Source organism: Klebsiella sp. 2680 (genome assembly GCF_900198535.1).
GTDB lineage: Bacteria > Pseudomonadota > Gammaproteobacteria > Enterobacterales > Enterobacteriaceae > Klebsiella > Klebsiella indica.
Genome location: NZ_FZNJ01000003.1, coordinates 805,474 through 849,346 on the forward strand (window position 1 = coordinate 805,474; position 43,873 = coordinate 849,346).

A 43,873-nucleotide genomic window follows, 5' to 3' on the forward strand; every position below is an offset into this window, starting at 1 on the left:
TCACCGCCCACGCGCCGTGACGCATGGCTTCAGCGGCCTGTGCCGGCGTGTTGTAACGCCCCTCGGCAATCACCCGGCATCCGGCATCATGCAGGACTTTGACCAGCGCGAGGTCAGGTTCGTCCGGCGTGTCCGGCGTGGTGTATCCCGACAGCGTGGTGCCGATAATTTCCGCGCCACGCCGCTGACAGGATAAGCCATCCTCCAGTGACGAGCAGTCGGTCATCGCCAGCAACTGGTGCTGATGAATACGCGCCAGCAGCGCATCGACGGTCGCCGGACGTACACGGTCAGTACCGTCAACCGCAATAATATCCGCCCCGGCCTGTGCCAGCGCATCCACATCCTCAAGGAATGGCGTGATGCGTACCGGGGAGTCGTCAAGGTCACGCTTGAGAATACCGATAATCGGTACGGAGACCAGCGCACGGGTCGCCCGCAAATTGTCCACGCCTTCAATGCGTAGCGCGACGGCGCCAGCCTGCTCCGCCGCCAGCGCCATCGCAGCCACGATGTCCGGTTTATCGAGCGGGCTGCCTGGAACCGGCTGGCAGGAGACAATCAACCCGCCATTGGCGGTAATGTTTTTATCCAGTTGTTCAAGTAACGACATATCCACTTCCTTACGCAGGTCGCCCGGCAAACTGGCCGGGCAAACCTCATCAGCTTTTGGTTTTTACAAAGGTGCTTTTGTCGCCGCCAAACGGCACGGCCCCGCTGAACGGTTTTCCGTCGATAGCATCATGCATACGTAATGCTTCAGGACGCAGCCAGCGCTGTACGCGAGACGGCATATCCAGCCCAATCAACAGGATCACCACAAAGGTCAGACTAAAGGAGAGCGATCCCAGCGCAGTGCCCAGATCCAGACGCTGTGCGATCAGCGCCCCGAGGATAGGGGCCAGCGCGCCGCCCAGTGCGCCGACGTTATAGGTAAAGCCCAGACCTGCCGCTCGTTGGTCGGTATCAAAATAACCGCCAATGAGTTTCGGTAAGATCCCGGAGATCCCCTGCCCCAGCATCTGCTGGAAAAACAGTAGCAGACCCAGTACCCAGACGTTTGCGCCGCCAATCGCAAATACCGGAATGATCAGCACCTGGGAAGCCAGCAAACTGCAAACGTAGGCTTTGCGCGTACCCAGCCAGTCGCCGAGGAAACCGCCCACGCAGCAGCCGACTGCCGCCCCAAAGCCGCTAAAGAAAAGCACCTGCGCAACGGTGTGAGGATCGTAAGCCAGTTCAGTTTTCAGATACGTTGGCAGCAGCGCCTGAATCGGCCATGAATAGAGGAAAGCAAAGAGCACCACGATCATCAGCATCACGCCCGTTGGCCAGCGTTTGCCGCTGCTTTGCACCATAAAACTGATGAAGATAACGGCGCACAGTAACCCTAACACCGCCACGATCGCCGCGTTTTGCAGGTCGCCCGCAAAGCAGAACCACAGCGCGGTTGCGGCGGCGATCGTCATCAGCACATTGACGACGCGATGTTCGCCCCGGTAGAGGATATCCACCATCGTGCGCACCGGCGCTTTGCCTTCGTGTTTCTCTTTCCAGTCTTCCGCTTCAGGGATGTTTTTACGCAGCCAGAGCGCGAAAATGATCGGCAGAATGCCAATGAAGAACAGCGCGCGCCAGCCCCAGACCGGAACCACCAGGCTGTAAACCTGCGCCGCCACGACCGCCCCGACGGAGAAACCGGAAATCAGGAATCCACTGGCTTTATTACGTAAGTGCTTCGGCCAGCTTTCAATGACATAAGTGGCGCTGGAGCCATATTCGCCCGCCATTCCCATACCGATCACCAGACGGGCGATAAACATGGTGGTATAGCCGGGCGCAAAACCGCAGGCCAGCGTCCCCATAGAGAAAAGAATGATACTGGTGACCATCGCCAGACGTCGGCCATAGCGGTCACCCATTGCGCCTAACATCAGCCCGCCAAACCAGCGGGAAATAAACGCCGCCGAGATCAGGCTGGCCGCCTGAACCGTCGTTAACCCAAACTCGCCCTGCACTTCTGTCAGAACAAGGGCTATCAACACAAAATCAAAACCATCAAGCAAATATCCCAGCCAGGCGGCGGAAAATGCCCGCCACTGCGCCCGGTTGAGATGGCGATACCACGGGATATTCTGGGTAGAAGTACTCATTTTTCATTCTCCCGACGATTTTTATTGTCGCTTTGCCGGATGGCGGCTTCGCCTCGCCTTACCCGGCCTACGTTTCATATTTTGTAGGCCGGATAAGCGTTAGCGCTATCCGGCAACCGGTCAACCGCGTTCCTGCATTAACTGCTGCGCCAGCGCTTTCAGTTCAGGCAGATACTTCTCATCAACCGGCGCAAACGGCTTACGGCACAGCGGTACGGAGACCACGTCCATGTAGTGCAGCACCGTTTTCAGCCCACGGAACACGCCGGTTTTAATGAGCAGATCGATGACCTTATTGCACTCGGTTTGCAGATGCTGCGCTTTCGCTACATCGCCTTCCTGCAAGGCCTTAACAATCCCCTGATAACGCCAGCCCATAATGTTGTAAGTGCTGCCGATGCCCCCGTCTGCGCCTGCCAGCAGACCGGAAGCGAAGATTTCGTCATAACCGTTGTAGAGCACCAGATCAGGATGCGCACGGCGGATCTGCTCCATCTGATAGAGATCGCCGGAGGTTTGTTTCAGCGCGCCAACGCCGGGCAGCGTAACCAGCGTGTTGATTTGATCCAGCGTCAGCTTCACGCCGCTCAGCGCAGGAATGTTGTACACCACCATCGGTAATCCTTCAGCGGAATCGATAATGGCGCGGTAGTGATCGCAATGCTCTTCAAAGCTAAACGGATAATAAAACGGCGTCACGGCGGAAACGGCATCAAAACCGTAACGATGCGCCGCGCTGGCCAGTTGCTGGCTCTCTTCGGTGCTGACCGTACCGACATGGGCAATCAGCGTCACCTTGCCCTTCACCTCTTCCGCCACGATTTCCAGGACCTGCTCTCTTTCTGCGCGGCTCTGAACGAACGCTTCCCCGGTCGAGCCGCCGACGTACAGCCCATCAATGCCCTGTGCAATGTTGAAACGCACCAGACGGCGCAGGCTCTCAATATCCAGCTTCTGCTGGTTATCAAAAGGAGTTAACAACGCTGGCATTACGCCTCGTAAATCTTTTGCCATAACGACCTCTGTCGATGATTAGTGTTATCTGACTACATACCTTTATACCTGTTATACCAGATCAAATAAACAGCACCCCAGTACAGAACGCACAGAGTGCGATCTACTTCACTAAACGATCGTCAGGATCGCGATCGCTAACGCAATTTTTTCTTTTGATCGAAGGCGTGCCAGGTGGCGGATACGCTATTGAGGTGGGTTTGCAGCGCGCGGTCAGCTTCATCTGGATCGCGCCGACGAATGGCATCGACAATAGCGATATGCTCTTGATAGCTCACGCTATTATGCTCATGTAATTCCTGCCCGGAGACCGCAGGACGCGCAGCGATCAGCCAGTCCAGCAGCGCGACATGAATCGCCATGAAGATCGGATTGCCGGGGATTTCCGCCAGCACGCGGTGAAACTCGACGTCGGAACGAATAAAGAGCGCGTTATCGTCCAGCGACTGGCTGTTGATCTCCAGGGCTTTCGCCAGTAGATCAATTTGCTCATCCGTCGCGTGTTCCGCCGCATAGCGCACAAGGCTTGATTCAAAGAACAGGCGCAGTTGCTCAAAGTGGGCGATACCGCCGGGGTGCGAGAGGAAATCTTTCGCCATGCCGGAAAGTTCGCTGATGATGGTATCAGCAGAAGGCCGCGACACGCGGGCGCGTTCGCCGTTATTGATTTGCACCAGACCTTTACGCTTGAGCGCGGCAAGCGCTTCACGCACCGACGGGCGGCCCACGTTGAAGAAGGTCATCAACTCCCGCTCAGACGGCAGCTGCTCCCCTTCGCTGAATTCACCGCGACGAATCATCTGCTCCAGTTCTTCTTCTACCATTTCCGACAGTTTTTTACGCGCCAGCGGACGGCTGCGCAAACTACGGCCGATGGTTGGCGGAGAATTTTCTGCTTGCGAATCAAATGCGTTCATAGCGTCCATTATGTAAATCGTCGAGGAAAACAGCAACTAAGGCCATCCTATCACAGGATCGAAAGTGGGGTGAAATCGTGGCAGGCGTGAATAACAGGCCCAAAGCCGAAAGCTTTACGGAATCCACTCCTGGCTGGGGGTCTATAGACAAAAAAACAGGCCCTCAGGGCCTGTAGCGCATTGTTCAGGAACTATCAGACAGCACTTCGCTCGCCCAACCGACAAAAAACAATAACGTAATGATATTATTAATTTTTTACCAGCTAATGTGCGAGTCCTCCCCCGACGAAAATGCGAGGACACTATCTAATATAGGTTTGTCATCAATCTACAGGCCTTGTCTGTCTTGCTTATTTCACAACACGCAACGACGGACGCCCGCCGCGAGGAGGCGGCGTGTCATCAGGATCGTCATCGTGATTATCCGGCTTATCGCCATCAATCACCGACATGACCGTTTCGCTGTCAGACTGCTCTTCGTCATCGTTCAGGCTGCTAACGTCCGCGTCATAGGCTGCTTCCGGTTCGAACATGGTTCCGGCGCCATTCTCTCTCGCATAAACCGCCAGCACAGCAGCCATCGGAACAGAGACATTGCGCGGCACGCCGCCAAAACGCGCGTTGAAACGCACTTCGTCGTTGGCCAGTTCCAGATTACCGACAGCGCGTGGGGCAATATTAAGCACAATTTGCCCATCGCGAGCGTACTCCATCGGGACAATTACGCCCGGCAGCGTCACGTCAACAACCAGATGCGGAGTCAACTGGTTATCCAGCAGCCATTCATAAAATGCCCGTAACAGATACGGGCGACGCGGCGTCAGCTGTAATACGTCCATCATTTAGCCTCGACCAAGGCGCATTTCACGCTCGGCTTCAGTTAAAGATGCGAGGAAGGAGTCACGTTCAAATACGCGAGTCATATAGCCTTTGAGCTCTTTCGCCCCTGCGCCAACCAGCTCGACACCGAGCACCGGCAAACGCCACAGCAGCGGAGCCAGGTAACAATCAACCAGGCTGAACTCATCGCTCAGGAAGTATGGCTTCTGCGTGAACACTGGCGCAATCGCCAGCAGCTCTTCACGCAACTGCTTACGCGCTGCATCAGCCTGCGCGGCAGTACCCGTCTGAATGGTATTCATCAGCGAATACCAGTCTTTTTCGATACGATGCATGTACAGACGGCTTTCCCCACGGGCCACCGGATAAACCGGCATTAACGGCGGATGCGGGAAACGCTCATCCAGGTATTCCATAATGATGCGAGATTCCCACAGAGTGAGCTCACGATCCACAAGCGTCGGTACGCTTTGATTCGGGTTGAGGTCAATCAGATCCTGAGGCGGGTTGTCCTTCTCCACGTGCTCTATCTCAAAACTAACACCTTTTTCGGCCAGCACAATGCGGACCTGATGGCTATAGATGTCAGTAGGACCAGAAAACAGCGTCATTACCGAACGTTTGTTGGCAGCGACAGCCATGAAAACCTCCAGGTATATTCAGAATTTTTGTACTGCTGCCGACCACATATGGCCAGCCAGATGTAAAAACCCCATTTGCGTGACATCATTTCCGCCCATCATCCAGACAAAAAATGAACAATCACCTGCATTTGGGCAGAAAATTGGATGATAGTTTACCAGATTTTGCAGACGTTGTGGTGAGGGGATTCTGGAAATGCTGAAAAAGTAGTAATAACGGGGCGATTATAGAGAGAAAGTGGCTGATTAATTCATAAAAAAACCCGCCGAAGCGGGTTTTTTCGCAAATTGTTCTGCACAAGCAGAAAACAATTAACGTTTGGAGAACTGCGGACGACGACGCGCTTTACGCAGGCCGACTTTCTTACGTTCAACCTGACGAGCATCACGGGTAACGAAGCCAGCTTTACGCAGTTCGCCACGCAGAGACTCATCATACTCCATCAGAGCGCGGGTGATACCGTGACGGATCGCACCAGCCTGACCAGAGATACCACCACCTTTAACAGTGATGTACAGATCCAGTTTCTCAACCATGTCGACCAGTTCCAGCGGCTGACGAACTACCATACGGGCAGTTTCACGGCCAAAGTACTGTTCCAGAGAACGTTGGTTGATAACGATTTTACCGTTGCCCGGTTTGATGAACACGCGAGCTGCGGAACTTTTGCGGCGACCAGTGCCGTAGTATTGATTTTCAGCCATTGCCTATAATCCCGATTAGATGTCAAGAACTTGCGGTTGCTGTGCCGCGTGGTTGTGCTCGTTGCCCGCGTAAACTTTCAGTTTACGGAACATAGCACGACCCAGCGGGCCTTTTGGCAGCATGCCTTTAACCGCGATTTCAATCACACGCTCAGGACGGCGGGCAATCATCTCTTCAAAGGTCGCTTGTTTGATACCACCGATGTGGCCAGTGTGGTGGTAATACATTTTGTCTTCACGCTTGTTGCCGGTTACAGCAACTTTTTCTGCGTTCAGAACGATAATGTAATCACCGGTATCAACGTGCGGAGTATATTCCGCTTTATGCTTACCGCGCAGGCGACGAGCCAGTTCAGTAGCCAGACGGCCCAGAGTTTTACCGGTCGCGTCAACAACATACCAGTCACGTTGTACGGTTTCTGGTTTAGCTGTAAAAGTTTTCATTAAAAGCTTACCCAAATAAATAAGTTACACGTTGGCGAACACCCAAACGTTTGGTCAGTTGAGGTTCACACGACAAAGTCCGGCAAACCTACCCCTTCGAATAGCCTATGCCGGCGCATAGAAAGTTTTGGGAAAAAAACCTTCTCGTAACGTGGGGTCGCAAGATTATAGAGAAGTCGAGGTCAAAGATCGACCCCTTTATGTGATTTGTCCCCGTTTTTAGCCCGGTAAATGCTCCCGCTTCAGATACTCTTCGCTCTGCATCTCTTGCAAACGCGATAAACAGCGCTGGAATTCGAATTTCAGCCGTTCGCCCTGGTAAATGTCATACAGCGGCACCGCCGCACTGACCACCAGCTTGACGTGACGTTCGTAAAACTCATCCACCAGCGCGATAAATCGCCGCGCTTCGCTCTCAAGCTGCGCCGTCATAACCGGAACATCAAAGAGCATCACGGTGTGAAACAGGCGAGAAAGCGCAATATAGTCATGCTGGCTACGCGCATCCATACACAGCGTCGTAAAAGAAGCGGCCAGCGTCTGGTTTTCTACGCCCAGCGTCGGCAGAGGACGATGGTTTATCTCCAGCGTAGGCGTTTGCTCACGCTTCGCCCCCGCCAGAACCAGCCAAAGCTTATCCATCTGTTGCTGCGTCTCTGCGTTCAGCGGCGACAGCCACAGATGCGCCTGGGTCAGCGTGCGCAAACGGTAATCAATACCGGCATCCACGTTCATTACATCGCAATGCTGCTTGATCGCGTCAATGGCGGGCAGGAAACGGGCACGCTGAAGACCGTTTCGGTACAACTCGTCCGGCGGGATGTTCGACGTCGCCACCAGAGTAATGCCGCGCGCGAACAGCGCTTTCATCAGGCCGCCAAGCAGCATCGCGTCGGTGATGTCAGAAACAAAAAACTCATCAAAACAGAGCACATCCGTTTCAGCTTTAAAGCGGTCGGCAACGATCTCCAGCGGGTCGCTGTGCCCCTGCAGAGTGGTTAACGCTTCGTGGACGCGCAGCATAAAACGGTGAAAATGCAGACGCTGTTTACGCTCGCCAGGCAAACTTTGATAGAACATATCCATCAGCCAGGTTTTCCCCCGCCCCACCCCGCCCCACATATAGAGGCCACGCACCGCGACTGGCTCAGCGGCAGACTGACGTCTACCCAGCAGCTTACCGAGTTTTGCCCGCAGACCGCCCTCATTTTGCGGCACGGCGGCGGGCTTATTCTGTAATTCCTGGTAAATGGTATCAAGACGACTAACCGCTTCTTGCTGAACGTCGTCAGGTTGGTAATGACCCTCTTTGAGGGCAGAAAGGTAACGCGATGTTGGGGACAGGCTTTGCATGATCTACTTGTTATTCCTTGAAAACCGTCGTGCCGTAGCTCACGATTGACGAAAAAAAGGCCGTTCTACACTACGCGATGATACGCCAGGATTCCACTTCTGTAGAATTAGCGGTTATAGTGGCATTATCGGGCGCAGGCGGAGAGCCTCAAAACCACCCTACGGAACCACAAAACAACGGGAGATGTTCATGACCTGGGAATATGCGCTAATTGGGCTAGTTGTCGGTATTATCATTGGCGCCGTCGCTATGCGTTTTGGCAACCGCAAATTACGCCAACAACAGGCTCTACAATTCGAACTGGAAAAGAATAAAGCAGAGCTGGAAGAGTACCGTGAAGAACTGGTGAGCCATTTCGCCCAGAGCGCCGAGCTTCTGGATAACATGGCACGTGACTATCGCCAGCTGTACCAGCATATGGCGAAAAGCTCCAGTACCCTTTTGCCGGACAGCATGGCTGACGCCAATCCTTTCCGTAACCGACTGGCGGAGTCAGAAGCGGGCAACGATCAGGCGCCGGTGCAAATGCCGCGTGATTATTCTGAAGGCGCGTCCGGCCTGCTGCGCGGCGGTGTCAAACACGACTAATGCGCCCTCAGTAATAAAAATATTTTCCGGGCGTATCTCCTGCGCCCGTCTCCCCCTTTCATCCCAGCTACAATTTAAACATCGATCACATTGTTACCTGATCGAAAATTCAATAACATCAGGCTATTCGGGACGTTTTCCATACACCTCAGGTTATGAGAGCCAGCATCTAATGAAGAAACAGACTTTGCTGTTGAGTGCGTTAGCGTTAAGCATTGGGTTATCGTTGTCCGCCTTACCTCCGGCTGCGGCATCATTACCGACACAGGTTCCCGGTCAGGGCGCATTGCCAAGCCTTGCGCCGATGCTGGAAAAAGTGTTACCGGCGGTGGTCAGCATACAGGTCGAAGGCTCGGCCTCGCCGACCCAGAATATGCCGGAAGAGTTGAAAAAGTATTTTGGCGACAACGTGCCGCAAGAGCAGGCTCAGCCTTTTGAAGGCCTTGGGTCCGGCGTCATTATTAATGCGGCGAAAGGCTACGTGTTAACCAATAATCACGTCATCGCCCACGCGCAGAAAATCAGCGTCCAGCTAAACGATGGCCGCGAGTTTGACGCAAAGCTGGTCGGCAGCGATGAACAGAGTGATATCGCCCTGCTGCAGATACAAAAACCCAGTAATCTGACCCAAATCGCAATTGCCGATTCTGACAAACTGCGGGTGGGGGATTTCGCCGTCGCCGTTGGCAACCCGTTCGGTCTCGGACAAACCGCCACTTCCGGGATTATTTCCGCCCTCGGGCGTAGCGGGCTGAACCTTGAGGGGCTGGAAAACTTCATTCAGACCGATGCTTCCATCAACCGCGGCAACTCTGGCGGTGCGCTATTAAATCTCAACGGTGAGCTGATCGGTATCAACACCGCTATTCTGGCCCCGAGCGGCGGCAGCATCGGCATTGGTTTTGCGATCCCAAGCAATATGGCCAGAACCCTTGCCCAGCAGCTGATCCAATTTGGTGAAATCAAACGCGGTCTGCTGGGGATTAAAGGCATGGAGATGAGCGCGGATATCGCCAAAGCGATGAACCTTAACGTTCAGCGCGGCGCATTTGTCAGCGAAGTTCTGCCAGGCTCCGGCGCCGCGAAGGCAGGGGTCAAATCCGGTGACGTTATCGTCAGCCTGAACGGCAAACCGCTCAGTAGCTTCGCCGAACTGCGTTCCCGCATCGCGACCACAGAACCCGGAACCAAAGTGAAGTTAGGGCTGCTGCGTGACGGTAAAAATATTGATGTCGATGTCACGCTGGATAAGAGCACCTCATCAACCGCCAGCGCGGAGCTCATTACTCCCGCCTTACAGGGTGCATCATTAAGCGACGGTAAGATGAAAGATGGAACTCAGGGCGTGCTCATTGATAGCGTCGATAAAGGCAGTCCTGCGGCGCAGGCAGGGCTACATAAAGACGATATGATTATCGGCCTCAACCGAGAGCGTATTCATTCCATTGCGGAACTGCGAAAAATGCTGGAAAACAAACCAACGGTCATCGCGCTGAACGTTATCCGCGGTAATGAAAGCATTTATCTGCTCCTGCATTAACTCGCCTCCGGACATCGCATACCGTGCGATGTCCGGATAAGTCGTGTTATGCTGCGACTGTCCATTCACCAACGATATCTGCATCATGCCTGGAAAGCTTTTACGTTCGATAATCATCGGTCTGATCGTCGGGGGAGTATTATTGGCCGTTATGCCTTCGCTACGCCAATGGCACCTTTCGCCGACCACAGAGTACGATAGCGCGGATGAATCCCCCGCCAGCTATAATTCTGCCGTTCGTCGCGCCGCCCCTGCGGTGGTCAACGTCTATAATCGCGCCCTTAATAGCAGCAGCCATAATCAGTTGACTCTCGGGTCCGGTGTCATAATGGACCAACGTGGTTATATTCTGACGAATAAGCACGTTATTAACGATGCGGACCAGATTATCGTCGCATTGCAGGATGGTCGTGTTTTTGAAGCGCTCCTGGTCGGTTCCGACTCCCTTACCGATCTGGCGGTGTTAAAAATCAACGCCAGCGGTGGCCTGCCTGTCATCCCGATTAACCCAAAACGTGTGCCGCATATTGGTGACGTCGTGCTGGCGATTGGTAACCCGTACAACCTCGGGCAGACCATTACCCAGGGAATTATCAGCGCCACCGGTCGTATCGGTCTCAACCCCACCGGACGGCAGAACTTCCTGCAGACCGACGCGTCAATCAACCACGGTAACTCCGGCGGCGCGCTGGTGAATTCGCTGGGCGAACTGATGGGGATCAACACCCTTTCATTTGATAAAAGTAACGATGGCGAAACGCCAGAGGGGATCGGTTTTGCCATTCCTTTTCAACTGGCAACCAAGATTATGGATAAGCTGATCCGTGATGGTCGCGTCATCCGTGGCTACATAGGTATCAGTGGTCGAGAGATTGCGCCACTGCATACGCAAGGTGGCGGCAGTCTCGATCAGATCCAGGGGATCGTGGTGAACAGCGTCGCACCGGATGGGCCAGCCGCCCTGGCGGGGATCCGCGCCAACGACGTGATTATCTCGGTTAACAATAAGCCTGCCGTTTCGGCGCTGGAAACCATGGATCAGGTGGCGGAGATTCGCCCGGGATCGGAAATTCCGGTGGTCATTATGCGTGACGATAAAAAAATCACCCTGCATGTCATCGTACAGGAATATCCGGCAACAAATTAACAAGCTCGCCCGAACAAGGGAACGCTTTTAGTCAGCAAATTTAGCCCTGACCGGGGATCTGACCAGAAACCCGGTTACGGTCATCAGCGACCACCACACAGGCCACGCGATCTGATGTTCCCGCGGCATCATTCATGCAAACATCCCGGAGCGACTTTTGCCATAGCTCTCGCTGGCGCCTACCAGTCAAAAGACAGATTTGCAGTCATTAAGGAGCCAGAGAAGCGCGTAAAAAGCCGGAGCGCAGGCCCCGGCTTCCCTTTTCGTTAAACGCTATTTGTTCACGAAATCCTCGCCGAGGGCGATATCTTTCTTCAGCGTGTCCAACATACCTTCCAGAGCATGTTGTTCAAACGCGCTGAGTTTACCGATGGGCCGCCGCTCTTCTACACCATTTTTACCTAACAGCAGCGGCTGTGAGAAAAAGCGGGCATATTGACCATCGCCCTCAACGTAAGCGCATTCCACCACCCCTTGTTCGCCCTGCAGGGCCCGCACCAAAGAGAGGCCAAATCGCGCGGCGGCCTGGCCCATAGACAGCGTTGCTGAACCGCCGCCAGCTTTTGCCTCAACAACTTCAGTGCCTGCATTCTGAATGCGTTTGGTTAAATCCACCACTTCCTGCTCGCTAAAGCTCACGCCCGCAATTTGTGACAATAAAGGCAGAATCGTCACCCCTGAGTGGCCGCCAATAACCGGTACGTCTATCGCCGTTGAAGATTTATCTTTCAGTTCGGCAACAAAAGTATTAGAACGAATAATATCCAGCGTGGTGACGCCAAACAGCTTGTTCTTGTCATAAACACCGGCTTTCTTTAGCACTTCCGCCGCGATCGCCACGGTTGTATTGACTGGATTGGTAATAACGCCAATGCAGGCTTGTGGGCAGGTTTTGGCAATCTGTAGCACCAGATTCTTCACAATACCGGCATTGACATTAAATAAATCTGAACGATCCATGCCGGGCTTACGCGCCACGCCTGCGGATATCAGCACCACATCGGCGCCTTCCAGCGCTGGCGTCGCGTCTTCACCGGAAAAACCTTTGATTTTTACATCGGTAGGGATATGACTAAGATCCACCGCCACGCCCGGCGTGACCGGAGCGATGTCGTACAACGAGAGTTTTGAACCTGAAGGCAGTTGGGTCTTAAGTAGTAGGGCAAGCGCCTGGCCAATTCCACCAGCTGCGCCGAGGACTGCAACTTTCATCCTAAACTCCTTATTATGGTTAATATCGTCTTTCGTTACTCCGTGGCCGGGACCTTAATTCACGAGATGAATAATTACAATAATTATGGTTGAAGAATGCGTCGTTGCGCGTAGCAATGCAGCAACATTGCGTTTCTCCCTGGGGCCGATCATCCAGCAAAGCGTAGTACCGGAACGACTACTGGTTACAATACACCCAGCGTGTTCAACAGAACAATATCATTTAATAACATTTTATTTACTTTTCCCGCAATTTGCGCACCGTGACGAAGGCATGTTCCTGATTAGTTTTTTTTGCTAAAATATGCCCCCTTCATAATATTTTTTACGCTTCTCCTCTGCGGATTATTTGCATAAAAATGCATGCTTATGCATAATAAGACGGTTTTTACCACCATAATTGGGTGACTTATGCGAATTTCGGCAAAACAAGAAGAACTGGTTAAAGCGTTTAAAGCGCTGCTAAAAGAAGAAAAATTCAGCTCTCAAGGTGAAATCGTACAAGCATTACAAGAAGAAGGTTTCGATAATATCAACCAATCGAAAGTCTCACGTATGCTGACGAAATTTGGCGCGGTACGTACGCGTAATGCAAAAATGGAAATGGTTTATTGCCTGCCTGCCGAGCTTGGTGTGCCGACCACCTCCAGCCCGTTGAAAAATCTGGTGCTGGACATCGACTATAACGATTCAGTCGTGGTCATCCGTACCAGCCCTGGCGCGGCACAGCTGATCGCCCGCCTTCTGGACTCCCTTGGCAAGGCTGAAGGCATCCTTGGCAGTATCGCCGGAGATGACACCATCTTTACCACACCGGCCAGGGGTTTTTCCGTTAAAGAGCTGCATGACGCCATTCTCGTCCTGTTTGAGCAGGAACTCTAAACGACGTCCCTCTGGTTAGCGCCAGGGGGATGCCTTTCAAAAAATTATCATTTCTTTAACATTTTGTGTGTTTTTTCGCCTCTATACATTCCTTTACCTAATGGTTCAGTCTAAAACGCACAAAAGATCAAATCCATCTATCATAATGATTTAATTGAATATATCAGGTAATAACGGCCAAACGATGATATTTGTAATTCTTATACGTTATAAGAAAGATACTTCTTTGTAATCATTATTGATAGAAATAATTAGCACGGTATTAATATTTTCAGTTATTAGTGTATACTTGATTTTGTGATAGGGGTCACGAAACAAAAGCCCCTGACAAAAAGATTCGACGAGGTCAATATCATGAAAATCAAAACCACTGTAGCAATACTGAGCATCCTCTCTGTCCTCTCTTTTGGTGCTTTCGCCGCTGATGTTATCAACGGCGAACAGGCTCAAGGCCGGCAGGCCATCGGTACCGTTTCCGTTAGCGCAGTCAGTTCCTCCCCGATGGACATGCGCGAAATGCTGAACCAGAAAGCGCAAGAAAAAGGAGCTTCTTCTTATCGCATTATCGAAGCGCACGCTGGTGACCAGTGGCACGCCACGGCTGAACTTTATCAATAAGATTTAATGAGAGTTGATAATTAACTGAATACAGAATCTCTTCAGCGGCCAGGTTGATCGCAACCTCCTGCCGCTGCAATGACTAAGGTTGGAGAAAAGATCATGAAAAGCGCAATGATTATCGCATCCCTGGGACTGGCATCCGTTCTCTCTTTCGGCGCGAATGCGGCAGTCAATCAAGTGAACGCAGAGCAGGCACAAAATCTGCAGTCCATGGGTACCGTCTCTATTTCTCAGGTAGGCAGCGCCCCGATGGATATGCGTCAACAACTGGCGGCTAAGGCCGAGAAAGAAGGCGCCAGCAGCTACCGTATTATTGAAGCCCGTACTGGCGATAGCTGGCACGCAACGGCTGAGTTGTACAAATAAACCCTCGTCGTCTTATCCGACGACTTGCCCCTGCTCTGTCAGGGGCCTTTTTATGCCTGACGCAGATTAAAACGCAGCGCGCCTTCCAGCTCTTCTTCCGCTTCATCAAACAGCAAAATTAATGCGCCAAATCGCCGACGCTGATTATCGTTTAAATGAATAAACTGAATCTCCAGCGGTACTGGCAGCAACCCGCCGGTCACCGCGTCCCACAGAGAATCAAGGTTATTCACTTTCTCACGTTCTAAAGCAAAGGTACGCGAAAACTGGCGATAAAAATCCTGCTGCTCGATTATGCCATCAAAGTCAAAGGTATAAGTCATCATCACACGCATCCTGTCCACACCTGCAACCCGAATTATTTTGGGTATATCTCCCCTGATCCGGCGTCTCTCTCCACGCTGGTGGTAGAGTCGTTACTCTGATGATTAAGTATAGTGATTCGCTGCTAACTGCTGGTGAGAACATGCTGATATTTATGGAGTACCTCCACCAGCCTGCGTACAGGTTCGGTCACCTGCCCAGACGCGTCCCATTGCTGCAATTTTTGCTGATAAATATCCAGCTCATTAAGCAGACGGGTAAAATAGTAGCGCCGCTTATCATCATTACTGGCGGAAATAACGCGATCCGCCGTACGACGTAGCTGCCGATGAAACGCCGACAAATCATCGTTTATGGGAACCGGCGCATCACGCAAACGCTGATGTGCGATGATCAGGGTCAGCGCCAGACGAAAACGGGCGATATCGCCCGGAAACTTATTCAGCAATAGAAAAAGCTGGCGATAGAGTGCCGGTAAATGGTTCTCTTTACGCCGTGTCATATTGGTCGTCAGCGACGACACTGCCGCGGAGACAAACTGGTTGAGCAGGACCCTCCCGGTGCGGGCCCGCGAATTATCGCGCACCAGCAATATGACCATCAGCGCGAGGAAACATCCCACGATCTGCCCTAATGCGCTATCGAGGAACTGGTTAAACTCAAACTGCATCGGATTATCGAGCACCAGAATATTGATCGTGCTGGCCAGCGCCCCCAGCGATCCCAGCCGCCGTTTTTGTACCTCAATGCCGATAAAAAACGCCATCGCCGCAAGGCTGATGCATAATAACAGCATACTTTGCTGGGTCGCAGGCATGATCACAAGGAAAAACAGTGCGCCCAACGGCAAAGCGGCCAGCGTGCCATAAAGGAAATCAATCGCCACCATCCGCGGATTGGGCAGACGCATCGCCAGCGAGGTGACGACAGCAATCATCACCATTGCCCCACTCCCCGAAGTCCAGCCGGTCCACAGCCAGAACAGCGTACCAAGGATACAAGAGATCGAAGTACGCCAGAAGTTGACCATCGCATGATGACGCTCAGCAGACTCAGCTTTAACAACCACCTCGCCCTGTAGCACCTCATCCTCAATACGGCTGATTTTAGTATTACCGACAACGCCTCGTTTTAATAACAAATAACGCGTCGCAGCACCAACCCAACTGTAAATCGTCACCGGCGTATTATGCTCCCCTTTCCAGGTAAGAAAACGGCGCATGCGCTTGAGTTGTCGGTGCACATCCTGAACGGTTTCAACCGGCTCGGCAAACAGTTCACGGTAATCACTGGTAACCATCTCAGGCCGTGTATTCTGAATTAAATAGGTTTCACAGGCCTGGGTAATTAAAGTCAACGAAAGGGTATTGATTGCCTTCAGGCGCTGATTGGCCTTTGCCCAGCGTGAAGACTCCATGATCAAATTACTGCGCATGCCTTCCATTGCATTTGTTCGGCGAACCAGCGCGCCCCAGGCGCTGTCGGTTTCCTCTTTGTCGCCGTGGGCCACGCAAAGCTGCATCAGACGATATTGCGCAATCAGCAGATTATCCAGCTCAAGGTCGATCTCTTTTTTTATCGAACGCGGTGAAAACACCAGGTCGGCCATGATTGCACTGACGATACCAACCACAATTTCGCTGCAGCGTTCGACGGCAAATTGTGGCGCCAGCATCGGCTCTTCATGGATAGTGATGATAATGATAAGCGCGGTATAACCCGCCAGCCCCCAGGCATAAGAGTTTTCTACTCGTACCAGTGATGAAATCCAGGTGCAGAATCCCGCCCACAGGCAGCAAACCAGCAACATAAGCAGCGGTGCGCGGATCATCAACATTGTAATCGCCAGCGCGGCAAAGCAACCGATAAAAGTGCCGATGATACGCAGCATCCCGCGATAGCGAATCGCCCCAGAGTAAGGCTCTCCCCCGGCGGCAAATGCTGGCCCTGCGGCGACAATCGCCGCGGTCAGTACTGCCCAGCGCGGCGTTTCCAGTTGGAAGTGGAAACCGACGAATAATGCCAGCACCACCGCGCAGGCTAACTTAACGGCAAACCGGAGATGCCGAGGGTCAATCGTGAAGATCCCCATAACGATTAACCGAACTCACGCAGGCGCATCGCCAGTTTCTGGAAGATGTTCGCCTTGCGGATATCACGATCTTTTTTCCCCGTAATCACTACCGTCGCGGTGGTTCCCGCAGGCCAGAGATTACCCTGCTGATGATCAAGATGAATGCGCACCGGTACGCGCTGTGCAAGGCGTACCCATTCAAGATTAGAATCAATCGAAGCCAGCCCTTTTGCATCACTACTGCTGCTGGTATTAGTAACCCCTGCCGCGATGCTATCTACAGTACCTTTAAGAATATGCCCGCTTCCCAATGGCGTGATTTCGGCCCGGTAACCGGGACGCACGCCCTCAAGCTTGGTCTCTTCAAGATAGGCCATGACATAAAAAGTATTCTGCTTCACCAGCGCAACGGCCGTTGAGCCGCGCGTGATGAACTCGCCGCTGTAAACGTTCAGGTTGGTCACCCACCCATCAGCAGGCGCACGAATCACCGTACGGGCGAGATCCAGCTTTGCCAGATCGCGGCTTGCTATTGCTTTGGCCAGTTGCTGCTCAACGGTTTGCAGAGCGTTATTTGCCTGATCGATCTCCTCCCGGGACATCGCCTGTACGCCAAGACGATTACGGCGGCTGGCTTCCGCGCGCTTCTCTCGCGCCTCGGTCTGGTAATAGGAGACATCAGCTTCCGCTTCGGCTAACGCTTTCTGATATCGCGGCTGGTCAATGACGAACAAGATCTGGTCTTTCTTAACCAGTTGGTTATCCTTTACATTCACCTGTGAAATCAGGCCGGACACATCCGGGGCGATGGCCACAATATCCGCACTAAAACGCGCGTCGCGTGTCCAGGGTGAAGTGGTGTAATACACCCATGCGCGGAAAATAGCGAAAAATGCAAAGATAACCAGTATCACTGTGATTGCGGTACGGAGGGTATTTCTTGTTAGTGTTTTCACATCAACCTCAAACGAACAAACGCGATATCAGATAAAACAGGCAGCAATACAGCGCGGTATTAAACAACGCCGGGTGCCAGACAAAATCATAGATGCCGGTCGGAACCAGCAAGCGATGCACCAGCCAGAAGATAGCCAGCGACAATAGCAATTCAAAGAAGATCGGCGGAAATGACAAGCCGAAAATCACAATGACAGGAAACAGACTCATGATGACCTTGATAAGAAGCGTACAGGTGGTATATGCGATGCGTTTATTATTTAGCTAACAATATAGTAACGTAATAATTGCAGCCTTATCTATATTGTGTGATCTAAATCACTTTTAACCCAGAGTGAATAATGGAACGACTAAAACGTATGTCCATTTTTGCCAGAGTGGTCGAACTCGGTTCGTTTACCGCCGCGGCGCGCCAGCTCCAGATGAGCGTTTCATCCATCAGCCAGACAGTTGCCAAACTGGAAGATGAACTACAGGTGAAGCTACTTAATCGCAGTACCCGTAGCCTTGGCTTAACAGAAGCAGGAAAAATCTATTATCAAGGCTGTCGGCGAATGTTGTTCGAAGTTCAGGATGTCCATGAACAGCTGTATGCATTTAACAATACACCTATCGGTACGCTTCGTATCGGCTGCTCTTCAACGATGGCACAGAATGTCCTGGCCAGCATAACGGCGGAAATGCTCAAAGAGTACCCGGGATTATCGATAAACCTGGTCACCGGCATCCCTGCGCCAGACCTGATTGCCGATGGCCTGGATGTGGTGATTCGCGTTGGCGCGCTACAGGACTCCAGCCTCTTTTCCCGCCGCCTGGGCTCTATGCCGATGGTACTCTGCGCGGCGAAAAACTATCTTCATCACGCCGGGTATCCGGAAAAGCCGACAGATCTCGCCAGCCACTCCTGGCTTGAATACAGTGTACGGCCTGATAATGAATTCGAAATCATCGCCCCGGAAGGGATCTCAACCAAACTGATCCCTCAGGGGCGTTTTGTCACTAATGATCCCATGACGCTGGTCCGCTGGCTGACAGCGGGCGTCGGGGTGGCATATGTCCCGATAATGTGGGCGATCGACGAGATAAACCGTGGTGAAATCGAGATCCTGCTACCGAGCTATCAGTCAGATCCGCGCCCGGTTTACGCATTGTATACCGAGAAAGATAAACTGCCGCTGAAAGTACAGGTGTGCATTAACTACCTGACTGAGTATTTCGTCGGCGTAGCAAAAATTTATCAGGGGATGCATGGCCGCGGAGGCGCCTGATCTCCCGGAAAGAAGGTAGCGATAGTTAACGCGCTGTGCTGAATGAGTCACTCGACTGTCTGCCGCTGACGTGCGGCTTTCATCGCAACGCCGCAGAGTTGATTTGCGCTTTCGCAGGGGCGAAAGCGCACTGGGACAGGTCAGGCAGTACCGCCGACGGTAAGATTATCGACTTTAAGCGTTGGCTGACCGACGCCTACCGGCACGCTCTGCCCCTCTTTACCGCAGACGCCGACGCCGCTGTCCAGCTTCAGATCGTTACCCACCATCGAAATCTGCTGCATCGTTTCAATCCCGGAACCGATAAGCGTGGCGCCTTTCACCGCTTTTGTCACTTTTCCCTTTTCAATCAGGTAAGCTTCCGAGGTCGAAAAGACAAACTTACCGGAGGTGATATCCACCTGGCCGCCACCGAAGTTCGGCGCATAGATACCGTAATCAACCGATTCGATAATCTCCTGCGGTGTCGATTTCCCCGCCAGCATGTAGGTGTTGGTCATCCGCGGCATCGGCAAATGCGCGTAGGACTCGCGACGTCCGTTGCCGGTTGGTGCGACGCCCATCAGCCTGGCGTTGAGCTTGTCCTGCATGTAGCCTTTAAGAATACCGTTTTCGATCAGTACGTTATACTGACCCGGCGTACCTTCGTCATCAATAGCGACGGAGCCGCGGCGATCGGCAATCGTGCCATCATCCACCACAGTACACAGCTCAGAGGCCACCCGTTCCCCCATATGACCGCTGAAAACCGACGTCCCGCGACGGTTAAAATCGCCTTCCAGACCATGTCCGACCGCTTCGTGCAACAATACGCCAGGCCAACCTGCGCCTAATACGACTGGCAACATCCCGGCAGGCGCCGCGACGGCGCCCAAATTGACCAGCGCCATACGCACGGCTTCTCTCGCCCAGACATCGGCGCGCACTTCGCCATCTTGTACCGCGAGGAAATAGTCATAACCAAAACGGCCGCCGCCGCCGCTGGCGCCGCGTTCGCGTCTGCCATCCTCTTCCACCAGCACGCTGACGGAGAGACGCACCAGCGGACGCACATCGGCCGCCAGCGTACCGTCGGTGGCGGCAACAAGAATTAATTCGTAAACGCCGCTCAGGCTGGCGGAAACTTCCTGCACCCGCTTGTCGGCGGCACGAGCGGTTTTATCCACCCGGCGCAGAATATCCAGCTTCTCTTCACGACTCATGCTTTGCAGCGGATCGATACGGGTATAGAGCGAGCGGTATCCTACTTCGCCGAGAGTATGAACTTCCCCGTCGCCGTGGTCGCGCACGATGGTGCGAGCCGCCTGTGCGCTCTGTTCCAGCGCCAGCAGGCTGATTTGGTCGGCATAAGCAAAACCGGTTTTTTCCCCGCTTACCGCACGCACGCCGACGCCCTGATCGATATTGTACGAACCATCTTTAATGATGCCGTCTTCCAGAACCCAGGACTCGTGATAGCTCGACTGAAAATAGAGATCGCCATAATCAAGACGGCGCTCGGCCAGTTGACCAAGAATGGCAAACAGATCCTGATGATTCAGGCCATTTGCCGACAGTAATTGTTCACTTACCAGGTTCAGACTCATCGTTATGCTACTCGTTTGTTGCCGCCTTTCAGGCGGAAAAAAGTACCCTAAATAGTGCAGACTGCCGGGCAGGAATGCCAAAAAAGGCTCCTGAACGGCGCTTGTGCCGCCCCCTACGGGACAGGTCGGGCCATTTCTGACCTGCGCGCGTATAACCACCTGAAGTATGACGGGTACAAAATGCTATCTATTGAGAGTGCGATAATTCCCCACAATCGTCAAATCATTGCTTTTTGTCGCTCCGCGCCTGGCGCAGGACTTCATTAATTTGCGGCTGATCGATAGGACCGGTAATGCGATAGCGCAAAATAGAGACCTTGTTCCACAGCGGCCCCAGCACCTTACTGGCGGCAAAGACCGCAGCGCCGATGATGGGGTTAACAGTAAAGGCCGCCGCGACACCCACAGTGGCCGAAATTTCCGGCGCCACCACCGCCTGCATATCCAGCTGGCGGCGGACGAGATCCACAGACCCTTTCATGGCGATATCGGCCTCCAGGCCATCGACCAGCGTATCGTCGGTATTCAGCACGCCGTCTTTAATCCACGCCGTACTGTGAATCGAATCGAAGTAAAACCCTTCGCTAAAGGTATCGCTAAAATCAAAGCGCAGCTTGCGCAGCAGAGCGTCAACGCTGAGCAAACGCAAAAGCTGGCCTGCATGACCGGTGCTCAGATCGGTAAATTCACCTTTTCCAAGATGGCTTTTGAGGATCCCATTAAGTGACGCAACGTCAGGCTGCCACGGGGGCGCACGCCAGTGCAGATCATAATCCACATCGAACGACGATCCTTTTACCGGTGAAGAGATACCAAAGAAATTCACAAAATCATCGCTTTTATTACCGTGCAACTTACCCTTCAGCGACGTACGTACGCCGCCCGGGGCGTTAACCCAGGCACCATCAGTCGTCAGGCGGCCAAAACCGGTATCCACCAGTCCGTTCGTCAGCGTCAGGGTATCACCGCGGATAGTGAAATCGCCCTCAATACGGCCATATTTTTGCCCCCATAGCCAACACTCCGCGCAACGGAGCTGAAGGTCAGGCCAGCCGTGGAAATCCCAATGAGCATCGGCCAAAGGAACGCGAGTTTCCGCCGCAGCGGAATTTTTTGCTGACGTCGGGTTGTAATAGAGGTAGCGGATCGTCGCCAGCCACGGCGCATTATTACTCATCGTCAGCGTCGCATTGATTTCACGACCCTGAGCGTCGATCTTCGTCCCCCCCATATCGGGCCGGGCAACAAGACTCACATTATTCCAGCGCTGACCCGCCATCACTAACGCAGGCGTACGCAATGTCACTCGCTCCGGCAAGCTCAGGTTACTGCTGACATCATTTGCTACGCCGCCCTGGAATAACGCCAGCCACTGTGCGCCATCCATCGGCGGCAAATTTAGCTCCACACCGGACTGCTCAGGAAGCGGTGAAACAGTCTTACTGTCAGAGGTCAAAATAGCGCGATCCAACGTCAGCTTATGACCCAGCAGCCAGCGACTATTAATATGGTTTTTAGCCCCTACGGCGCCGGTAAGATTGAAACTGCGCAACCCGCCATCGACCTTAATTTTTACTGGCAGGGACTCACCGGCTTTCTTATCCATCGGTGCGGGTAAGTGACTACTTACATTCTTCAGGTCACCGTTAATATCGACTTTGTAATTGACGCCGCCGCGGTAGGGCAATTCTATTGCCACCTTGCCATCCCAGGGCACGCTGCCGCTCAAAGCGCCATCCAACGCGTTTGGCAGTAAGCCGGTACGCGCAGGCTGCCAGTTAGCATTCATCCCAACGTTAATCAGGAACGCTTTTTCACCCTCAGCAGTCGAAAAATCAACATTCAGCGGCTGGTTAAACCACCTGGCATTCATTGGTTCGCTTTTCAGATCGCCGTTTACAAAGCTGAATTTACCGCTCAAATTGTGCAGCGTGGCATCAATAGGCTTGATAAACAATGTGTTATTTTTTAGCTGAACGTCACCTTCCGCGGTGGTCATCTCGCCATCCAGGGGAATATCAAGATGTAAGCGAGCGCTCACATCCCCATCCAGTTGCAGATCGGACAACGCCGCCCCCAGAGATGCTTTCAACGGCGTCGCGTTAAAGTAAGGCCCCACATCTTTACCCGGCCCCTTAACATCGGCGTCAATCAGCAGCTTTTCTCGCGAATAGTCAGGGATCGCCGCCTCCAGGTTACTGGCGGTGACTTTACCCAGCATGACTTTATCGGCCTTCATCCACAAGCCGTCATTGATAAAGTTAAGGTCGATATTCAGCCCGGTCAGTGCGGGCCAGTCGGGTTGAAAAGCAAAGGTGGCGTTCTTGAGCGGCACCGAGACCTGAAACTGGCCTTCGTTATGCTTATAAGGGAACAGATGTGGATTACCGCCGTACACCAGCGTGGCATCGGTTGCCTGGCCACCTTTAATCGCCCCGCTAAGGTAATCCACCAGCGCTTTACCCATTAAATTTTCCGGGAAGTAGCGCCATGCCTGACTGCCATCGCTGGTACTGATACCGGCCAGAATACCGAGCCAGGGTTGCTCGCCCTGCGGTTGCAGATAGCGGAACCCGCCGCGAGCGCGAACGCCAGTAGCCTGCACATCAATGTCACGGCCATCAAGCTCAAAGCCTTTATCATTCTTCAACCAACTGAGTGTCGCATCACCTTGAGCGATTTCCAGCGGCGCACGAAAGACCGTCTCATAAGGCATTTTTGCCTGAGTCATTGAGGCATGAAGAACGCCGTTTTCCACGCTTCCGGCAACGCTTCCGGAGAAATGCTCAGCCCCCGGCAATAGCTTCCATTGTTTCCATGACATGTTGCTCCAGTCGGCCTGGAAGCGCGTTTTATCCACAGTCTGTAGCGGAATATCCAGCGCCAGCAGATTGATTTTCCCGTCAGGCTGCGTCGTTCGCCAGATTTTACTCAACGCAGGGGCCAGTTTGTCCGCCATCGGCTGTAGCCCACTCAGGCCGCTGAGATTAAGATTGCTGGCGCGAATACGCAGTTCGTCGCTGTGCTGGGGGGTATTTTCGCCGACGCGCTGAGCCGGGATCCACGCCATCGCCAGCGCGCCACTCGGCCAGGGTTTATCATCAATAGAGATTCGCGTATCCGGGATCCGAAATCCCCAGATTTGATTATCGCGATAGATGTGCGCCGTCAGGTTATCCACCGACAGATGATGTTCATCTTTGTCGCCCTGCCAGCTGGCCCCGCCTTTTTTCAGCCATACATCGCCGCTGGCCACATCACCTTTGTCGATGGTCATCCAGCCTTCAAGGCTGAAACGCGCACTCTGCAAGGCAATGTTGTCCTGCATCCAGCGCCCAAGCCACGGCTTAACGTCGATATCATCAGCCTGAAGCCAGACGCGTCCTTGGTTAAGCAGGCCGTCTTCATCGCGCAGATCCATACGTACCTGCATCACGCCATGCTGACCAGTCAGACTGCTGAGACTTAACTCCCCTTCGGCGCGATGGCGGTTTTTACCATTCAGCCAGGTAAGCTGCGGAATGGACAGATCTGCCCGCTGACCCGAAATGGTCAGAAAGCTGAGGTGGCTGTCACGCAGAATAAAGTGATCGAACTGGCGGAGAAAAAGATCTCTGATACGGTCGGGTTTCAGACCTTCGCCATTATTATTCGCCTGGATAGGCGTATTGGTATGAATCTGTAACTGCCAGAAAGTCAGGTCGCGAAATTGCCAGCGCATGTGCAGCAAGCTCTGCCAGACATCAAGCGCCAGAGTAACGCGTTTAACAGAGAGTTTGCCGCCGTCATTAAGGTCAGCCTTAACATCACGAACATCAAGCGTCGGGCCAAAATTTTGCCAGCTGGCGCTCAGTTGCGAGGCATCAACCGGCACGCCCGTCATCGCGGAAACTTTTTCCAGCACCAGCGGACGCCAGTTGTTCAACTGCGGCAATACGAGACGCAGACCACTCACCAGCAGTGCGACGATAACAATCAATGTTGCCACGGTGAGCAGTAATATCCCGGGCAGTCGCCTCACGCATCTCTCCTTGTCAGCTTTTTACACGTCACCCTTACGCCCCTTATTCAGGAATAATGGCCTGAACAGAGGCCAGGAGGATGATTACATCATTACCACATCAAACTGCTCCTGATTATAGAGCGGCTCAATTTGTACTTTGACCTGTTTGCCGACAAAGATTTCCACTTCCGCCAGCGCGTGCGATTCTTCCCCTTTCAGCGTTTCCGCTACTGCAGGAGAAGCATAGACCAGAAAACGGTCAGAATCGTAGGCATGGTGCACACGCACGATTTCGCGCATGATTTCATAGCACACCGTTTCCACCGTTTTCACCGTGCCGCGACCATGACAAGTCGGACATTCGTTGCACAGCACGTGCTCGATGCTTTCGCGGGTACGTTTGCGGGTCATCTCTACCAGCCCAAGCTGGGAGAAACCGTTAATGCTGGTTTTGACCCGGTCTTTGCTCAATGCCTGCTCAAGCGAATGCAACACCCGGCGACGATGATCCTCATTGTTCATATCAATGAAATCAATGATGATGATCCCACCAAGGTTGCGCAGCCGTAGCTGGCGGGCAATCGCCTGAGTCGCCTCAATGTTGGTATTAAAGATGGTGTCGTCCAGATTGCGGTGACCAACGAATGCGCCGGTATTGATATCAACGGTCGTCATCGCTTCCGTTTGATCGATGATCAGATACCCGCCTGATTTCAGCTCAACTTTACGCTCCAGCGCGCGCTGAATTTCATTTTCGACATCAAAAAGATCGAAGATCGGCTGACGACCACTATAGTGCTCCAGCTTGTCGGTCATCTCCGGAATATATTCGGCAGTAAACTCAAGCAACGATTCGTAGGTCAGACGGGAGTCCACGCGAATGCGGTCAAGCTGAGCATCGGCGAAATCACGCAGCACGCGCTGCGCCAGCGCCAGTTCGCCGTACATCTGGTAGCGTGTCTGCTGGCGCTTTTTGCGCTCCATCACTTTCGTCCAGACGCGCTTGAGATAAGCGGCATCAGCGGCCATCTCCTGTTCATGTACGCCTTCCGCGGCGGTACGGATAATAAATCCACCCTGCTCATCACAGTATTCTGACACCACTTTTTTCAGGCGCTCGCGTTCCGCTTCGCTTTCAATACGCTGAGAGACGCCGACATGTGAGGCGCCGGGCATAAAGACCAGATAGCGAGAAGGAATGGTGATATCGGTGGTCAGGCGGGCGCCTTTGGTTCCGAGCGGATCTTTCACCACCTGCACCATTAAATCCTGACCCTGGCGGACAAGTTCAGAGATGTCGCGAACGGTAAACTGTTTTTGCTCCTCGCCCGCCACGCACTCGGTATGGGGCATAATGTCGGAAGCGTGCAGAAATGCGGCCTTTTCCAGACCAATATCTACAAAAGCCGCCTGCATTCCCGGCAGCACGCGACTGACACGACCTTTGTAGATATTGCCTACGATCCCACGTCGCGCCTCACGCTCAATATGAATTTCCTGGAGGATGCCACCATCAATGTATGCGACGCGAGTTTCCGACGGCGTTACGTTAACCAATAATTCAGCTGTCATCTTTATCCCTTTTCTTCACGCAGTGAGTTAAAATGACTCAGCAACTCATACGTTTCCACCAGCGGTAAGCCGACTACGGCGTGATAACTGCCATTTATCGTCCTGACGAAACAGCCACCCAGCCCCTGAATTCCGTATGCACCTGCTTTGTCTAAAGGCTCGCCACTGGCGACATAGCCGGCGATATCCTGTTCTGAGAGCACGCGGAAAGTCACCTCTGTCACAACCAGGCAATCCAACGTTTGCCGCTTATCGGCCAGGGCTACAGCCGTCATGACCTGATGGGTTTTCCCGGAAAGCATACGCAGCATCTCTGCGGCATGCCCGGCATCGTGCGGCTTTTCCAGCACCTTACCGTTAAGAATAACGATGGTATCCGCCCCCAAAACGGGGAGATCAAGCGGCGCTAACGCCACACCAGCCTGCGCCTTTTCGCGCGCCAGCCGGGTAACATACTGCTGCGCGCTCTCCTGTGGGCGACGTTGCTCCTCAATACCGGGAACCACACGTTCAAAGGAGAGACCAAGCTGAGTCAGCAGTTCCTGCCGACGCGGAGAACCTGAAGCGAGATACAGCGTTGTCATATCAATCTTATTGCACCGCAAACTGCTGACGCACTTTACGCATCAGCAGGAATAGCCATGGCCAGAGCACACCGTTTACTACACTACTCCAGAACACTTCCGGACGGAAAGAGACATTGATCACTAAAAACTCTGCCCAGAAAACAATGATATCCACGGTGAGGGATAGCACGACCACCACCAGCGCCTGTTGCCAGAGCGCCAGATTGCGGAACAGCTGATATTTTAGTGCGACCAGATAAGCCACAATACTTAATGATAGCGCGCGAACGCCCAGCGTTGAGCCGCTGATGAGATCGAGAACCGCTCCCATCACAAACCCCGTACCGACGTTTACCCGATGAGGTAACGCGAGGATCCAGTATAACAGGATCAGTAATACCCAATTTGGCCGGTAGACGCTAATGTCTTCCGGCCAGGGCATAATCTGCAGCAATAGTGCGATAAGAAACGAGAGCCAGATAACCCAGCGTCCCTGGCTACGGTAACTTGCCACTATTGCCCTCCTGCTGGCAGAGGCTGCGTTGTCCCCGTTGCCGGATCCGGCATTGGCGGCCCCATCGCATCTGGCGGAGGCAGAACCTGCGGCATCATCTGCATCAGACGTTCATTCGCCACACGATGGACTTCTTCCGGCGTCATCGGATTCGCGCCGTTGCGATCGGCGGCCCACAGCAGCAGCAGATAACGCAAACGCTGCAAACCTGCGGTCGGACGCGCCTGAATCACCGTATACGCGCGCTGAGTATCCAGCTTCACGGACGACACCACACCAACCGGATACCCTTCAGGAAAACGACCGCCGAGGCCCGAGGTCACCAGCACATCGCCAACGCGAATATCCGTATTAGCGGGCAGATGCTCCAGTTGCAGATCGTCAGTACACCCATTCCCGGCAGCAATAACGCGAATGTCGTTACGCAGCACCTGAATCGGCAGCGCATGCGTGGCATCGCAAATCAGCAGCACGCGGCTGGTCAGTTTCGCTACCGCAACCACCTGCCCGACCACGCCTTTATCACTGATTACCGGCTGGCCCTCATAAACGCCGTTAACACTGCCTTTATCAATAACGACCTGATCGCTATAGGGATCGTTAACCGTTGAGATGACCTGGGTCACCATTTTTTGCTCATCCTGGCGCAGCGGAGACCCCAGCAGCTCGCGCAGGCGCGCGTTCTCCTGTTTGTACTGACCCAGCATCAGTAAATCACTGTTCTTCAGCAACAGTTCCTGGCGCAGCGCGCGATTTTCCAGTTCGAGTTGGTCACGGGTAGCCAGCGTTTGCGATATGCTATCCAGCAGTTCTCTGGGCCCATTAGAAATAAAGTAGAAAGGGCTGACGGCAGTATCCATGTACGTTCGTATCTGGCTGAACGTACCCAGGCGGCTGTCGGCAATTATCACGCCAAGCGCCACCAAAACCGCCAGAATAAGGCGAATCTGTAGCGATGGGCCACGGCTAAAAATTGGCTTCATAGGCTATGCGTATTCTCGTGTCAGTCAAGACCAGGGCCGCCCAATACGGACCGCCCGGATCTCAGGCTGACTACTCTTCGCTGAACAAATCGCCGCCGTGCATATCGATCATTTCCAGTGCCTTACCGCCGCCACGCGCGACGCAGGTCAGTGGATCTTCTGCAACTACGACAGGAATTCCTGTCTCTTCCATTAACAGACGGTCAAGGTTGCGCAACAGAGCGCCGCCGCCGGTCAGAACCATCCCGCGTTCGGAAATATCGGAAGCCAGTTCCGGAGGGCACTGCTCCAGCGCAACCATCACCGCGCTGACGATACCGGTCAACGGCTCCTGCAGCGCTTCAAGGATTTCATTTGAATTTAGCGTAAAGCCACGCGGCACACCTTCCGCCAGGTTACGCCCACGGACTTCGATTTCGCGAACTTCATCCCCAGGATAAGCGGAACCAATCTCGTGCTTGATACGTTCTGCAGTAGCTTCGCCGATCAACGAACCATAGTTACGGCGCACATAATTAATCACAGCCTCGTCAAAACGGTCACCACCGATACGCACAGAAGAGGAGTAAACGACGCCATTCAGGGAGATCACCGCCACTTCAGTCGTACCGCCGCCAATATCCACAACCATAGAACCGGTCGCTTCAGAGACCGGCAGGCCCGCGCCAATCGCGGCGGCCATCGGCTCTTCAATGAGGAAAACTTCACGAGCGCCGGCACCCTGCGCGGATTCACGAATAGCGCGGCGTTCAACCTGGGTCGCGCCAACGGGCACGCAGACCAGCACACGCGGACTTGGACGCATAAAACTATTGCTGTGCACCTGTTTGATAAAGTGCTGAAGCATTTTTTCAGTCACGAAGAAGTCGGCGATAACGCCGTCCTTCATTGGACGAATAGCTGCAATGTTGCCTGGCGTACGCCCAAGCATCTGCTTCGCTTCATGACCCACAGCGGCGACGCTTTTCGGCGATCCGGCACGATCCTGACGAATGGCCACAACGGAAGGCTCATTCAATACGATGCCTTGTCCTTTTACATAAATAAGGGTATTCGCGGTACCCAGGTCAATGGACAGGTCATTGGAAAACATGCCACGAAATTTTTTTAACATACTAAGGGATAATCCTGAAAGCTGGGGCGGAAAACAAAATCCGCTTACTTTACCAACCACGCGCAGCAGCGACAAGGCGCAAAAATCATCTGCTGCGGTGAAAATTAGTGCAGTTTGTTACCTTTGTTACAAATTTGCCTGAGTCAGTCCGCCGATGAAATCTCCAGCAGCGATCCGCGCTTTAATCTGCAACCTGTCAAAGGTCATTCACTGGCATTTTACATTGCGACAATCCGGCAGGTAGACAAGCACACCCCCATCACTATGGCGCGCATTATTCTACGTGAAATAACGCTAAACGGCAGATCAAACAGAGTATCTTTGCGAATATTTTTTCACATTAGTGTCAAGTGGCTGTGAGGCGGCAAAAAATTCCCCCTGACCGCCGGTGACACCGCATTGAGACAACACCTGCCACTCGCTACGGTTGAGCACGCCTGTCGCGAAAACCTGAACCGGCATTCCTTTACAGGCTTCCACCAGGCTTTGGATCAATAGCTGATTCTCACTGCGTTTTTCTATATTTCGCGATAACCCCGAATGCAGCTTTATCACTTCCACATCAAGCTGCTTGATCCAACTGGTCCCGACCAACGTAAGACCCGCCTGAATAACGGCGATCCGAATACCCAAAGCGTTAATCAACCGCATCACCGGCTGCAATCGGCCGATATATTGACAAACATCCGCCTCTGCAAGTTCAAAAATAATACGTTGCCGTTGCGATTTTTCACATTGCATCAAGGTATCGCGCAACCAACGCTGAAAGCGCGGGCGAATTAACGACTCTACCGTCACCTGCAACGCAAGATTCTCTTCCGGCCAGAAACCGAGAAATGGCAACAGCCGGGTAATCTGCAAACGGTCATACTCCTCCGATAAACCAAACTGCAGCACCATAGGCATATATTCCGCCGCGATCACCTCTTCTTTACCATCATAAAGACGGGACATGAGCTCCCGATGATGTACGCGACCATCACGGAACACTGCGGGATTCTGGTAGAGTCGCGGCCCACCGCGGCTTAGCATCTGTTCAATCAAGGTGCGCCAACGCACGTTACCACGCCCTTTCTCCGGCAAGGAGTCGTCGTAGACCGCCCAGCTATTACTTCCTTGCAGGACCGCGTTGCGCGCTGCCGCTTCAGCATGTTCCATCACCTGAGCCGTCGTTTGCCCACTACGAAAGGCACAGATGCCGATATGCATCATATCGTCTCGATCGAGAATGCGCGTCGGCGGCAGGGCATCCATCGCCTTTAAAAGCAACCCGGCAATGCTGTCCGCCTCTTTTAACGTACGATGCGGAAGCAGAACGGCAAAATCACTCCGGTGATAACGCGCCAACAGTGCGCCAGGATAGCGCATAATAAAAGTAGAGAGCATGTTGATCAGCGTAAAGTAGTGTTCTTCAGTCGCCCGGCGTCCCCAGTTATCGCGCAAAAGGTCAAAATCAGGCAAGCGGATCATCATAACAATGCCATATGATCCCACTTTCTCCTGATCTTCCAGCAGCGTCGTCAGTTGATTATCAAAAAACAACCGGTTATTTAGCCCTGTTTTTGAGTCCTGGGCCACATAAGAACGAATCAGGGTATCCATGCGGCTTCGCTGATCGCTAACGAACTGAAGTTCTGATAGCAGCGTGTCCAGTGCGCTACTGATATTGGCGGGCCACTCATATACGGAGCCCTGAACCTGCGGCCCACGCTCACCTTTAAGAATACGTGCGGCGCGGAGTTCCAGTAACTCCTGCCCCGCCAACTGGCGACGGATCCAGCGCACCGAAAAAAAGATCATCAGCACCATAAAGCCAATCGCAATGGAGAGTGGCGCGGTGATAAGTATTGAACGAAAGTAATTGGCCATTGGGTCCAGATAGACCAGATGGATATCCATGCCGGGATACTTAAGCGATGACACGGTGATATCGCGGAGCTGGTGGCTGCTACCAGGCGGACGATAGCTGTCACTGCGCGAACGGCTGTAGACCAACCTGCCGTGGATCCTAAAATCAACGCGCACCACTTCTACCGGCGCCATCAACTCATCCATTTGCGGTTCGAGTTGCTCAAAAGACGAAGAAACCAGGCGATTATCCAACATCGTCGCGACCGCCTGAACCCGGTTCGCCACTTTTAGCTGAATACCGTTATAAAAACTCAGCGAAGCGCCAATCAGCGTGACAAAGATAGCCAGGCTGATGAGTAGCGTGAAAAATGCTGAGAATTTCGTCGTTAATCGCATCCCTGTGTTAACTCCGCATGTGAATGACTGCCCGATGGGCATTCGGGCCCTCTGCTGCGCTTACATTAAAGTAAGCACTAACTTGCTAAAGATCGACGCATACTATCAAAGCTGACGCTTCTGGCAATTTATTGCGTTATGTCGGTGTAATAATGTCGTTAGCGAGTATAGTCTGCAGAAAAAATTTTCCAATCATCCAACCTACGAGGACCGGCGCATGCAGGCTTTAATCTTAGAACAGCAGGATGGCAAAACAATCTCTTCGGTGCAAACCCTTGATGCCAGCCAACTGCCGCAGGGCGATGTGACAGTGGATATCGAGTGGTCCAGCCTTAACTATAAAGACGCGCTGGCGATTACCGGCAAAGGGAAAATCATTCGCCACTTTCCGATGATTCCTGGCATCGATTTTGCCGGTTCCGTACACAGCAGCGAGGATCCTCGTTTTCATGCCGGACAACAGGTGCTCCTGACCGGCTGGGGCGTCGGTGAAAATCACTGGGGCGGGCTCGCCGAACGGGCGCGCGTCAAGGCCGACTGGCTGGTTGCGATGCCTCAAGGCCTGGATGGCCGTAAAGCAATGACCATTGGCACTGCGGGTTTCACTGCCATGTTGTGTGTGATGGCGCTGGAAGATGCCGGTGTTCGTCCTGAAGATGGCGAAATCGTTGTGACCGGTGCCAGCGGTGGCGTTGGCAGTACCGCTGTCGCCCTGTTACATCATCTGGGATACAACGTGGCGGCAGTAACCGGCCGTGAAAGTACCCACGCATACCTGAAAAACCTGGGAGCCCAGCGTATTCTGAATCGGGATGAGTTCGCCGAAACCCGCCCGCTGGAAAAACAGCTGTGGGCCGGCGCCGTGGACACCGTTGGCGACAAAGTGCTGGCAAAAGTGCTGGCGCAGATGAACTACGGCGGCTGCGTCGCGGCCTGCGGCCTGGCGGGGGGTTTTGCCCTGCCGACCACGGTAATGCCGTTTATTCTGCGTAATGTTCGCCTGCAGGGGGTTGATTCCGTGATGACCCCACCTGCACGTCGCGCACTGGCCTGGCAGCGTCTGGTTAGCGATCTGCCAGAATCATTCTATACGCAAAGCGCAACTGAAATCTCTCTCGCTGACGCCCCGGCATTTGCCGATAAGATAATGGCAAACCAGGTTCAGGGCCGTACGCTGGTCAAGATTGCCTGATCTGCAATTTTTCGTGACATATTCGCGATAACTCGCCGCCTCCGTCATGCTTAGAAAAACCTATGACGGAGGATGCCATGAAACTGAAAAAACTAACGGAAGCCGATGTAACAGTAGAGTCCGTTTTTATGCTTCAACGTCGCCAGATCCTGAAACTGTTGGGTATCAGCGCGACCGCGCTTTCCCTCTCGCCCTCCGCGCGGGCCGATCTGCTGGATTGGTTTAAAGGTCATGATCGCCCTCCGGCCCCTCCCGGTAAAGCGCTGACTTTCGATAAACCGGCAAAATGGCAAAACAGTCTGCCGCTGACGCCCGAAGATAAGGTCTCCGGCTATAATAACTTCTATGAATTCGGCCTGGATAAAGCCGACCCTGCCGCTAATGCCGGCAGTTTGCGTACCGATCCCTGGACGCTGACGATTGCCGGAGAAGTGGCAAAACCACTCACCCTCGATCATGACGATCTGATCAAACGGTTCCCGCTGGAAGAGCGAATTTACCGGATGCGCTGCGTGGAGGCATGGTCAATGGTCGTCCCCTGGGTCGGGTTCCCGCTACATAAATTACTGTCGCAGGTTGAACCCACCAGCAATGCACGCTACGTAGCGTTTAAAACGCTTTATGCCCCCGAGCAAATGCCCGGACAAAAGGACCGGTTTATCGGCGGCGGTCTGGCGTATCCGTATGTTGAAGGATTGCGCCTTGATGAAGCGATGCACCCTCTGACTCTGCTCACCGTCGGCGTATATGGCAAAGCCCTGCCCCCGCAGAACGGTGCGCCGATACGGCTTACCGTCCCATGGAAGTACGGCTTTAAGGGGATCAAATCCATCGTCAGTATTGAACTGACCCGTGACCGCCCGCCCACCACCTGGAACCTGGCCGCTCCTGATGAATACGGGTTTTACGCCAATGTTAATCCGCATGTCGATCATCCTCGCTGGTCCCAGGCCACCGAGCGCTTTATCGGCGCAGGCGGCATCCTGGACGTTAAACGTCAGCCAACCTTATTATTCAATGGCTACGCGGATGAAGTGGCATCGCTCTACCGGGGTCTGAATTTACGGGAGAACTATTAGTGCGCCTTAATGTACAACAGATAACCTGGCTGAAAGTGCTTCTCCACCTGGCCGGTTTTTTGCCCTTTCTCTGGCTATTCTGGGCAGGATATCAGGGGTATTTCAGCGCCGATCCGGCAAAAGATATTCAGCACTTTACCGGTAGGATGGCACTTAAATTCCTGCTTGCCACCTTGCTTGTCTCCCCCCTGGCACGCTACGCTAAACAACCCTTGTTGATACGGACAAGGCGATTATTAGGATTGTGGTGTTTTACCTGGGCAACGCTGCACCTGACCAGCTATATACTGCTTGAACTCGGCATCAACAACCTGACGTTACTGGGGGAAGAGGTGGTCACCAGACCTTATCTGACGCTGGGCTTGATCAGTTGGTTGATTCTGCTGGCTCTGACCGCGACATCAACACAAGCGATGCAGCGAAAATTGGGCCGTCGCTGGACAAGATTGCATAACTTCGTCTATATCGTCGCCATCCTCGCCCCGATTCACTACCTGTGGTCGGTGAAGATCTTATCTCCGCAGCCGATAATTTATGCGCTGCTGGCCATCTTACTTTTAGCATGGCGATACAAGAAGTTCCGCCAGTGGTGGCGCTAATCTCCGGATATGCGCCTTCCCCCGCAAATCTCTTATCAGGCGTAACGCTTTGCATGATAGCGGTTGATTATCTTCCCTGATAAGACCAGTATTTAGCTGCGAAATGCTACGAAATAGTTATAATGTGCGACTTTGGCTTTCCTGACGGGGTTTTTAACCCCTGAAAAGGTGACAATCGCGCATCGAAGGTATATTTTGTTTTTTGCCCGAGAATAGCAGAAGATAGCCGCATAATGGCTGATAAGTTCCACATTTTGCTTCTCAGCTATTGGCACTGGCCATATCAGCATAAAACAGAAGCGCCAGGATCTTGCGCGCAGTCGTAATACATATGCTTTACAGACGGTGCTAACACACCTGTCACAATCACACTAAACAAAGAGTACGGAACCCACTCATGGATATTCGTAAGATTAAAAAACTGATCGAGCTGGTTGAAGAATCAGGCATCTCCGAACTGGAAATTTCTGAAGGCGAAGAGTCTGTACGCATCAGCCGCGCCGCGCCGAGCGCAAGTTTCCCGGTGATGCAGCAGGCTTACGCCGCACCGATGATGCAGCAGCAGCCAGCGCTGTCCAGCGCTGTTGCGCCTACGGCAACGCCAGCAGTGGATGCCCCTGCAGCAGCGGAAATCAGTGGTCACATCGTACGTTCCCCAATGGTTGGTACTTTCTACCGCACCCCAAGCCCGGACGCGAAAGCGTTCATCGAAGTCGGTCAGAAAGTTAACGTGGGCGATACCCTGTGCATCGTTGAAGCCATGAAAATGATGAACCAGATCGAAGCCGATAAATCCGGCGTAGTGAAAGCGATTCTGGTCGAAAGTGGTCAACCGGTAGAATTTGACGAGCCACTGGTCGTCATCGAATAACGAGGCGAACATGCTGGATAAAATTGTTATCGCCAACCGCGGCGAGATTGCATTGCGTATCCTGCGTGCAAGTAAAGAACTGGGCATCAAGACCGTTGCTGTTCACTCAACCGCGGATCGCGATTTAAAACACGTATTGTTAGCGGATGAGACGGTCTGTATCGGCCCGGCCCCGTCCGTAAAAAGCTATCTGAATATCCCGGCGATTATTAGCGCCGCGGAGATCACCGGTGCGGTCGCTATTCACCCGGGTTATGGCTTCCTGTCCGAAAACGCAAACTTTGCCGAGCAGGTTGAGCGTTCCGGCTTTATCTTTATTGGCCCGAAAGCTGAGACTATCCGCCTGATGGGCGATAAAGTATCAGCCATCACCGCCATGAAGAAGGCAGGTGTACCAACCGTACCGGGCTCTGACGGCCCGTTGGGCGATGATATGGATGTTAACCGCGCCCACGCCAAACGCATCGGTTACCCGGTGATTATCAAAGCCTCCGGCGGCGGCGGCGGGCGTGGTATGCGCGTGGTGCGCAGCGACGCTGAACTGGCGCAATCCATCGCCATGACCAAAGCTGAAGCGAAAGCGGCTTTCAACAATGACATGGTGTATATGGAAAAATACCTGGAAAATCCTCGTCATATCGAGATCCAGGTACTGGCTGACGGCCAGGGAAATGCGATCTATCTGGCGGAACGCGACTGTTCCATGCAGCGTCGTCACCAGAAAGTGGTCGAAGAAGCGCCAGCGCCGGGTATTACGCCAGAACTGCGCCGCTACATCGGCGAACGTTGCGCAAAAGCGTGCGTTGATATCGGTTATCGTGGCGCGGGTACGTTTGAGTTCCTGTTCGAAAACGGCGAGTTCTATTTTATCGAAATGAACACCCGTATTCAGGTTGAACACCCGGTGACAGAAATGATCACCGGCGTTGACCTGATCAAAGAGCAGTTGCGTATCGCAGCTGGCCAGCCACTGTCTATCAAACAGGAAGAAGTCGTGGTAAAAGGCCACGCGGTAGAATGCCGTATCAACGCCGAAGACCCGAATACCTTCCTGCCGAGCCCGGGGAAAATCACCCGTTTCCACGCGCCGGGCGGGTTTGGCGTTCGCTGGGAATCTCATATCTACGCGGGTTATACTGTACCGCCATACTATGACTCCATGATCGGCAAGCTGATCTGCTACGGTGAAAACCGTGATGTAGCAATTGCCCGTATGAAAAATGCGCTGCAGGAACTGATCATTGATGGCATCAAAACCAACATTGACCTGCAAACCCGCATCATGAACGATGAGCACTTCCAGCATGGTGGCACCAACATCCACTATCTGGAGAAAAAACTCGGATTGCAGGAAAAATAATGCGTCCGTCCACCAACGATATGGCAAATTTATTTCTGCTCTGAGGTGGTAAATCGCAAGGGAGGCTCAAAGCCTCCCTTTCACTATCTCACTACTGTCAGCTGTTTCTGCGGGCAGTGCCGCAACCTCTCTCCCTTCAACGCGCCCGGGCCCGCAAGCAATACCGTGTGCGAGTCTCACCTCTCAGGCAGAACAGCAGGCCACCCTGGCCCGTCGTAGCCCTCAGACAAAGGGTGTATCGTCAGGAATCTCACTCCCAATAAAAAAGGCGCTTCCCCATGCCGAAGAGCGCCTTTTATATCAAGCAATTAACTGATTAATATCAGTTCATGCCGTATTTTTTCAGTTTTTTACGCAGCGTACCACGGTTGATCCCCATCATCAGGGCAGCACGGGTCTGGTTACCGCGGGTGTATTGCATCACCATGTCCAACAGGGGCTGTTCTACTTCAGCCAGTACCAGCTCATACAGGTCATTGACATCCTGACCGTTCAGTTGAGCAAAATAGTTCTTCAGTGCCTGTTTAACCGAGTCACGCAGGGGTTTTTGAGTTACCTGATCCTGAGAGTTAACGGTAGAAACGGTCAGTACGTCAGAATTTACGCGTTGTTCGAACATAGTTCTGTCAGCTCTTTATTTCTATTACGCAAAATTTTCGAAGTATGCCTCCAACGCCTCCAGCTGTTCGCTGGTATCTTCTATGGCGTTGAATGTGCGCCGAAACTGGTCATCTGGAGCGTGTTCCTGGAGATACCAGGATACGTGTTTACGCGCGATTCGGTACCCTTTTGCCTGGCCATAAAAACCATGCAATTCCCGAACATGCGCACAAAGCAAGCGCTTAACCTCTACCAGCGGCAGCGGCGGCAGCAGCTCTCCAGTGTCCAGATAGTGCTGGATTTCCCGAAAGATCCAGGGTCTTCCCTGAGCCGCCCGGCCTATCATAAGGGCATCAGCCCCCGTATAGTCGAGCACAGCTCTGGCTTTAAGCGGGTCAGTAATGTCGCCATTCGCGATAACCGGAATGGAAACTGTCTGCTTAACTGCCCGAATACTGTCGTACTCAGCATCCCCATTAAACAAGCAGGCACGTGTGCGCCCGTGAATAGTCAGAGCCTGAATACCACATTCTTCAGCCAGTTGGGCAATCTCTACACAGTTACGGTGTTCCGGTTCCCAGCCGGTGCGAATCTTGAGAGTCACAGGAACATCTACCGCCTTGACGACCGCCATCAGAATGGATTTCACCTGATCGGGGTACTGCAAGAGGGCTGAACCTGCAAGCTTACGATTCACTTTTTTAGCCGGGCACCCCATATTGATATCAATAATTTGGGCACCGCTTTCCACATTAATACGGGCGGCCGCGGCCATCTCTTCCGGTACGCTACCGGCGATTTGCACGGTACGAATACCGGGTTCATCCACATGCACCATCCGTAACCGGGACTTGTCGCTCTCCCAAACCTGCGGGTTGGAGGACATCATCTCGGATACGGTCAATCCCGCTCCCATCTCGTAACACAACGTCCGGAATGGTCTGTCTGTTATGCCAGCCATAGGCGCTGCGATCAGTCGATTTCTGAGCTGGTAATGTCCGATGCGCATGAGTTAAGAAATGACCATACTGTGACTGCAAGGCGGCGTATATTACGCATTTTTTGCACGAGATGAAAGGCCAAACTTTGAGCAATCCGCTGTTGCAGATCAATGAATTCAGCACTTGCATCAGGATGAGCAATAAATTTACATATTAATCATTATGTTAGATGTTATTGAATAATTTGTGTCCATTTATAAAATCGTAAAACTTCTCGATTTTTCTCAGATAAAGATTGCGTTTCGGAGCCCAGAGCGCTGTTTTTGCAACCAAAGAGAACGCCATAATGCGATCTAAATCGCATTTCCTGACGTCATTAAGCAGCAACTGGAAACAACAATACGGCCCGCAGGCCGTATCCGATGCTTACTTTTTATAACCAGTAATTCGGCACCACTCGTCTTTTTCGACCACAGGGTCAAGTACAAAGAGATCGGTATAGGCTTCACAGACGCTCTCCGACTGACTGGCAAGAATGCCGGAAAGGCCCAGTAAACCGCCTGTAACGGGCAGTACGCTGATGAGCGGGGCCAACTCGCGCAAAGGGCCAGCCAGAATGTTTGCGACCACCACATCGGCTTTCATGGCTTCTGGCTGATCCTGAGGCAGATAAAGTTCCAGTCGGCCGGAAACCCCATTGCGCTCGGCATTATCACGACTGGCCTGAATAGCCTGTGGATCGATATCAATGCCAATCGCTTTCGCTGCACCAAGTTTTAATGCCGCGATGGCCAGAATGCCGGAGCCGCAACCAAAATCAATAATCGTTTTGCCTTTAAGATCGAGTCCGTCGAGCCACTGTAAACACATCGCAGTCGTGGGATGCGTACCGGTACCAAACGCCAGACCTGGGTCCAGCATCACATTAACGGCGTTTTCATCCGGAACCTCACGCCAGCTCGGGCAAATCCACAGACGTTTACCGAAGCACATCGGATGGAAGTTATCCATCCACTCGCGCTCCCAGTCTTTATCTTCCAGTTGTTCTATTTTATGCACAAAACCGCGCCCCAATAGCCGGTGCTGTTCGAGAATGGCAACCACCTCTTTCATGTCGGTTTCAGCATCAAACAAACCAATAACGTCAGTATCCCCCCACAAACGGGTTTCACCGGGCAAAGGTTCAAATACTGGCGTATCGTGAGTATCCTGGAAAGTAATAGAAACGGAGCCCGCGTCCATCAGAGCATCACTCAGCTCTTCCGCATTAGCACCAGTCGTATTCAGTTTCAGTTGGATCCATGGCATGACAGAACTCTTTATTTATTGGTAGTCAATGTAGCAGCTTGCGGCGCGGAGGAACCAAAACGGTTTCCGGCCAGAAAAGCCAGCAAACTCAGCAGTAACGAGGGCACAATTGGATGGAAACCCAGGTACTGAATATTAAAAGTAGCGAGCAGGGCATACAGCACGCCGCCAACAATCATGGCGCTCAATGCGCCTTGCGCATTCGCTTGTTCCCAGTACAGGCCAAACACCAGCGGCCAAAGGAACACCGCTTCAAGTCCACCGAATGCCAGAAGATTGAGCCAGATAATCATTTCTGGCGGACGCCAGGCAGCCAGCATCATCAGGATCCCCAGCACTAACGTAGCGATCGTTGAGATCCGCTTGAGTTTTTGCTCATTATGTCTTTTCGTCGGCTGAGCGCTGAGCCAAAGATCTTTAATGATCGTAGCTGACGCCTGTAATAAATGGGCATTTACATTCGACATAATCGCCGCTATCGGCGCCGCCAGGAATAACCCCGCAGCCCACGGCGGCAAAACGCGTACCATCAGCGTTGGAATCACCTGATCCGGAATGGTCAGGTCGGGTAGTACTGCTCTTCCCAGCGCACCAGCCAGATGCATACCAAACATCAAAATAGCGACAACGATAGTACCGATTACGATCCCGCGGTGGACAGCCTTGCTATCTTTATAAGAGATACAGCGCACGGCTGTGTGCGGCAGGCCAATAACGCCGAAACACACCAGGACCCAGAAGGATGTCATAAAAGCCGGAGTAAGGATATCATTCGCGCCATGCGGCGAAATTAGCTGCGGATCGATGTGTTGTAATGTATCTACAGCATTATGCAGGCCACCTGCCGCATGAACGACGCCAACCAGTAGCACGATTGTACCGATCAGCATCACCATACCTTGCATGGTGTCGTTGAGGACGCTGGCGCGAAAACCGCCGAAAGCCGTGTACAACACGATAGTGATACCAAAAATAAGCAGGCCCGTTTCATACTTGATGCCGGCGGCGGTCTCCAGCAGGCGGGCGCCGCCGATAAATTGCACGGCAATAGCACCGACAAAAGCAACCAGCAGGCTTACGCTGGCTATCCATACGACCGCCCGGCTTTGATAGCGCGCCAATAACATGTCATTCAGCGTTATCGCATTGTAGCGACGCGCCAGGATAGCGAATTTCTTGCCGAGAATACCCAGTGACAGCCAAATTGTCGGTACCTGAATCATGGCCAGGAGCACCCAGCCAAGCCCATATTTATAGGCTGCTCCCGGCCCGCCAATAAATGAACTGGCGCTAATGTAAGTGGCAGTTAACGTCATCGCGAGGACGAAGCCACCCATTGAACGACTGCCAAGAAAATATTCGCTAAGAAAACTGCCGTTGCTGCGCTTGCACATTGCGTAAAACGATAGACCGAATACCACCAGCAGGTAAACGAGCAGCACAATGATGATTTCAAACTTCATCATTATCCTCCAGAGAGATATCGCGGAAAATGAAATGCACCATGGCCCAGCACAGCAGGATAAATAGCAGCGGTACCAACAGGCAGGCTAATTCGAACCAGTACGGCAGACCCGTAATGCCAATACCGCCTTCTGGCAGATAAGCGGTAGCCAGCCAGGCAGCAAGATAGAGAAGGGTAAGCCACAGCGCCCAGCGCGCTTCTTTATGGGCCTGAACAAACCGTTTGTCCATGGAAGGTATCTTCCTTAATGGTGGTGATACATGAAACGGGCAATTCTACGGCAATCGCCGGGATGGGGAAAACTATCTGGCAGGAAATTTCGCCATTAGCGCTGACATTAGCCTAATGCTGGCGTATTTGAAAAGTGTCACGGGCAGCCGTTGCTACGCAATGTTCAACGATAAACAGTAAATAAAACAAAAGGCCCAGTCTTGCGACTGGGCCTTTTGTTTTATTTGATGTCTGGCAGTTCCCTACTCTCGCATGGGGAGACCCCACACTACCATCGGCGCTACGGCGTTTCACTTCTGAGTTCGGCATGGGGTCAGGTGGGACCACCGCGCTACAGCCGCCAGACAAATTCTTTTCTAAAGTGCCGAACGTTAACCATATTAAGTGGTGCTGATACCCAGAGTCGAACTGGGGACCTCACCCTTACCAAGGGTGCGCTCTACCAACTGAGCCATATCAGCACGCTAAATTTGATGCCTGGCAGTTTATGAATCACTTCGTGATTCACCCTTCGGGCCGTTGCTTCGCAACGTTCAAAAGCTTTCGCTTTTGTCCTGCTCTCTGTCGAGTAGTGAACTGCCTCGAAAGTCTGTGCCATACTTCTAATTTGATGCCTGGCAGTTCCCTACTCTCGCATGGGGAGACCCCACACTACCATCGGCGCTACGGCGTTTCACTTCTGAGTTCGGCATGGGGTCAGGTGGGACCACCGCGCTACGGCCGCCAGGCAAATTCTTTGTGCTCTGTCCTGTGTCTTTTGCGCTGATACTGCGTTGGCTGCTCTGGCGAACGTCAGTCACATACCTGTGTATGCTCCTTCCGTCGCTGCGTTTGCCGCCTTGTCTCAGCGCAAAATCCTTCGGACTCTGAATCTAAGCTGAATATTGTCTCTCAAATCGCCAAAACATCTTCGGCGTTGTAAGGTTAAGCCTCACGGTTCATTAGTACCGGTTAGCTCAACGCATCGCTGCGCTTACACACCCGGCCTATCAACGTCATCGTCTTTAACGTTCCTTCAGGAGACTCTAAGTCTCAGGGAGAACTCATCTCGGGGCAAGTTTCGTGCTTAGATGCTTTCAGCACTTATCTCTTCCGCATTTAGCTACCGGGCAGTGCCATTGGCATGACAACCCGAACACCAGTGATGCGTCCACTCCGGTCCTCTCGTACTAGGAGCAGCCCCCCTCAGTTCTCCAGCGCCCACGGCAGATAGGGACCGAACTGTCTCACGACGTTCTAAACCCAGCTCGCGTACCACTTTAAATGGCGAACAGCCATACCCTTGGGACCTACTTCAGCCCCAGGATGTGATGAGCCGACATCGAGGTGCCAAACACCGCCGTCGATATGAACTCTTGGGCGGTATCAGCCTGTTATCCCCGGAGTACCTTTTATCCGTTGAGCGATGGCCCTTCCATTCAGAACCACCGGATCACTATGACCTGCTTTCGCACCTGCTCGCGCCGTCACGCTCGCAGTCAAGCTGGCTTATGCCATTGCACTAACCTCCTGATGTCCGACCAGGATTAGCCAACCTTCGTGCTCCTCCGTTACTCTTTAGGAGGAGACCGCCCCAGTCAAACTACCCACCAGACACTGTCCGCAACCCGGATCACGGGCCCACGTTAGAACACCAGCCATTAAAGGGTGGTATTTCAAGGACGGCTCCATGCAGACTGGCGTCCGCACTTCAAAGCCTCCCACCTATCCTGCACATCAAGGACCAGTGTTCAGTGTCAAGCTATAGTAAAGGTTCACGGGGTCTTTCCGTCTTGCCGCGGGTACACTGCATCTTCACAGCGAGTTCAATTTCACTGAGTCCCGGGTGGAGACAGCCTGGCCATCATTACGCCATTCGTGCAGGTCGGAACTTACCCGACAAGGAATTTCGCTACCTTAGGACCGTTATAGTTACGGCCGCCGTTTACCGGGGCTTCGATCAAGAGCTTCTCCGCGAGGATAACCCCATCAATTAACCTTCCGGCACCGGGCAGGCGTCACACCGTATACGTCCACTTTCGTGTTTGCACAGTGCTGTGTTTTTAATAAACAGTTGCAGCCAGCTGGTATCTTCGACTGATTTCAGCTCCATGAGTAAATCACTTCACCTACATATCAGCGTGCCTTCTCCCGAAGTTACGGCACCATTTTGCCTAGTTCCTTCACCCGGGTTCTCTCAAGCGCCTTGGTATTCTCTACCTGACCACCTGTGTCGGTTTGGGGTACGATTACGTGTCACCTGATGCTTAGAGGCTTTTCCTGGAAGCAGGGCATTTATTGCTTCAGCACCGTAGTGCCTCGTCATCACGCCTCAGTGTTAAAGTGAACCGGATTTGCCTGGTCCACACACCTGCACGCTTAAACCGGGACAACCGTCGCCCGGCCAACATAGCCTTCTCCGTCCCCCCTTCGCAGTGACACACAGTACAGGAATATTAACCTGTTTCCCATCGACTACGCCTTTCGGCCTCGCCTTAGGGGTCGACTCACCCTGCCCCGATTAACGTTGGACAGGAACCCTTGGTCTTCCGGCGAGCGGGCTTTTCACCCGCTTTATCGTTACTTATGTCAGCATTCGCACTTCTGATACCTCCA

At 53.0% G+C, this 43,873-nt stretch carries 39 protein-coding genes, 1 tRNA gene and 3 rRNA genes (1 of these 43 cut by a window edge); 12 read left to right on the plus strand and 31 right to left on the minus strand.

Features of this window, described 5'->3' with window-relative positions; genetic code table 11:
• The 9 genes from FN037_RS16950 to zapE all read right to left on the minus strand — a co-directional run.
• Positions 1-613: the 5' portion of an N-acetylmannosamine-6-phosphate 2-epimerase gene (locus FN037_RS16950; protein ID WP_142502752.1), read on the minus strand. The gene continues 77 nt to the left of window position 1, outside the view; the window shows 613 of its 690 coding nt (coding positions 1-613); it begins with the start codon at positions 611-613; its stop codon lies off the left edge, out of view.
• 49 nt (positions 614-662) lie between these two features.
• Positions 663-2,153 carry a sialic acid transporter NanT gene (gene nanT, locus FN037_RS16955; RefSeq protein ID WP_142502753.1) on the minus strand — a complete coding sequence of 497 codons (1,491 nt, stop codon included), beginning with the start codon at positions 2,151-2,153 and terminating at the stop codon, positions 663-665.
• 120 nt (positions 2,154-2,273) lie between these two features.
• Positions 2,274-3,167 carry an N-acetylneuraminate lyase gene (gene nanA, locus FN037_RS16960; RefSeq protein ID WP_142502754.1) on the minus strand — a complete coding sequence of 298 codons (894 nt, stop codon included), beginning with the start codon at positions 3,165-3,167 and terminating at the stop codon, positions 2,274-2,276.
• A 137-nt stretch (positions 3,168-3,304) separates the two neighbouring features.
• Positions 3,305-4,093, minus strand: coding sequence for a transcriptional regulator NanR (gene nanR, locus FN037_RS16965; protein WP_142502755.1), 789 nt, complete (start codon positions 4,091-4,093; stop codon positions 3,305-3,307).
• Positions 4,094-4,434: 341 nt separating this feature from the next.
• On the minus strand, positions 4,435-4,923 hold the full coding sequence (gene sspB, locus FN037_RS16970; RefSeq protein ID WP_138362952.1) for a ClpXP protease specificity-enhancing factor: 489 nt from the start codon (positions 4,921-4,923) through the stop codon (positions 4,435-4,437).
• A gap of 3 nt (positions 4,924-4,926) precedes the next feature.
• On the minus strand, positions 4,927-5,565 hold the full coding sequence (gene sspA / locus FN037_RS16975) for a stringent starvation protein SspA (RefSeq protein WP_138362909.1): 639 nt from the start codon (positions 5,563-5,565) through the stop codon (positions 4,927-4,929).
• Positions 5,566-5,877: 312 nt separating this feature from the next.
• Positions 5,878-6,270, minus strand: coding sequence for a 30S ribosomal protein S9 (gene rpsI, locus FN037_RS16980; RefSeq protein ID WP_000829815.1), 393 nt, complete (start codon positions 6,268-6,270; stop codon positions 5,878-5,880).
• Positions 6,271-6,285: 15 nt separating this feature from the next.
• Entirely contained in the window at positions 6,286-6,714 is a 429-nt protein-coding gene (rplM, locus tag FN037_RS16985; protein WP_138362908.1) for a 50S ribosomal protein L13, read from the minus strand.
• A 219-nt stretch (positions 6,715-6,933) separates the two neighbouring features.
• Positions 6,934-8,067, minus strand: a complete 1,134-nt coding sequence (zapE, locus tag FN037_RS16990) for a cell division protein ZapE (RefSeq protein WP_138362907.1) — start codon at positions 8,065-8,067, stop codon at positions 6,934-6,936.
• Positions 8,068-8,257: 190 nt separating this feature from the next.
• Here zapE and zapG point away from each other — a divergent pair, with 190 nt between their 5' ends.
• The 3 genes from zapG to degS all read left to right on the plus strand — a co-directional run bounded on the left by zapG (position 8,258) and on the right by degS (position 11,343).
• Positions 8,258-8,656, plus strand: a complete 399-nt coding sequence (gene zapG, locus FN037_RS16995) for a Z-ring associated protein ZapG (protein ID WP_138362906.1) — start codon at positions 8,258-8,260, stop codon at positions 8,654-8,656.
• A 172-nt stretch (positions 8,657-8,828) separates the two neighbouring features.
• Complete coding sequence (degQ, locus tag FN037_RS17000) at positions 8,829-10,196, plus strand: serine endoprotease DegQ (RefSeq protein WP_138362905.1); 1,368 nt, start codon at positions 8,829-8,831, stop codon at positions 10,194-10,196.
• 85 nt (positions 10,197-10,281) lie between these two features.
• The gene (gene degS / locus FN037_RS17005; RefSeq protein WP_138362904.1) at positions 10,282-11,343 is read left to right on the plus strand and encodes an outer membrane-stress sensor serine endopeptidase DegS; all 1,062 of its coding nucleotides are present in this window, start codon (positions 10,282-10,284) and stop codon (positions 11,341-11,343) included.
• 273 nt (positions 11,344-11,616) lie between these two features.
• Here degS and mdh read toward each other — a convergent pair whose 3' ends face one another.
• Positions 11,617-12,555 carry a malate dehydrogenase gene (gene mdh / locus FN037_RS17010; RefSeq protein ID WP_142502756.1) on the minus strand — a complete coding sequence of 313 codons (939 nt, stop codon included), beginning with the start codon at positions 12,553-12,555 and terminating at the stop codon, positions 11,617-11,619.
• A 411-nt stretch (positions 12,556-12,966) separates the two neighbouring features.
• On the opposite strand from mdh, the gene argR reads away from it, so the two are divergent.
• The 3 genes from argR (at position 12,967) to yhcN-B (ending at position 14,424) form a co-directional block, all read left to right on the plus strand.
• Complete coding sequence (gene argR / locus FN037_RS17015; protein WP_138362902.1) at positions 12,967-13,437, plus strand: transcriptional regulator ArgR; 471 nt, start codon at positions 12,967-12,969, stop codon at positions 13,435-13,437.
• 354 nt (positions 13,438-13,791) lie between these two features.
• Entirely contained in the window at positions 13,792-14,055 is a 264-nt protein-coding gene (yhcN, locus tag FN037_RS17020) for a peroxide/acid stress response protein YhcN (protein WP_138362901.1), read from the plus strand.
• 102 nt (positions 14,056-14,157) lie between these two features.
• Positions 14,158-14,424, plus strand: a complete 267-nt coding sequence (gene yhcN-B, locus FN037_RS17025) for a DUF1471 family stress response protein YhcN-B (RefSeq protein ID WP_138362900.1) — start codon at positions 14,158-14,160, stop codon at positions 14,422-14,424.
• 50 nt (positions 14,425-14,474) lie between these two features.
• Here the strand turns inward: yhcN-B and FN037_RS17030 are convergent, their stop codons facing one another.
• The 4 genes from FN037_RS17030 to aaeX all read right to left on the minus strand — a co-directional run bounded on the left by FN037_RS17030 (position 14,475) and on the right by aaeX (position 17,989).
• Positions 14,475-14,750 carry a barstar family protein gene (locus FN037_RS17030; RefSeq protein WP_138362899.1) on the minus strand — a complete coding sequence of 92 codons (276 nt, stop codon included), beginning with the start codon at positions 14,748-14,750 and terminating at the stop codon, positions 14,475-14,477.
• Positions 14,751-14,872: 122 nt separating this feature from the next.
• The gene (gene aaeB / locus FN037_RS17035; RefSeq protein WP_138362898.1) at positions 14,873-16,840 is read right to left on the minus strand and encodes a p-hydroxybenzoic acid efflux pump subunit AaeB; all 1,968 of its coding nucleotides are present in this window, start codon (positions 16,838-16,840) and stop codon (positions 14,873-14,875) included.
• Positions 16,841-16,845: 5 nt separating this feature from the next.
• Entirely contained in the window at positions 16,846-17,778 is a 933-nt protein-coding gene (gene aaeA / locus FN037_RS17040; RefSeq protein WP_138362897.1) for a p-hydroxybenzoic acid efflux pump subunit AaeA, read from the minus strand.
• A gap of 7 nt (positions 17,779-17,785) precedes the next feature.
• The gene (aaeX, locus tag FN037_RS17045; RefSeq protein WP_002918640.1) at positions 17,786-17,989 is read right to left on the minus strand and encodes a p-hydroxybenzoic acid efflux pump operon protein AaeX; all 204 of its coding nucleotides are present in this window, start codon (positions 17,987-17,989) and stop codon (positions 17,786-17,788) included.
• 131 nt (positions 17,990-18,120) lie between these two features.
• On the opposite strand from aaeX, the gene aaeR reads away from it, so the two are divergent.
• Positions 18,121-19,047: an HTH-type transcriptional activator AaeR gene (gene aaeR / locus FN037_RS17050; RefSeq protein WP_142502757.1), complete on the plus strand. Its 927-nt coding sequence runs from the start codon at positions 18,121-18,123 to the stop codon at positions 19,045-19,047.
• 140 nt (positions 19,048-19,187) lie between these two features.
• On the opposite strand, the gene tldD is transcribed toward aaeR, so the two are convergent.
• The 8 genes from tldD to csrD all read right to left on the minus strand — a co-directional run bounded on the left by tldD (position 19,188) and on the right by csrD (position 31,632).
• Complete coding sequence (gene tldD / locus FN037_RS17055; RefSeq protein WP_138362895.1) at positions 19,188-20,633, minus strand: metalloprotease TldD; 1,446 nt, start codon at positions 20,631-20,633, stop codon at positions 19,188-19,190.
• A 223-nt stretch (positions 20,634-20,856) separates the two neighbouring features.
• Positions 20,857-24,654 carry an AsmA2 domain-containing protein YhdP gene (yhdP, locus tag FN037_RS17060; protein ID WP_142502758.1) on the minus strand — a complete coding sequence of 1,266 codons (3,798 nt, stop codon included), beginning with the start codon at positions 24,652-24,654 and terminating at the stop codon, positions 20,857-20,859.
• 84 nt (positions 24,655-24,738) lie between these two features.
• The gene (gene rng, locus FN037_RS17065) at positions 24,739-26,208 is read right to left on the minus strand and encodes a ribonuclease G (RefSeq protein ID WP_138362893.1); all 1,470 of its coding nucleotides are present in this window, start codon (positions 26,206-26,208) and stop codon (positions 24,739-24,741) included.
• Positions 26,209-26,210: 2 nt separating this feature from the next.
• On the minus strand, positions 26,211-26,792 hold the full coding sequence (locus FN037_RS17070) for a Maf family protein (protein ID WP_138362892.1): 582 nt from the start codon (positions 26,790-26,792) through the stop codon (positions 26,211-26,213).
• A 7-nt stretch (positions 26,793-26,799) separates the two neighbouring features.
• Entirely contained in the window at positions 26,800-27,288 is a 489-nt protein-coding gene (gene mreD / locus FN037_RS17075) for a rod shape-determining protein MreD (RefSeq protein WP_138362891.1), read from the minus strand.
• Positions 27,288-28,271: a rod shape-determining protein MreC gene (mreC, locus tag FN037_RS17080; protein WP_142502759.1), complete on the minus strand. Its 984-nt coding sequence runs from the start codon at positions 28,269-28,271 to the stop codon at positions 27,288-27,290. Before mreC ends, mreD begins: the two co-directional genes overlap by 1 nt.
• 70 nt (positions 28,272-28,341) lie before the next feature.
• Complete coding sequence (gene mreB / locus FN037_RS17085; protein WP_002918653.1) at positions 28,342-29,385, minus strand: rod shape-determining protein MreB; 1,044 nt, start codon at positions 29,383-29,385, stop codon at positions 28,342-28,344.
• Positions 29,386-29,691: 306 nt separating this feature from the next.
• A complete protein-coding gene (gene csrD, locus FN037_RS17090) occupies positions 29,692-31,632 on the minus strand; it encodes an RNase E specificity factor CsrD (RefSeq protein WP_142502760.1) in 1,941 nt (646 codons plus the stop codon).
• A 217-nt stretch (positions 31,633-31,849) separates the two neighbouring features.
• Here csrD and FN037_RS17095 point away from each other — a divergent pair, with 217 nt between their 5' ends.
• The 5 genes from FN037_RS17095 (at position 31,850) to accC (ending at position 36,733) form a co-directional block, all read left to right on the plus strand.
• On the plus strand, positions 31,850-32,824 hold the full coding sequence (locus tag FN037_RS17095; RefSeq protein WP_142502761.1) for an MDR family oxidoreductase: 975 nt from the start codon (positions 31,850-31,852) through the stop codon (positions 32,822-32,824).
• A 77-nt stretch (positions 32,825-32,901) separates the two neighbouring features.
• Positions 32,902-33,903: a protein-methionine-sulfoxide reductase catalytic subunit MsrP gene (gene msrP, locus FN037_RS17100; protein WP_138362887.1), complete on the plus strand. Its 1,002-nt coding sequence runs from the start codon at positions 32,902-32,904 to the stop codon at positions 33,901-33,903.
• Positions 33,903-34,502, plus strand: coding sequence for a protein-methionine-sulfoxide reductase heme-binding subunit MsrQ (msrQ, locus tag FN037_RS17105; RefSeq protein ID WP_138362886.1), 600 nt, complete (start codon positions 33,903-33,905; stop codon positions 34,500-34,502). The genes msrP and msrQ overlap by 1 nt, the downstream gene beginning before the upstream one ends.
• Before the next feature lie 397 nt (positions 34,503-34,899).
• Positions 34,900-35,373, plus strand: a complete 474-nt coding sequence (gene accB / locus FN037_RS17110; protein ID WP_138362885.1) for an acetyl-CoA carboxylase biotin carboxyl carrier protein — start codon at positions 34,900-34,902, stop codon at positions 35,371-35,373.
• Positions 35,374-35,383: 10 nt separating this feature from the next.
• Positions 35,384-36,733, plus strand: coding sequence for an acetyl-CoA carboxylase biotin carboxylase subunit (gene accC / locus FN037_RS17115; RefSeq protein ID WP_138362884.1), 1,350 nt, complete (start codon positions 35,384-35,386; stop codon positions 36,731-36,733).
• Positions 36,734-37,055: 322 nt separating this feature from the next.
• Here the strand turns inward: accC and fis are convergent, their stop codons facing one another.
• The 9 genes from fis to FN037_RS17160 form a co-directional block, all read right to left on the minus strand.
• A complete protein-coding gene (gene fis / locus FN037_RS17120; protein ID WP_000462905.1) occupies positions 37,056-37,352 on the minus strand; it encodes a DNA-binding transcriptional regulator Fis in 297 nt (98 codons plus the stop codon).
• A 24-nt stretch (positions 37,353-37,376) separates the two neighbouring features.
• Positions 37,377-38,342, minus strand: a complete 966-nt coding sequence (dusB, locus tag FN037_RS17125; protein ID WP_138362883.1) for a tRNA dihydrouridine synthase DusB — start codon at positions 38,340-38,342, stop codon at positions 37,377-37,379.
• A gap of 358 nt (positions 38,343-38,700) precedes the next feature.
• Positions 38,701-39,582, minus strand: coding sequence for a 50S ribosomal protein L11 methyltransferase (prmA, locus tag FN037_RS17130; protein ID WP_138362882.1), 882 nt, complete (start codon positions 39,580-39,582; stop codon positions 38,701-38,703).
• A gap of 11 nt (positions 39,583-39,593) precedes the next feature.
• Positions 39,594-41,045 (minus strand): sodium/pantothenate symporter, encoded by a 1,452-nt coding sequence (panF, locus tag FN037_RS17135; RefSeq protein ID WP_138362951.1) that lies wholly within the window; start codon positions 41,043-41,045, stop codon positions 39,594-39,596.
• Positions 41,035-41,277: a YhdT family protein gene (locus tag FN037_RS17140; RefSeq protein ID WP_138362881.1), complete on the minus strand. Its 243-nt coding sequence runs from the start codon at positions 41,275-41,277 to the stop codon at positions 41,035-41,037. The genes panF and FN037_RS17140 overlap by 11 nt, the downstream gene beginning before the upstream one ends.
• A gap of 230 nt (positions 41,278-41,507) precedes the next feature.
• A 5S ribosomal RNA gene (rrf, locus tag FN037_RS17145) occupies positions 41,508-41,623 on the minus strand.
• Positions 41,624-41,663: 40 nt separating this feature from the next.
• A tRNA-Thr gene (locus tag FN037_RS17150) sits at positions 41,664-41,739 on the minus strand.
• Between the two features lie 151 nt (positions 41,740-41,890).
• Positions 41,891-42,006: ribosomal RNA gene (gene rrf, locus FN037_RS17155) — 5S ribosomal RNA — on the minus strand.
• A 192-nt stretch (positions 42,007-42,198) separates the two neighbouring features.
• Positions 42,199-43,873, minus strand: a 23S ribosomal RNA gene (locus FN037_RS17160); the annotation flags it as partial.

What these genes read in the sequence shown, in the direction of transcription:
- nanT (WP_142502753.1), bottom strand. Translation starts at nt 2,153, where the DNA reads ATGAGTACTTCTACCCAGAATATCCCGTGGTATCGCCATCTCAACCGG.
- nanA (WP_142502754.1), bottom strand. Translation starts at nt 3,167, where the DNA reads ATGGCAAAAGATTTACGAGGCGTAATGCCAGCGTTGTTAACTCCTTTT.
- nanR (WP_142502755.1), bottom strand. Translation starts at nt 4,093, where the DNA reads ATGGACGCTATGAACGCATTTGATTCGCAAGCAGAAAATTCTCCGCCA.
- sspB (WP_138362952.1), bottom strand. Translation starts at nt 4,923, where the DNA reads ATGGACGTATTACAGCTGACGCCGCGTCGCCCGTATCTGTTACGGGCA.
- sspA (WP_138362909.1), bottom strand. Translation starts at nt 5,565, where the DNA reads ATGGCTGTCGCTGCCAACAAACGTTCGGTAATGACGCTGTTTTCTGGT.
- rpsI (WP_000829815.1), bottom strand. Translation starts at nt 6,270, where the DNA reads ATGGCTGAAAATCAATACTACGGCACTGGTCGCCGCAAAAGTTCCGCA.
- rplM (WP_138362908.1), bottom strand. Translation starts at nt 6,714, where the DNA reads ATGAAAACTTTTACAGCTAAACCAGAAACCGTACAACGTGACTGGTAT.
- zapE (WP_138362907.1), bottom strand. Translation starts at nt 8,067, where the DNA reads ATGCAAAGCCTGTCCCCAACATCGCGTTACCTTTCTGCCCTCAAAGAG.
- zapG (WP_138362906.1), top strand. Translation starts at nt 8,258, where the DNA reads ATGACCTGGGAATATGCGCTAATTGGGCTAGTTGTCGGTATTATCATT.
- degQ (WP_138362905.1), top strand. Translation starts at nt 8,829, where the DNA reads ATGAAGAAACAGACTTTGCTGTTGAGTGCGTTAGCGTTAAGCATTGGG.
- degS (WP_138362904.1), top strand. Translation starts at nt 10,282, where the DNA reads ATGCCTGGAAAGCTTTTACGTTCGATAATCATCGGTCTGATCGTCGGG.
- mdh (WP_142502756.1), bottom strand. Translation starts at nt 12,555, where the DNA reads ATGAAAGTTGCAGTCCTCGGCGCAGCTGGTGGAATTGGCCAGGCGCTT.
- argR (WP_138362902.1), top strand. Translation starts at nt 12,967, where the DNA reads ATGCGAATTTCGGCAAAACAAGAAGAACTGGTTAAAGCGTTTAAAGCG.
- yhcN (WP_138362901.1), top strand. Translation starts at nt 13,792, where the DNA reads ATGAAAATCAAAACCACTGTAGCAATACTGAGCATCCTCTCTGTCCTC.
- yhcN-B (WP_138362900.1), top strand. Translation starts at nt 14,158, where the DNA reads ATGAAAAGCGCAATGATTATCGCATCCCTGGGACTGGCATCCGTTCTC.
- FN037_RS17030 (WP_138362899.1), bottom strand. Translation starts at nt 14,750, where the DNA reads ATGATGACTTATACCTTTGACTTTGATGGCATAATCGAGCAGCAGGAT.
- aaeB (WP_138362898.1), bottom strand. Translation starts at nt 16,840, where the DNA reads ATGGGGATCTTCACGATTGACCCTCGGCATCTCCGGTTTGCCGTTAAG.
- aaeX (WP_002918640.1), bottom strand. Translation starts at nt 17,989, where the DNA reads ATGAGTCTGTTTCCTGTCATTGTGATTTTCGGCTTGTCATTTCCGCCG.
- aaeR (WP_142502757.1), top strand. Translation starts at nt 18,121, where the DNA reads ATGGAACGACTAAAACGTATGTCCATTTTTGCCAGAGTGGTCGAACTC.
- tldD (WP_138362895.1), bottom strand. Translation starts at nt 20,633, where the DNA reads ATGAGTCTGAACCTGGTAAGTGAACAATTACTGTCGGCAAATGGCCTG.
- rng (WP_138362893.1), bottom strand. Translation starts at nt 26,208, where the DNA reads ATGACAGCTGAATTATTGGTTAACGTAACGCCGTCGGAAACTCGCGTC.
- FN037_RS17070 (WP_138362892.1), bottom strand. Translation starts at nt 26,792, where the DNA reads ATGACAACGCTGTATCTCGCTTCAGGTTCTCCGCGTCGGCAGGAACTG.
- mreC (WP_142502759.1), bottom strand. Translation starts at nt 28,271, where the DNA reads ATGAAGCCAATTTTTAGCCGTGGCCCATCGCTACAGATTCGCCTTATT.
- mreB (WP_002918653.1), bottom strand. Translation starts at nt 29,385, where the DNA reads ATGTTAAAAAAATTTCGTGGCATGTTTTCCAATGACCTGTCCATTGAC.
- csrD (WP_142502760.1), bottom strand. Translation starts at nt 31,632, where the DNA reads ATGCGATTAACGACGAAATTCTCAGCATTTTTCACGCTACTCATCAGC.
- FN037_RS17095 (WP_142502761.1), top strand. Translation starts at nt 31,850, where the DNA reads ATGCAGGCTTTAATCTTAGAACAGCAGGATGGCAAAACAATCTCTTCG.
- msrP (WP_138362887.1), top strand. Translation starts at nt 32,902, where the DNA reads ATGAAACTGAAAAAACTAACGGAAGCCGATGTAACAGTAGAGTCCGTT.
- accB (WP_138362885.1), top strand. Translation starts at nt 34,900, where the DNA reads ATGGATATTCGTAAGATTAAAAAACTGATCGAGCTGGTTGAAGAATCA.
- accC (WP_138362884.1), top strand. Translation starts at nt 35,384, where the DNA reads ATGCTGGATAAAATTGTTATCGCCAACCGCGGCGAGATTGCATTGCGT.
- fis (WP_000462905.1), bottom strand. Translation starts at nt 37,352, where the DNA reads ATGTTCGAACAACGCGTAAATTCTGACGTACTGACCGTTTCTACCGTT.
- dusB (WP_138362883.1), bottom strand. Translation starts at nt 38,342, where the DNA reads ATGCGCATCGGACATTACCAGCTCAGAAATCGACTGATCGCAGCGCCT.
- prmA (WP_138362882.1), bottom strand. Translation starts at nt 39,582, where the DNA reads ATGCCATGGATCCAACTGAAACTGAATACGACTGGTGCTAATGCGGAA.
- panF (WP_138362951.1), bottom strand. Translation starts at nt 41,045, where the DNA reads ATGAAGTTTGAAATCATCATTGTGCTGCTCGTTTACCTGCTGGTGGTA.
- FN037_RS17140 (WP_138362881.1), bottom strand. Translation starts at nt 41,277, where the DNA reads ATGGACAAACGGTTTGTTCAGGCCCATAAAGAAGCGCGCTGGGCGCTG.